Annotated in this window: 62 protein-coding genes (2 of these 62 cut by a window edge); 28 read left to right on the top strand and 34 right to left on the bottom strand. The window is 68.1% G+C overall.

The window, feature by feature from the left end; all coding sequences use genetic code 11:
• From AB4Z18_RS03230 to AB4Z18_RS03220, 3 genes are all read left to right on the top strand, one after another.
• Positions 1-654, top strand: partial view of a toxic anion resistance protein gene (locus tag AB4Z18_RS03230; RefSeq protein ID WP_441781265.1) — the 3' portion only. Its footprint begins 516 nt before the window's first position; the window shows 654 of its 1,170 coding nt (coding positions 517-1,170); its start codon lies off the left edge, out of view; the stop codon is at positions 652-654.
• Positions 655-663: 9 nt separating this feature from the next.
• Positions 664-1,041 carry a DUF2200 domain-containing protein gene (locus AB4Z18_RS03225; RefSeq protein ID WP_441781264.1) on the top strand — a complete coding sequence of 126 codons (378 nt, stop codon included), beginning with the start codon at positions 664-666 and terminating at the stop codon, positions 1,039-1,041.
• Positions 1,042-1,154: 113 nt separating this feature from the next.
• Positions 1,155-1,328: a hypothetical protein gene (locus AB4Z18_RS03220; RefSeq protein ID WP_441781263.1), complete on the top strand. Its 174-nt coding sequence runs from the start codon at positions 1,155-1,157 to the stop codon at positions 1,326-1,328.
• Positions 1,329-1,339: 11 nt separating this feature from the next.
• Here the strand turns inward: AB4Z18_RS03220 and AB4Z18_RS03215 are convergent, their stop codons facing one another.
• The 3 genes from AB4Z18_RS03215 to AB4Z18_RS03205 are packed head-to-tail and all read right to left on the bottom strand — an operon-like array spanning position 1,340 to position 4,233.
• The gene (locus AB4Z18_RS03215) at positions 1,340-2,029 is read right to left on the bottom strand and encodes a methyltransferase domain-containing protein (protein WP_441781262.1); all 690 of its coding nucleotides are present in this window, start codon (positions 2,027-2,029) and stop codon (positions 1,340-1,342) included.
• A gap of 43 nt (positions 2,030-2,072) precedes the next feature.
• Complete coding sequence (locus AB4Z18_RS03210) at positions 2,073-3,110, bottom strand: alpha/beta fold hydrolase (RefSeq protein WP_441781261.1); 1,038 nt, start codon at positions 3,108-3,110, stop codon at positions 2,073-2,075.
• A gap of 43 nt (positions 3,111-3,153) precedes the next feature.
• Positions 3,154-4,233, bottom strand: a complete 1,080-nt coding sequence (locus tag AB4Z18_RS03205) for an NAD(P)H-dependent flavin oxidoreductase (RefSeq protein WP_441781260.1) — start codon at positions 4,231-4,233, stop codon at positions 3,154-3,156.
• Positions 4,234-4,352: 119 nt separating this feature from the next.
• On the opposite strand from AB4Z18_RS03205, the gene AB4Z18_RS03200 reads away from it, so the two are divergent.
• Together AB4Z18_RS03200 and AB4Z18_RS03195 are read left to right on the top strand one after the other, a co-directional pair.
• Positions 4,353-5,588 (top strand): multidrug effflux MFS transporter, encoded by a 1,236-nt coding sequence (locus AB4Z18_RS03200; protein WP_441781259.1) that lies wholly within the window; start codon positions 4,353-4,355, stop codon positions 5,586-5,588.
• Positions 5,585-5,851, top strand: a complete 267-nt coding sequence (locus AB4Z18_RS03195) for a LapA family protein (RefSeq protein ID WP_441781258.1) — start codon at positions 5,585-5,587, stop codon at positions 5,849-5,851. The genes AB4Z18_RS03200 and AB4Z18_RS03195 overlap by 4 nt, the downstream gene beginning before the upstream one ends.
• A gap of 18 nt (positions 5,852-5,869) precedes the next feature.
• Here AB4Z18_RS03195 and AB4Z18_RS03190 read toward each other — a convergent pair whose 3' ends face one another.
• Positions 5,870-6,907, bottom strand: coding sequence for a transporter (locus AB4Z18_RS03190; RefSeq protein ID WP_441781257.1), 1,038 nt, complete (start codon positions 6,905-6,907; stop codon positions 5,870-5,872).
• Between the two features lie 200 nt (positions 6,908-7,107).
• Here AB4Z18_RS03190 and AB4Z18_RS03185 point away from each other — a divergent pair, with 200 nt between their 5' ends.
• The 7 genes from AB4Z18_RS03185 (at position 7,108) to AB4Z18_RS03155 (ending at position 11,315) form a co-directional block, all read left to right on the top strand.
• Positions 7,108-7,836 carry an alpha/beta fold hydrolase gene (locus AB4Z18_RS03185; protein WP_441781256.1) on the top strand — a complete coding sequence of 243 codons (729 nt, stop codon included), beginning with the start codon at positions 7,108-7,110 and terminating at the stop codon, positions 7,834-7,836.
• Entirely contained in the window at positions 7,836-8,210 is a 375-nt protein-coding gene (locus AB4Z18_RS03180) for a cupin domain-containing protein (protein WP_441781255.1), read from the top strand. Before AB4Z18_RS03185 ends, AB4Z18_RS03180 begins: the two co-directional genes overlap by 1 nt.
• A gap of 111 nt (positions 8,211-8,321) precedes the next feature.
• Positions 8,322-9,146: an alpha/beta fold hydrolase gene (locus AB4Z18_RS03175; RefSeq protein WP_441781254.1), complete on the top strand. Its 825-nt coding sequence runs from the start codon at positions 8,322-8,324 to the stop codon at positions 9,144-9,146.
• Between the two features lie 10 nt (positions 9,147-9,156).
• Positions 9,157-9,774: a hypothetical protein gene (locus AB4Z18_RS03170; protein ID WP_441781253.1), complete on the top strand. Its 618-nt coding sequence runs from the start codon at positions 9,157-9,159 to the stop codon at positions 9,772-9,774.
• A gap of 68 nt (positions 9,775-9,842) precedes the next feature.
• Entirely contained in the window at positions 9,843-10,181 is a 339-nt protein-coding gene (locus AB4Z18_RS03165) for an ArsR/SmtB family transcription factor (RefSeq protein WP_441781252.1), read from the top strand.
• A gap of 1 nt (position 10,182) precedes the next feature.
• Complete coding sequence (locus AB4Z18_RS03160; RefSeq protein WP_441781251.1) at positions 10,183-10,839, top strand: dihydrofolate reductase family protein; 657 nt, start codon at positions 10,183-10,185, stop codon at positions 10,837-10,839.
• Positions 10,836-11,315, top strand: coding sequence for an SRPBCC domain-containing protein (locus AB4Z18_RS03155; protein WP_441781250.1), 480 nt, complete (start codon positions 10,836-10,838; stop codon positions 11,313-11,315). The genes AB4Z18_RS03160 and AB4Z18_RS03155 overlap by 4 nt, the downstream gene beginning before the upstream one ends.
• 13 nt (positions 11,316-11,328) lie before the next feature.
• Here AB4Z18_RS03155 and AB4Z18_RS03150 read toward each other — a convergent pair whose 3' ends face one another.
• A complete protein-coding gene (locus AB4Z18_RS03150; protein ID WP_441781249.1) occupies positions 11,329-11,814 on the bottom strand; it encodes a hypothetical protein in 486 nt (161 codons plus the stop codon).
• Positions 11,815-11,902: 88 nt separating this feature from the next.
• Here AB4Z18_RS03150 and AB4Z18_RS03145 point away from each other — a divergent pair, with 88 nt between their 5' ends.
• The gene (locus AB4Z18_RS03145) at positions 11,903-12,388 is read left to right on the top strand and encodes a GNAT family N-acetyltransferase (protein WP_441781248.1); all 486 of its coding nucleotides are present in this window, start codon (positions 11,903-11,905) and stop codon (positions 12,386-12,388) included.
• Positions 12,389-12,405: 17 nt separating this feature from the next.
• On the opposite strand, the gene AB4Z18_RS03140 is transcribed toward AB4Z18_RS03145, so the two are convergent.
• Both AB4Z18_RS03140 and AB4Z18_RS03135 read right to left on the bottom strand, forming a co-directional pair.
• On the bottom strand, positions 12,406-13,503 hold the full coding sequence (locus tag AB4Z18_RS03140; RefSeq protein WP_441781247.1) for an FAD-dependent monooxygenase: 1,098 nt from the start codon (positions 13,501-13,503) through the stop codon (positions 12,406-12,408).
• 11 nt (positions 13,504-13,514) lie between these two features.
• Positions 13,515-13,901 carry a hypothetical protein gene (locus tag AB4Z18_RS03135; RefSeq protein ID WP_441781246.1) on the bottom strand — a complete coding sequence of 129 codons (387 nt, stop codon included), beginning with the start codon at positions 13,899-13,901 and terminating at the stop codon, positions 13,515-13,517.
• Between the two features lie 408 nt (positions 13,902-14,309).
• Here AB4Z18_RS03135 and AB4Z18_RS03130 point away from each other — a divergent pair, with 408 nt between their 5' ends.
• Genes AB4Z18_RS03130 through AB4Z18_RS03120 form a run of 3 tightly spaced genes read left to right on the top strand, consistent with a single transcriptional unit; the run spans position 14,310 to position 16,721 of the window.
• Positions 14,310-15,467 (top strand): glutathione-independent formaldehyde dehydrogenase, encoded by a 1,158-nt coding sequence (locus AB4Z18_RS03130; protein WP_441781245.1) that lies wholly within the window; start codon positions 14,310-14,312, stop codon positions 15,465-15,467.
• A gap of 5 nt (positions 15,468-15,472) precedes the next feature.
• Complete coding sequence (locus AB4Z18_RS03125; protein WP_441781244.1) at positions 15,473-16,030, top strand: type 1 glutamine amidotransferase domain-containing protein; 558 nt, start codon at positions 15,473-15,475, stop codon at positions 16,028-16,030.
• A 1-nt stretch (position 16,031) separates the two neighbouring features.
• The gene (locus tag AB4Z18_RS03120; protein WP_441781243.1) at positions 16,032-16,721 is read left to right on the top strand and encodes a DUF1345 domain-containing protein; all 690 of its coding nucleotides are present in this window, start codon (positions 16,032-16,034) and stop codon (positions 16,719-16,721) included.
• A 23-nt stretch (positions 16,722-16,744) separates the two neighbouring features.
• Here the strand turns inward: AB4Z18_RS03120 and AB4Z18_RS03115 are convergent, their stop codons facing one another.
• The 10 genes from AB4Z18_RS03115 to AB4Z18_RS03070 all read right to left on the bottom strand — a co-directional run bounded on the left by AB4Z18_RS03115 (position 16,745) and on the right by AB4Z18_RS03070 (position 27,975).
• The gene (locus AB4Z18_RS03115) at positions 16,745-17,764 is read right to left on the bottom strand and encodes a LacI family DNA-binding transcriptional regulator (protein WP_441781242.1); all 1,020 of its coding nucleotides are present in this window, start codon (positions 17,762-17,764) and stop codon (positions 16,745-16,747) included.
• 73 nt (positions 17,765-17,837) lie between these two features.
• On the bottom strand, positions 17,838-18,554 hold the full coding sequence (locus AB4Z18_RS03110) for a gluconate 2-dehydrogenase subunit 3 family protein (RefSeq protein WP_441781241.1): 717 nt from the start codon (positions 18,552-18,554) through the stop codon (positions 17,838-17,840).
• Positions 18,555-18,585: 31 nt separating this feature from the next.
• Positions 18,586-20,235 carry a GMC family oxidoreductase gene (locus tag AB4Z18_RS03105; RefSeq protein WP_441781240.1) on the bottom strand — a complete coding sequence of 550 codons (1,650 nt, stop codon included), beginning with the start codon at positions 20,233-20,235 and terminating at the stop codon, positions 18,586-18,588.
• Between the two features lie 43 nt (positions 20,236-20,278).
• Entirely contained in the window at positions 20,279-21,220 is a 942-nt protein-coding gene (locus AB4Z18_RS03100) for an aldo/keto reductase (RefSeq protein WP_441781239.1), read from the bottom strand.
• A gap of 63 nt (positions 21,221-21,283) precedes the next feature.
• Positions 21,284-22,264, bottom strand: a complete 981-nt coding sequence (locus AB4Z18_RS03095) for a LacI family DNA-binding transcriptional regulator (protein WP_441781238.1) — start codon at positions 22,262-22,264, stop codon at positions 21,284-21,286.
• Positions 22,265-22,319: 55 nt separating this feature from the next.
• Positions 22,320-23,402 carry an ABC transporter permease gene (locus tag AB4Z18_RS03090; protein WP_441781237.1) on the bottom strand — a complete coding sequence of 361 codons (1,083 nt, stop codon included), beginning with the start codon at positions 23,400-23,402 and terminating at the stop codon, positions 22,320-22,322.
• Positions 23,403-23,453: 51 nt separating this feature from the next.
• Positions 23,454-24,962, bottom strand: a complete 1,509-nt coding sequence (locus tag AB4Z18_RS03085; RefSeq protein WP_441781236.1) for a sugar ABC transporter ATP-binding protein — start codon at positions 24,960-24,962, stop codon at positions 23,454-23,456.
• Positions 24,963-25,063: 101 nt separating this feature from the next.
• Positions 25,064-26,164: a sugar ABC transporter substrate-binding protein gene (locus AB4Z18_RS03080; protein ID WP_441781235.1), complete on the bottom strand. Its 1,101-nt coding sequence runs from the start codon at positions 26,162-26,164 to the stop codon at positions 25,064-25,066.
• A 165-nt stretch (positions 26,165-26,329) separates the two neighbouring features.
• Entirely contained in the window at positions 26,330-27,415 is a 1,086-nt protein-coding gene (locus AB4Z18_RS03075; RefSeq protein ID WP_441781234.1) for a nitrilase-related carbon-nitrogen hydrolase, read from the bottom strand.
• 233 nt (positions 27,416-27,648) lie between these two features.
• Positions 27,649-27,975: a hypothetical protein gene (locus AB4Z18_RS03070; protein ID WP_441781233.1), complete on the bottom strand. Its 327-nt coding sequence runs from the start codon at positions 27,973-27,975 to the stop codon at positions 27,649-27,651.
• A 281-nt stretch (positions 27,976-28,256) separates the two neighbouring features.
• On the opposite strand from AB4Z18_RS03070, the gene AB4Z18_RS03065 reads away from it, so the two are divergent.
• On the top strand, positions 28,257-29,249 hold the full coding sequence (locus AB4Z18_RS03065) for an AraC family transcriptional regulator (RefSeq protein ID WP_441781232.1): 993 nt from the start codon (positions 28,257-28,259) through the stop codon (positions 29,247-29,249).
• 172 nt (positions 29,250-29,421) lie between these two features.
• Here AB4Z18_RS03065 and AB4Z18_RS03060 read toward each other — a convergent pair whose 3' ends face one another.
• The gene (locus AB4Z18_RS03060) at positions 29,422-30,570 is read right to left on the bottom strand and encodes a lactonase family protein (RefSeq protein ID WP_441781231.1); all 1,149 of its coding nucleotides are present in this window, start codon (positions 30,568-30,570) and stop codon (positions 29,422-29,424) included.
• Between the two features lie 128 nt (positions 30,571-30,698).
• Between AB4Z18_RS03060 and AB4Z18_RS03055 the strand changes: the two genes are divergently transcribed.
• Both AB4Z18_RS03055 and AB4Z18_RS03050 read left to right on the top strand, forming a co-directional pair.
• On the top strand, positions 30,699-31,367 hold the full coding sequence (locus AB4Z18_RS03055; RefSeq protein WP_441781230.1) for an RNA polymerase sigma factor: 669 nt from the start codon (positions 30,699-30,701) through the stop codon (positions 31,365-31,367).
• A complete protein-coding gene (locus AB4Z18_RS03050; RefSeq protein ID WP_441781229.1) occupies positions 31,364-31,576 on the top strand; it encodes a hypothetical protein in 213 nt (70 codons plus the stop codon). The genes AB4Z18_RS03055 and AB4Z18_RS03050 overlap by 4 nt, the downstream gene beginning before the upstream one ends.
• Here AB4Z18_RS03050 and AB4Z18_RS03045 read toward each other — a convergent pair.
• The 4 genes from AB4Z18_RS03045 to AB4Z18_RS03030 form a co-directional block, all read right to left on the bottom strand.
• Entirely contained in the window at positions 31,573-32,007 is a 435-nt protein-coding gene (locus tag AB4Z18_RS03045; protein WP_441781228.1) for an SRPBCC family protein, read from the bottom strand. The genes AB4Z18_RS03050 and AB4Z18_RS03045 overlap by 4 nt on opposite strands.
• Positions 32,008-32,101: 94 nt before the next feature.
• The gene (locus AB4Z18_RS03040; RefSeq protein WP_441781227.1) at positions 32,102-32,515 is read right to left on the bottom strand and encodes a VOC family protein; all 414 of its coding nucleotides are present in this window, start codon (positions 32,513-32,515) and stop codon (positions 32,102-32,104) included.
• A gap of 83 nt (positions 32,516-32,598) precedes the next feature.
• The gene (locus AB4Z18_RS03035; protein WP_441781226.1) at positions 32,599-33,570 is read right to left on the bottom strand and encodes an SDR family NAD(P)-dependent oxidoreductase; all 972 of its coding nucleotides are present in this window, start codon (positions 33,568-33,570) and stop codon (positions 32,599-32,601) included.
• 12 nt (positions 33,571-33,582) lie between these two features.
• Positions 33,583-34,212, bottom strand: coding sequence for a TetR/AcrR family transcriptional regulator (locus AB4Z18_RS03030; protein WP_441781225.1), 630 nt, complete (start codon positions 34,210-34,212; stop codon positions 33,583-33,585).
• Positions 34,213-34,389: 177 nt separating this feature from the next.
• Here AB4Z18_RS03030 and AB4Z18_RS03025 point away from each other — a divergent pair, with 177 nt between their 5' ends.
• Together AB4Z18_RS03025 and AB4Z18_RS03020 are read left to right on the top strand one after the other, a co-directional pair.
• A complete protein-coding gene (locus tag AB4Z18_RS03025) occupies positions 34,390-34,803 on the top strand; it encodes a winged helix-turn-helix transcriptional regulator (protein WP_441781224.1) in 414 nt (137 codons plus the stop codon).
• Between the two features lie 67 nt (positions 34,804-34,870).
• The gene (locus tag AB4Z18_RS03020) at positions 34,871-35,290 is read left to right on the top strand and encodes a RidA family protein (protein ID WP_441781223.1); all 420 of its coding nucleotides are present in this window, start codon (positions 34,871-34,873) and stop codon (positions 35,288-35,290) included.
• 51 nt (positions 35,291-35,341) lie between these two features.
• Here AB4Z18_RS03020 and AB4Z18_RS03015 read toward each other — a convergent pair whose 3' ends face one another.
• The 4 genes from AB4Z18_RS03015 to AB4Z18_RS03000 are packed head-to-tail and all read right to left on the bottom strand — an operon-like array spanning position 35,342 to position 39,711.
• Entirely contained in the window at positions 35,342-36,175 is an 834-nt protein-coding gene (locus tag AB4Z18_RS03015; protein ID WP_441781222.1) for a class II fructose-bisphosphate aldolase, read from the bottom strand.
• Positions 36,172-37,206 carry an aldo/keto reductase gene (locus AB4Z18_RS03010; protein WP_441781221.1) on the bottom strand — a complete coding sequence of 345 codons (1,035 nt, stop codon included), beginning with the start codon at positions 37,204-37,206 and terminating at the stop codon, positions 36,172-36,174. The genes AB4Z18_RS03015 and AB4Z18_RS03010 overlap by 4 nt, the downstream gene beginning before the upstream one ends.
• A gap of 43 nt (positions 37,207-37,249) precedes the next feature.
• Positions 37,250-38,668, bottom strand: a complete 1,419-nt coding sequence (locus AB4Z18_RS03005) for an FGGY-family carbohydrate kinase (RefSeq protein ID WP_441781220.1) — start codon at positions 38,666-38,668, stop codon at positions 37,250-37,252.
• A complete protein-coding gene (locus AB4Z18_RS03000; RefSeq protein ID WP_441781219.1) occupies positions 38,665-39,711 on the bottom strand; it encodes a 1-phosphofructokinase family hexose kinase in 1,047 nt (348 codons plus the stop codon). The genes AB4Z18_RS03005 and AB4Z18_RS03000 overlap by 4 nt, the downstream gene beginning before the upstream one ends.
• 144 nt (positions 39,712-39,855) lie before the next feature.
• Between AB4Z18_RS03000 and AB4Z18_RS02995 the strand changes: the two genes are divergently transcribed.
• From AB4Z18_RS02995 to AB4Z18_RS02970, 6 genes are all read left to right on the top strand, one after another.
• A complete protein-coding gene (locus AB4Z18_RS02995) occupies positions 39,856-40,644 on the top strand; it encodes a DeoR/GlpR family DNA-binding transcription regulator (RefSeq protein ID WP_441781218.1) in 789 nt (262 codons plus the stop codon).
• 175 nt (positions 40,645-40,819) lie between these two features.
• Positions 40,820-41,980: an N-methyl-L-tryptophan oxidase gene (gene solA, locus AB4Z18_RS02990; protein WP_441781217.1), complete on the top strand. Its 1,161-nt coding sequence runs from the start codon at positions 40,820-40,822 to the stop codon at positions 41,978-41,980.
• Positions 41,977-42,855 carry an ABC transporter substrate-binding protein gene (locus tag AB4Z18_RS02985; protein ID WP_441781216.1) on the top strand — a complete coding sequence of 293 codons (879 nt, stop codon included), beginning with the start codon at positions 41,977-41,979 and terminating at the stop codon, positions 42,853-42,855. Before solA ends, AB4Z18_RS02985 begins: the two co-directional genes overlap by 4 nt.
• Before the next feature lie 36 nt (positions 42,856-42,891).
• Positions 42,892-43,683, top strand: coding sequence for an amino acid ABC transporter permease (locus tag AB4Z18_RS02980; protein WP_441781215.1), 792 nt, complete (start codon positions 42,892-42,894; stop codon positions 43,681-43,683).
• A 62-nt stretch (positions 43,684-43,745) separates the two neighbouring features.
• Entirely contained in the window at positions 43,746-44,510 is a 765-nt protein-coding gene (locus tag AB4Z18_RS02975; protein WP_441781214.1) for an amino acid ABC transporter ATP-binding protein, read from the top strand.
• Positions 44,511-44,591: 81 nt separating this feature from the next.
• Positions 44,592-45,260, top strand: a complete 669-nt coding sequence (locus AB4Z18_RS02970) for a GAP family protein (RefSeq protein WP_441781213.1) — start codon at positions 44,592-44,594, stop codon at positions 45,258-45,260.
• Between the two features lie 1,533 nt (positions 45,261-46,793).
• On the opposite strand, the gene AB4Z18_RS02965 is transcribed toward AB4Z18_RS02970, so the two are convergent.
• Positions 46,794-47,099 (bottom strand): hypothetical protein, encoded by a 306-nt coding sequence (locus tag AB4Z18_RS02965; protein ID WP_441781212.1) that lies wholly within the window; start codon positions 47,097-47,099, stop codon positions 46,794-46,796.
• Between the two features lie 292 nt (positions 47,100-47,391).
• Entirely contained in the window at positions 47,392-48,297 is a 906-nt protein-coding gene (locus tag AB4Z18_RS02960; protein WP_441781211.1) for an alpha/beta fold hydrolase, read from the bottom strand.
• An 80-nt stretch (positions 48,298-48,377) separates the two neighbouring features.
• Between AB4Z18_RS02960 and AB4Z18_RS02955 the strand changes: the two genes are divergently transcribed.
• Entirely contained in the window at positions 48,378-48,929 is a 552-nt protein-coding gene (locus tag AB4Z18_RS02955; RefSeq protein WP_441781210.1) for a TetR/AcrR family transcriptional regulator, read from the top strand.
• A gap of 45 nt (positions 48,930-48,974) precedes the next feature.
• Here AB4Z18_RS02955 and AB4Z18_RS02950 read toward each other — a convergent pair whose 3' ends face one another.
• The 6 genes from AB4Z18_RS02950 to AB4Z18_RS02925 form a co-directional block, all read right to left on the bottom strand.
• Positions 48,975-50,186 (bottom strand): DUF445 domain-containing protein, encoded by a 1,212-nt coding sequence (locus tag AB4Z18_RS02950; protein WP_441782964.1) that lies wholly within the window; start codon positions 50,184-50,186, stop codon positions 48,975-48,977.
• 164 nt (positions 50,187-50,350) lie between these two features.
• Positions 50,351-50,836 (bottom strand): hypothetical protein, encoded by a 486-nt coding sequence (locus AB4Z18_RS02945; RefSeq protein ID WP_441781209.1) that lies wholly within the window; start codon positions 50,834-50,836, stop codon positions 50,351-50,353.
• 155 nt (positions 50,837-50,991) lie between these two features.
• Positions 50,992-51,288 (bottom strand): putative quinol monooxygenase, encoded by a 297-nt coding sequence (locus tag AB4Z18_RS02940; RefSeq protein WP_441781208.1) that lies wholly within the window; start codon positions 51,286-51,288, stop codon positions 50,992-50,994.
• Positions 51,281-52,075: an ATP-binding cassette domain-containing protein gene (locus tag AB4Z18_RS02935; RefSeq protein ID WP_441782963.1), complete on the bottom strand. Its 795-nt coding sequence runs from the start codon at positions 52,073-52,075 to the stop codon at positions 51,281-51,283. The genes AB4Z18_RS02940 and AB4Z18_RS02935 overlap by 8 nt, the downstream gene beginning before the upstream one ends.
• Before the next feature lie 2 nt (positions 52,076-52,077).
• Positions 52,078-53,157, bottom strand: a complete 1,080-nt coding sequence (locus tag AB4Z18_RS02930) for an ABC transporter permease (protein ID WP_441781207.1) — start codon at positions 53,155-53,157, stop codon at positions 52,078-52,080.
• 54 nt (positions 53,158-53,211) lie between these two features.
• Positions 53,212-53,321, bottom strand: partial view of a substrate-binding domain-containing protein gene (locus AB4Z18_RS02925; protein ID WP_441781206.1) — the 3' portion only. Its footprint extends 988 nt past the window's final position; 110 of the gene's 1,098 nt are visible here — the last part of the coding sequence; the start codon falls outside the window, past its right edge; the stop codon is at positions 53,212-53,214.

Below are 53,321 nucleotides of genomic sequence, written 5' to 3'. Positions count from 1 at the left end.
GACAACGTCGAGATCGAGAAGGAGCGGGCGTCGCTCTGGAAGACCACCGAACGGCTGAACGAGTACGTCGTGCTCACTGCCGCCCTCGACCGCGCGACGGTGGATGCCGCCGCCGACTTGCGCATGACCGATCCCGAGCGCGCGACGCTGCTCGAGAAGGAGGCGCTGTTCCCCATCCGGCAGAGGCGCCAGGACCTCACGGCACAGATCGCCGTCTCCGTGCAGGCGTACCTCGCGCTCGATGTGATCAAGAAGAACAACGTCGAGCTGATCAAGGGCGTCGAGCGGGCGAAGACGACGACGGTGTCGGCCCTGCGGACGGCGGTCGTCGTGGCGCAGGCGCTGGAGAACCAGCGACTCGTGATCGACCAGCTGGCCTCCCTGCACCAGAGCACGAACGCCCTCATCGGCCGCACCGGCGAGGTGCTGCGGACGCAGACCGAGCAGGTCCAGAAGGAGCAGACGTCCTCCGCGGTGGATGTCGAGGTGCTGCAGCGCGCGTTCGACAACGTCTTCGCGACGATGGACAGCATTGACACCTATCGCACGGGCGCTATCGCGAGCATGGCGAAGACGGTGGACGCCCTCGACCAGCAGGTCGCCCGGTCCCGCGACTACCTGAAGCGCTCCCGCCCGAGCGAGCAGGGATCCTAGGCTGAACCCATGGCGCAGTCACGACTCTTCGGCATGAGTTTCGCCTCCATCTACCCGCTCTACGTCGCGAAGGTGGAGCGGAAGGGTCAGAGCCGCGATGACCTGGACACCGTCATCTGCTGGCTCACCGGCTACGACCGTGCGGGGCTGGATGCGGCGATCGCCGACGGCAGGGACCTCACGTCGTTCTTCGCCTCCGCCCCGCGGATGAACCCGGACGCGTCGCTGATCACCGGCATGATCTGCGGCATCCGGGTCGAAGAGATCGACGATCCCCTGCTGCAGCAGATCCGCTACATGGACAAGCTGGTGGACGAGGTCGCGCGCGGAAAGAAGATGTCGTCCATCCTGCGTGGCGGCGAGCCGGCCCGGTCTTCGCGGAGCTGATCAGGTCGCCTGTAGCCATCGACGACTGCGACGATTAGCCTCAGCACAACGCAGCCCCGCAGCCCCAACGGGACGGCAGCGACGGGACGGCAGCGACAGGGTGGGAGGACATCGTGGACGACCTTCGCGGATCAGCAGCAGACCGCCTCACGCAGCTCGACGAGATCACGGCGAGCGGTGAGGCCTCGAACGAATGGCTTGCGCGTCACCTGCGGTCGACGCTGCAGGAGCTGGCCGAGGTGGAACCCGTGGTCGACGCCGAACAGGACCGCCGCGAGGACTACTGAACCCATCCCGTTCAGGCGCGCGCCACGCCCGCGATGTGGGTGTTGAACGGGAGGAACGGCGTGTGGATGCGGTAGTGCTCTACCTCCACGTCGGCGAAACCGGCTGACCGCACGGCACCTTCGAGGTCGCGTTCGCAAGAGCACCCTTCGAACGTCCACGCCCACGGCTGGCGGAGCATCCGCTGGCTCGCGCGGGTCGGGGTCCCGCTCGGCGCGACCACGTGCTCGACGAAGCGGAATGTGCCGCCGGGACGCAGGATGCGGCGGACCTCCGCCAGCGCGGCATCCACGTCGCCCACTGAGCACAGCACCAGCGAGGAGATGACCGCGTCGACGCTCTGATCGGGCAGTCCCGTGTGTTCGGCCAGGCGCTCCCGGAGGTCGAGGGCGATCCCCCACTCAGCGGCGGCGGCGCCCAACCGGTCGTGCATGTAGCGGTTGGGCTCGATCCCGACCAGGGTCGTGCCGGCCGGCAGATACGGGAGATTGGCGCCGACTCCCGGCCCGAGCTCGACGACCGTGCCGGCGAGCCCGGCGAAGACCCGCTCCTTGCGTGGCCGCATGGCGGAGTCGAGGTACGGGCCCATCGCGGCGAAGAACGCCGCGTTGAACCGACCGCGTCCGCGGTGGAGTTCGAAGCCGGTCGCTGCCGGATCGCCGATGGTCGTGCTGCTCATGTCCGACTCTGCCTGGTGTGTCATGCGACCACTCTGTCGCGCGGCCGGCGGCCGGTCAGGCGTGGAACTACCCCACTTCGCCGCGTCCCGGCGGCTCCTCCCGGCCCGCGTACCAGGCCGCGATCTGCGCGCGCGAGCGGAATCCGAGGCGAAGCCGGATGCGCTCCACGTGCCCCTCGGCCGACCGCTCGTCGATGCCGAGCCGCTCCGCGATCTCCCGGTTGGTGCGCCCGGCGCTGACGAGCTCGGCGACCTCCCGCTGGCGCGGGGTCAGCCTCCCTGGCCCTGTCCGTGCGACACGCAGCCCCAGGAACCGCCGGATCATCGCCGACAGCTCGTGCACATCACCCGCCCACGGCAGATGCGAGCGCCCGGGGAGCACGACCAGCTGCGCGCCCTCGATCCCCTCGGCGAGCGCGGCGGCCTGCACCAGAGGGGCCGCGCGGTCGTCGGCCCGGTGCACGACGAGCGTCGGGATGCGCACCTGCGGCAGGAGGTCGGCGATGTCGAGCTGGTAGCTGAGCCCGAGTAACGCCTGCGCGGTAGCGGCATCGGAGGACGCCCGCTGGTAGCGCCCGAACGCGGACCGCGCGGCGGCCGGCGCATCGGGCGCGAAGATGTCGGTGAGCACGTCGGATCCGAGCCCCCAGTGCGACCCGACCAGAGCGAGCACGTGCTCGCGCGCGTCGGGCGGCGAAACCTTCTCCCCCGACACCCAGCCGCCGTAGACCACCAGCCGGCGCACGGTCTCGGGATGGGCGGCCGCCCACGCGACGGCGACCAGAGCTCCGAGCGACGTGCCGATCAGGTCGACCGGTCTGTCGCCGGCCGACGCGATGACGGCGGCGAGCTGCTCCAGCTCGTACTCGAGCGAGGGCGGACGTCGGAGTGGGCCGGAGAGGCCGCATCCCGCACGGTCGTAGCGGACCAGGCGGCATCCCTCGGCCAGGCTCTCGTAGAACGCGCGCTCTTCGGGAAGCTGCCAGCCGAGCTCGAGGTGGCTGAGCCATCCCGAGACGTAGACCACCGGCCGGCCCTCGCCGACGGACGCGACGGCGAGCTCGGTGCCGTCGGCGGTGGTGACCCTGGTCAGGTGCTGCTGCACGGCTCCATTGTTGCGCGCGGCCGGTGCGGGCGGCCCGGTCGGCTTAGCGGAGCGCCTCCGGCACACCCGCCGCGAGTTCGGCGAACACGTCGCTCGCGTCGTCGAACCGTGACAGGCCGGCGCTCTGCCCCATCCACAGCGACAGCAGTTCGGCGCGCCCGTCCTGCGCGGCCCTGCGGCGGAAGACGCCGGTGAGGATGTTCTGCAGCGGGAAGGATGCGGAGCCACCGCGCTCCTCGATCGCCCGCACCGCGTGGTTGGGCAGGCCGCGCGCGGCCCGGCCGCTCATCGCCCGGGTGAGCACCGTCTCGTGCGCTTCCGCTGCGCGGATGCGGTCGCGATGCACCGCCGGCGCGACCGATTGCCGCGTCGCAAGGAACGCAGAGCCGACCTGGACTCCGGCGGCTCCGAGCGCGAACGCGGCCGCGACCCCGCGTCGGTCGGCGATGCCGCCCGCGGCGATCACCGGAACATCCACGGCATCCACGACTTGAGGGATGAGCGACAGACCGCCGACGAGACTCGCCTCCGGGGTGCTGAGGAAGGAGGGACGGTGCCCCGCGGCCTCCATGCCGGACGCGACGATCGCATCCACACCGCCGGCCTCCAGCGCCCGCGCCTCCGGAACGGTCGTCGTCGTACCGATCACGAGGATGCCGCGGCTGTGCGCGTCCTCGACGACCTCCGACGGAGGCACGCCGAAGATGACGCTGAGCACCGCGGGCTCGGCAGCGAGCGCCGCCTCCAGCTGCTCCGAGAAATCGGGCAGCGGGGCGACGGGCCACTGCGGCGGCTCCACACCCGCTTCGGCGAAGAGGTCGGCGAGGCCCGCGATCGCGCTGTCGAACTCGGCGCGGTCGAAGCCGGCGCGATCGACGCCGGCTGGCGCGTGCTCGCCGGGTGCCCGGAACGGCAGCCAGAGGTTCAGCGCGAAGGGACGCGAGGTGAGGGCTCTCAGTTCGCTCGCGACGGCGGAGATCCGTTCGCCGCTCAGGCCGTAGAGCCCGAACGAGCCGAGCCCTCCCGCTTCGCTCACGGCCGCGGTCAGCGCGACCGACGACATCCCGCCGAAGGGGCCGAGCACGACGGGCGTCTCGATCGCCACCAGGCTGCGCAGATCCATCCAGGTGCCTCCCACCGTTCGCGGCCCTCAGTATAAGTCGGGCACCGCCAAAGGTTCCCTGCCGGTACACCTCTCATCAGGGGCTCCCTCGCGCTCGAACAGGCCGGGAGGCTGGTGTCATGTCCGCTTCGATCGCCTCCTCCCGCACGGGGAGCAGCCGCCTGCTCCCGTCGTTGCTTCTTTTGCTGACGGTCTTCGGTCCGATCTCGATGGACCTGTACCTCCCCGCCCTCCCCGCGCTGACCCGGGAGCTGGGCGCGGCGACCTCCGTCGCCCAGCTGACGGTGACCGCGTGCCTCGTCGGGCTGGCGCTCGGGCAGCTGGTCGCAGGACCCCTGTCCGACCGGTTCGGGCGACGTGGGATCCTGATGGTCGGCATCGTCGCGTACATCGTGGTCTCCGCACTCTGCGCCGCGAGCCCGGCGGTGGGCCTCCTCATCGCCGCACGGCTTGCGCAGGGACTCGCGGGCGGTGTCGGCATCGTCGTCGCACAGGCCGCGGGCCGCGACATCTACTCGGGTGGGGCCCTCATCCGGTTCTACGGACGCCTCACCGTCGTCGGCGGATTCGCCGCGATCGTCGGCCCGCTGCTCGGCGGCGCGCTCAACACGGTGGTCGACTGGCGCGGGCTGTTCATCTTCCTCGCTGTGGCCGGGGCCGCCATCCTGCTCGTCACGCTGATGCTGTTCCGCGAGACGCTGCCGGTCGGGCAGCGGGTGACCGGCGGATGGTCGCACACCCTCCGCGACTACCGGACGCTGCTCGCCGACCGGGTGTTCCTCGGCGCCGTCCTCAGCCAGGGGCTGCTCTACGCCGCACTGTTCGCCTACCTCTCCGGCGCCACGTTCGTGCTTCAGGACATCTACGGCCTGTCCCCGCAGGGCTACGCCCTCGCCTTCGGCCTGAACTCCGCGGGCTTCATGGTCTTCGGCTACCTGGGCGGGCGCGCTGCCGAGCGCTGGAGCATCTCCGGCACGCTCACCGTGGGCATCGTCGTCGCCGGCCTCGGGGGTCTGGGACTCCTCGCCTCGGGCATCACCCCGCTCCCGCTCTGGGTCGTGATCGTCTCGCTCTTCGCCCTGGCGAGCGGCGTGGCGATCTCGTCCCCGCCCGCCACGACCCTCGCACTCGCCGAGTATCCGCGCATCGCCGGGACGGCATCCTCGCTGCTCGGGATGGTGCGGTTCGGGTTCGGCGGCATCTCCGCGCCGCTCGTCGGGGTCGCCGGCGCGCTCAGCATCCTGCCGCTCGGCATCGTCACCACGGTGTCGGTCGTGCTCGCCGGCGCGGCGTTCCTCCTGCTCACACGACGCCCCTCCCCTCGGCGCGAGGACGCCGCCATACTGAGCGCATGAGCGACAGGGGAACCGGCCGGGCCACAGACGAGAGCGCGTTCGTGCGGTTCCTGAAACGGAAGTGGCTGGCGATCGTGCTGATCGCGCTGCTCGTCATCGTGGCCATCCAGAACGGGGTCGGAAACGACCAGGCGACCATCTACGTGCTCTGGACCCAGGTGCAGATGCCGACGTGGCTGCTCGTCCTGATCGTGTTCCTGATCGGCGGCATCACGGGATGGATCCTCGCGCGCAACCGCGCCGCGCGCAGAGCCCGGCGCTGAGGGCGGGCCAGCGCCGGATCAGCGCCGTTCGACCGCGGTGTCCGCTCGTCGCAGGACGCTCTCGGCGCGCCGGGCGCCGCGACGCACGCTGGTCACGAGCAGCAGCGATCGCACGCCGATCGCGACGACGGTGACGGTCACGAGCGCCACCACGAGCCAGGCGACGACCTGCCAGCCCGCGAATCCGGCGATCGACAGCCACTCGATGCCATAGCCGCCGGCCGCCGCGAGCGGGAAGGTGAACGACCAGAATCCGAGCGTGAAGGGCAGCACGCGATATCGGGTGAGAAGGGCCACCTGCTGCAGCGCCATCAGGATCAACAGCCCGAGCAGTGCGACCGAGACCACGTCGGCGCGCTCCCCGTTCATCGTGAACCATGCCGTGCCCGCGACAGCGGGCGGTGCCAGCAGGATCGCGCACGTCGGCGTCAGCGCCGCGGGCAGCGGCGGGAAGAACGCCAGCCGGGCCAGCAGGACGCTCGAGATCACGATCCAGAAGAAGATGCCGACCGCGAAGGCACCCATCGCAACGCCCGGGAGGCCGATCCGGGAGGCGGTGGTCGCGGCGATCAGACCTCCCGCGACCGTGGGAAGCAGGTAGCCGCCGTGGAACGCCTCGGGCGTGAGGCTGCCGGCGTGCCAGAACGCGAGGATCCACCCGGCGAACAGGGCGCCGACGACCATGGACGCGAGGACGAGAATCGCGCCCGCCACCGGCACGAACCGGTACAAGTCGGCGCCGATGAGCATGCCGACGACAGGCACGAGGGCGGCGATCGGCCCCTGCGCGGGATGCCGGAGCTGGTCGGCGAGAGACTCGGCGCTGCGCGCACCGCGACGGAGGTGGGCGACGATCAGCCACAGCCAGCCGACCGCCGCCACGGCCCAGAGCGCCTGACCGACCGCCTCCGGCACGCCGAGCAGACGGCCGGCGGTCGTCCAGACTCCGGCGAGCCCGGCGAGGCCGAAGGCGATGGCGAGCGTGTTGAGCGGGATGCGCTGTGCCGTGCGCTTGCGTCCGGCGACCCCGGCAGGGGTCGTTCTCGCGTCGGTCATGATCGTCTCCCTCGTTCGCTGAACGTTACTGCCCGGGCAGCCTCCTGCACCCGTGAAAGTTTCCGCCTTCCTCTAGCCTGTCTAGTTTTCGCGCCCCTACACTGACCGCATCGTCGTCCGGATGACCGGCACCGGCGGGCGTTCAGCGGCGACCCGTCAGCGAGCCGAACCGCTGAACCCCCTGGTGAATGGATGACATGATGACCGATGCTCGAAACAGTGGCGTGACCGTGGTGCTGGTGCACGGGGCGTTCGCGGACGCCGGGAGCTGGGCTCCCCTGGCCGAGATCCTTCAGAGAGAGGGCGTCGCCGTGTTGGCGCCCGCCCTGCCGCTCCGCGGCATCGCCTTCGACTCCGACTACATCCGGAGCGTCTTCTCGCAGGTCGACGGACCGCTGCTCGCGGTCGGTCACTCGTACGGCGGCGCCATCATCACCAACGCCGCGACCGGGCTCGACCAGGTGAAGGGACTCGTCTTCGTCTCCGGGTTCGCACCGGAGGAGGGGCAGACGCTCGGGGAGGTAGAGGGAACCTCGCGCGACAGCGCCCTTGCGCCCGCACTCGTGCAGAAGAACTACCCCGTCGGCGACGGCACGACTGCCGTCGAACTGTACGTCGCCGAGGCGGAGTTCCCCCGTGTGTTCGCCGCCGACCTCCCGGACGCGCTGGCGAAGGTGCTCGCCGCATCCCAGCGCCCGGTGGCCGCAGCCGCGTTCGAGGAGAAGAACGGTGTTCCGGCCTGGAAGTCGTTGCCGTCATGGGCCGTCGTCGCCACCGGCGACAAGGCCGCCGGCTCGGATGTGCTGCTGCAGCTGGCCGAGCACGCGGGCGCGCAGATCACCACCCTCGAGGGCTCGCACCTGATCATGATGTCGCAGCCGCAGCGTGTGGCCGACGTCATCCTGGAAGCGATCCGGGCGGTCGCCTGATGGCGGACGAGCAGGCGAAGCCGCACCCGCCGGACGCCCTGGCGGGCACGCTGAAACGCACCGAGGTACAGCGGCGGGAGTCCTCCATCCCGGGCCGAATCATCGTGCAGGTGCTCACCGAGATCCCCGAGGGCGTCGAATCGGGATGGCACACGCACCCGGGCGAGGAGGTCGGTTACATCGTCGCCGGCACGGTCGAGATGCGCATCCACGGATCGGACACCCTGCTGCTGCACGCCGGCAACGGCTTCCTGATCCCTCCCGACACCCCGCACAACGCCCGCGACCTCGGCCCGGGCGTCGGACACATGCTGTCGACCTACATCGTGTCGCCGGAGGCGCCGCTGGCGAGCTTCGTCGAGGCGGCCGGCTGAGCCGGATTTCACCTCTGGCGTGGCGCGCGCCCACCGAGTTACGGTGACCGTGCGCCACCGTTCCGCAGCACGTCTCCCCACATCACCCACTGTTGAGACCCGGAGGAAAGCATGGGCACCGTCACCACCTCGGATGGCACCGAGATCTACTACAAAGACTGGGGAACCGGTCAGCCGATCGTCTTCAGCCACGGCTGGCCGCTCTCGGCCGACGACTGGGACACCCAGTTGCTGTTCTTCCTGCAGCACGGGTACCGCGTCGTCGCTGCGGACCGTCGCGGCCACGGCCGCTCCACCCAGACCAGCGACGGCCACGACATGGACCACTACGCCGCCGACCTGCGCGCCGTGGTCGAAGAGCTCGACCTGCACGACGCCATCCACGTCGGGCACTCCACCGGTGGAGGCGAGGTCGCGCACTACATCGGCACCTACGGCGAAGACCGCGTGGCCCGCGCCGTGCTGATCAGCGCCGTACCTCCGATCATGGTGCAGACCGACAGCAACCCGGGAGGCCTCCCGAAGAGCGTCTTCGACGACCTGCAGGCGCAACTGGCGAAGAACCGGTCGGAGTTCTACCGCGCCCTCCCGACGGGTCCGTTCTACGGATACAACCGACCCGGCGCGGAGCCGTCGGAGGCCATCATCCAGAACTGGTGGAGGCAGGGCATGATGGGCGGCGCGAAGGCGCACTACGACGGGATCGTCGCCTTCTCGCAGACCGACTTCACCGAAGACCTGAAGAAGATCTCGGTCCCGGTCCTGGTGATGCACGGCGAGGACGACCAGATCGTCCCCTACGCCGACTCCGGCCCGCTCTCGGCGAAGCTCGTGCAGAACGGCACGCTCAAGTCGTACCCGGGCTTCCCGCACGGTATGCCGACCACCCAGGCGGACACGATCAATGCCGACCTGCTGGAGTGGCTCCAGTCGTAGGGAGGGGCTCATGTCCTCACGTTCGCGGCGGGCGGCGACGGGGATCGTCGCCGTCCTCGCCGCGGCGATCACGGCCACAGGCGTCGCATCCACGGGCAAGAAGACACCCGGGGAGCGGATGACGCCGGTCGGCGCGATCGCCCGCGGCGCAGCGGCCGGCGTCGTCGGCACGCTCGCGTTCGACCTGTGGCTCTATCTGCAGTACCGGAGGGGTCGCGGGAAGGAGGCGTTCCCGGACTGGGAGTTCTCCGCCGATGTGACCGGCTGGGACAACGCCCCGGCACCCGCGCAGGTCGGGCGGCGGATCGTCGGCGGCCTGTTCGAGACAGAACTGCCGGACGAACGCGCCGCCTCCATGAACAACGTCGCCCACTGGGTCTACGGCCTGTCCGGCGCCGTGGCGTACGGGGTGATCGCCGGCTCCCTGCGGCGTCCCCGGACGGGCTACGGCCTCCTGCTCGGAGTGGGGATGTGGCTCTCCGGCTACGTGATCCTGCCCCCGCTGGGCCTGTACAAGCCCATCACCGAGTACGACGCGAAGACCCTCGGAAAGGACCTGGCGGCGCACCTCGTCTACGGGACGACGACCGCGGCCGTGTTCTCGTCGCTGCGCCCGCGCAGGCGCTAGTCGGTCGACCGGCCCAGCCGCCTACGCGCAGCTTGACCTGCTCGTCGCTTGTCGTGATACTTAGGCACATGCCTAAGTATCACGACGAGCTCGACGCCGTGCTCCGCGCCCTCGCGGATCCGACGCGCCGCGCCGTCGTCGAACGGCTGGCGAAGTCCCCCGCGGTCGTCTCCGAGCTCGCCGCCCCCTTCTCGATGGCGCTGCCGTCGCTGCTGCAGCACCTGCAGGTGCTCGAGAACGCGGGAGTGGTCACCTCCGAGAAGCACGGTCGCGTCCGCACCGTCAGCCTGCGACCCGGCGCCCTCGACATCCTGCACCTGTGGCTCGGCGAGCAGCGCACGCCCGCCGAGCACGACGCCGACCGACTGGGCATCCACCTGGCCCGCACCACCACGAAGGAGACCTGAAATGACCCGCGTCCGCCTCGATATGTTCGTCTCACTGGACGGCTACACCGCCTCCGACCCGGAACCCGACAACCCGATGGGAGCGGACTGGGGGCGTCTGACCGCCGCCTACGCGAAGACCCGCACGTTCCACGAGCGCGTCTTCGGCGACACGAGCGGCGCCGGAACCACCGGCGTCGACGACGCCTACGCCGCAGGGTTCTTCGAGGGCGTCGGCGCCGAGATCATGGGGGCCGGGATGTTCGGCCTGCACACGTATCCCGACGACCCCGACTGGAAGGGCTGGTGGGGCGACCGGCCTCCGTTCGGAACTCCGGTGTACGTCCTCACCGGCACCGCACCGCGCCCGTCCATCCCGATGGAGGGAGGGACGACGTTCCACTTCCGCAGCGGCTCCATCGAGGACGTCCTCGCGGAGGCGACCGCCGCCGCGGACGGTCAGGACGTACGGATCGGTGGCGGGGTCGGCACCGCTCGCGAGTTCCTGCGCGCCGGGCTCGTCGACGAGCTGCACTTGCAAGTCGCGCCGATCATCCTCGGCCGGGGCACGCGGCTGTGGGACGGCCTGCCCGGCCTCGACCTCACCCACGAGGTGACGTCGCAGGTGGCCGAGAGCGGCACCATCCACGTCACGTTCAGCCGGAAGGAGCGCGCATGAGCGTCGAACGCCGCCTCGCCCGCGCCGGATTCACCCTGACCCGCGACTACCCGGCACCGATCGAGCGCGTCTGGGATGCGTTCGCCGACGAGAGTCAGAAGCTCTCCTGGTGGGGAGCCGGCGACGCCATCGAGCCGCGGGAGTGGGCGTTCGACTTCCGAGTCGGCGGGCGCGATGTCGCGGAGGGGAAGTTCCACGACGGACCGGTGTCACGCTACGAGGCCACGTATACCGACATCGTCACGAACGTGCGCATCGTCACGACGTACGACATGTGGATCGACGGGGACCACATGTCCACGTCCGTGGCGTCGCTCGAGTTCGAAACGATCGAGGAGGGCACCCGGTTCACCCACGTGGAGCACGGCGTGTTCTTCGACCGGTTCTGGGCCGACGGACCGGGACGCGAGCGGGGCACCGCAGGCCTCCTCGACGCGCTGGGCCGCTACCTCGGAGCTGGTGCGGTTCTCAGTTGACGCGAGCGCGGGGTCACGGCTGGTGCGTGATCGTCAGCTCCGGCGCGCTGAAGGGGAACGGGAAGACGACCGTGCCTCCGGAGGTGAGCGCGCTCATCGGCACGAGCATCATCCACACCAGGCCGATGACGCCGCAGACGAGCGCGATGATCACGATGGCGGTGGCCGCGCGATCCAGGATGCGGAGCGCATCCGCCACCGTCGACGACCGTCGGGCGATCCTGCCGATCGCCACGAACAAGATGACCCCGAACGCGGCGTACACGATCCAGCTCGGCCGGAGGACGAGATTGGCGCACGTGGTCTGGACCGCTTCACCCGTGCCGACCTCGCCGCCGGCGTTGGAGCAGCTCCCGGCGCTCCCTGTGCTGAGGATCGTGTAGACCACGGCCGCGATCGCCGTCGTGATCAGCACCCGCCGCAGCCGGATAAGGATGGGTCCAGCCGGCAGAGCCGAAAGCTCGCCGGTCTCGACCGATGTCTCCCCTATCGTCGGCATTGCGCCCCCTAGCGTCCTCGACTGCAACGACCCTATCGAGGCGGGGTGCCGTGCATCCAGAGGGTGCTCCGACCCGTAACGTGTTCCTATGCCTCCGACGTTCACCATCCGGCGCGCCGACTTCCGCTCCTCCGCGCTCCACGACTTCGTGCAGTCGCACCTGGACGACCTGGAGCCGACGGCTCCCGCCGAGAGCAGGCACGCCCTCGGCGCCGAGTCGCTGCAGTCCCCCGGGGTCCGGCTGTGGGTCGCGAACGACGGACCGGCGATCGTCGGCATGGCCGCCCTCGCCGAACTCGGGGAACCCGGCCACGAAGAGCTCAAGAGCATGCGCACGGACCCAGCCCGGCGCGGCGAAGGCATCGCCGCATCCCTGCTCGCCTTCGTGCTCGACGACGCCCGCTCACGCGGAATCGAGCGGGTGTCGCTGGAGACCGGGACGATGGACTTCTTCGCGCCGGCCCGTCGCCTCTACGCCCGCGCCGGCTTCACGCCCTGTCCCCCGTACGGCTCGTACATCGAGGATCCCAACAGCGCGTTCATGACGCTACTCCTGAGCGACGCCCCACGCTGAGGCCGCACTCGAAGCCCTCAACGAAAGAGCGAGAGCGCCCTGACCACCCGGCTCCGCCACCGGATCCCCGCACCGGTCGCCGGAACCAGGAAGTGGGATGCGGCCGACGCGCCCCGTTGCGTCCGGCGGACTCGCGGGCGGTGAGCCCGTTCGTACGCGTCGAATGCCGCCCCGTGATCGCCGGGATGCGAGCGGAGGGCATCCGCGAGGGTCTTCCCCGCGATGATGGCGTTGCTGGAGCCCTCGCCGAAGACGGACAGGCAGCTCGCCGCGTCCCCGACAAGTGCTATCCGTCCGCGACTCCAGGAGTGCGTGGCGATTCGGGTGACGGCGTCGAAATAGATGTCCTCCGCCGATCGCCAGGTGTCGAGGAACTCGGCCGTCCGCCATCCCGAGCGGGCGTACGTGTTCTCGACGAGTCTCCGCCCGGCTTCGGGATCGCGGTGGTCGTAATCGGCGCCGCTGCGGAAGATGAAGGCGACCCCGGGGTCGCCGCCGGCCGGGTGGACCGCCACCACCCGGTTGGGCTCGTTGTAGAGCAGCACCCGGCGGGGGTCCTGGATGTCGATCGGCGTGCGCATCGTGGCGATGAACATCCCGAACGGCCGCGCATATCTGTGCTCCGGGCCGAACGCGATTCGTCGCACTGCGGAGTGCAGACCATCGGCGCCGAACACGAGGTCGAATCGCTCAGCGCCGGCGCGTTCGAACTCGGCCGTCACGCCGTGCCGGTCTTCTGCGAGGGCGGTGATCGAATCGCCCTTCACCACTCGGGTTTCGGCCGTTGCCGCCTCTGCCAGCGCTGAGGCCAGCTCCGCGCGAGGGACCTCGAAACTGCGCCCGGTGGTCGCCGCCGTCGCCGATCGGGTGCGGATGACCGCCGTGGCATTCCCCCGACGATTCACGAAGGCCGCCTGATCCACACCGGTGTCCGCGGAGCGGAGGCGCCCGACGATCCCCATCGCCCGCACGACCTCCACTGCAGGCCCGCGCACGTCGACCGGGCTGCCGCTCGAGCGGTCGGTGTCGGCCTTTTCGACAAGCGTCACCTCCCACTCGTCGCGCGCCAACCAGAAGGCGAGGGTCGCGCCCGCGACCCCCGCCCCGCTGATCAATGCCCGCTTGGTCAGGCGGCCGCCCCCAGCGCCTTGGCCTTCAGCGTGGCGAACTCCGCGGGGGTGATCGCCCCGCTGTCGAGGAGTTGCTTACCCGATTCGATCTCGGCCGACGGCGAACTGCTGCCCGCCACGGAGCGGATGTACTGGTCGGTGTTCGATTGCGCCTGCGCCGATCCGGCAGCCGCCCTCTGAGCCATGCGCCCACCACGCGCGATCAAGTAGATGAATGCCGCGAGGAACGGCACGAACACGAGGAACAGCACCCACAGCGCTTTCATCCAGCCGTTGAGCTCCGGGTCACGGAAGACGTCGATGATGACCCTGATGAAGATCGAGATGCACACGACGACGATGTAGAACCAGAAGGACCAGACGATGAAATCCCAGAAAGTCATGACAACTCCATTCACTTCGCGAAAGCGGCCATCCACCTCGCGTGGCCTGAAGCTACTTCCTGGATGCGGTCTGCGGTAACCCCCTACTTATCCCGGCCTGCACGGTCGAGTTCTCGGAGCCCGATGGCGGCCGCGTCCGGCGTTTCTCCGGATCAGATTCGTTGACCCCTTGCACCGATGGCGAGTCGGGGGGAGCATCCCCGTTTGTTGAAGCACTCGTGCGTGCGGTGGGAAACCGGGATGAGGCCCGCTGCGCGGAGCGATCGGGGAGACCCGAGCCTGACTCCGGCGACCATGACGGTCTGAGCAGCCTCTGATGATTCCGGGCAGCCCTGCCCAGCTCTCTATCCAGCCATGCCCTCCGGCGTCTTGCACCACTGGAACATCACCATGCATGGAGACAAGATCATGAAAGCAGTCGTGTACGAGGGTGCGCGATCGGTCAGCGTCAACGACGTCCCGGACGCTCGCATCGAGCGACCGACGGACGCCCTGGTCCAGATCACAACGACCAACATCTGCGGGTCCGACCTGCACATGTACGAGGGGAGGACCGACTTCGAGACAGGACGCTGGTTCGGCCACGAGAACATGGGGCTGGTCATCGAGGTCGGCGATGGCGTCGACAAGGTGCAGGTGGGCGACTACGTCGTCCTCCCGTTCAACGTCGCCTGCGGCCACTGCAAGAACTGCGAGCGGGGCCTCACCAACTACTGTCTGACGGCACAGCCGAACGAGAAGTGGGCCGGCGCCGCGTACGGCTTCGCCGACATGGGCCCCTGGCCGGGCGGCCAGGCGGAGCTGCTCCGGGTGCCGTGGGCGGACTTCAACTGTCTGCGGCTGGGAGAGGACGCGGAGGAGAAGCAGAACGACTATGTGATGCTGGCCGACATCTTCCCGACCGGCTACCACGCCACCGAGATGGCGAACGTCAAGCCGGGCGACCAGACGGTCATCTACGGTGCGGGGCCGGTGGGATGCATGGCCGCGTACTCCGCCATCCTCAAGGGAGCGAGCAAGGTCATGGTCGTCGACCGCCACCCCGATCGCCTGAGGTTGGCCGAGGAGATCGGAGCGATCGCGATCGACGACTCGAAGGTCGACCCGGTCGAGGCCGTCAACGAGATGACCATGGGGTTGGGCGCGGACAACGGATGCGAGTGCGTGGGATACCAGGCGCACGACGTAGAGGGCCACGAGCACCCGAACATCACCCTGAACCGGCTGGTGCAGTCGGTCCGCTTCACGGGCGACATCGGGGTGGTCGGTGTGTACATCCCGCAGGACCCGGGCGCGTCGGACGAACTCGCCAAGCAGGGCGAGGTCGCATTCGATTTCGGCGAGTTCTGGTTCCGTGGCCAGAAGATGGGCAGCGGGCAGGCTCCGGTGAAGAAGTACAACCGGCGGCTGCGCGACCTCATCGCCGCCGGCAAGGCGACTCCGTCGTGGATCGTCAGCCACGAGCTGTCTCTGGACGAGGCTCCCGACGCCTATGAGCACTTCGACAACCGCGACGAGGGCTGGACCAAGGTCGTCCTGCACCCCGCCGGCGCACTGGCGGGGTGAGGACGATGGCAGACGAACTGAACGGGGGCCGGATCGCGATCCTGGCGACCGACGGGGTCGAGCGCGTCGAGCTCGAGCAGCCCCGCCAGGCTCTCGACCAGGCGGGCGCCACGACGACGCTCCTGTCGATCAAGACGGGAGAGATCGCGGCGCGCGACCACGACCTGGAGGACGCAGGCACCTTCTCGGTGGACGGGGATGTGCACGGAGCGTCACCGGACGAGTTCGACGCGCTCCTGCTCCCGGGCGGGACCGTCAACCCCGACAAGCTCAGGATGGACAGCGGTGCGATCGACTTCGTGCGGGCCTTCGTCGACTCCGGCAAACCGGTCGCCGCGATCTGTCACGGCCCGTGGAGCCTGATCGAGGCCGACCGGGTGCGCGGGCGCCGGCTGACCTCCTGGCCGAGCCTGCGCACCGACCTGCGCAACGCGGGCGCCAAGGTCGTGGACGAACAGGTCGTCACCGACGGCACCCTCACCACGAGTCGCTCGCCCGACGACCTGCCTGCCTTCTGCGAGCGGATCGTGCAGGAGTTCGCGAAGGCCCGAGAGCGCGTCTGAGATGGCCGGCCGCGCCAGCAGTCGTCGGGAACCATCGACGACCAGCCGGCTGCTCTCCACCCGCCGCGCGCTCCTCTGCGTCGCGGCGGGCGGGGTGGCCGGCATCCTCGCCGCGCTGCTTCTGACACCGCCACTCGGCCCTCTGGTGGGGTGGTGCATCGCGGGTATCTCGGCGCTCGTGTGGATCTGGCGGATCTGCTGGCCCCAGGATGCGGCGGGCACCGAACGCGTCGCGCGCGAGGAGTCCCTGTCTCACGTCACCGACGACGCGATCATCACGGCATGCCTCGCCAGCGTCGCCGCCGTGATCCTCGCAGTCGTGCAATCCACCAACCGCGGCGGGGACGCGGTCTCGGTGGCGCTGGTCATCCTCGGCTGTGTCGGCACGATCGTAGCCTGGGCGCTGGTCAATACGATCTACGCCTTGAAGTACGCGCGCATGTACTACATCGACCATCAGGAGGGCGGGTTCGACCTCGGGCAGGACACGCGACCGACCTACAGCGATTTCGCGTACTTCGCCTTCACCATCGGGATGTCGTATTCCGTCACCGGCATGGAGCCGACGGCGACCGACGTGCGTCGCAAAGCGCTGGCGCACGCCCTGCTGTCCTACTTCTTCGGCACGGTCCTGATCGCAGTGGCGATCAACCTCGTGACCGGCATCGGGCAGACCAGGGGCGGAGGCTGAGCCGAGGCCGAAATTGCGCGCGGCTAGCGGAGCGGCCCCGTGCTGTCGCGCACGCGCAGGACGGGCTGGATGAGCGGGATGGTGTGCGCCGGCTCCCCGCGCAAGGCGCCGAGGACGCTGTCCACCGCGCGACGACCGACCTCGGTGAAGTCGAGCCGCACGGTCGTCAGGGCCGGCCGGAAGTACGCGGACTCGTCGCGGTCGTCGAACCCGACCACGCTCACATCGCCGGGGACGGAGAGCCCCTGGTCGGCCAGCGCCTTCATCACGCCGAGGGCCATGGCGTCGTTGATCGCCAGGACCGCGGTGATGGATCGGTCGGCCGCGATCTCAAGGCCGGCGCGGTAGCCGGCGTCGGCCGACCAGTCCGGCGACGCGAACTCTTTCGGCGTCGTCCGCCCGGCAAGGGCCAGCTCGGTCTGCCACCCGCGCCTGCGCGCCTCTGACGCCATCCAGCCGTCCGGACCGCCGATGAAGTAGACGGTCTCATGGCCGAGGTCGAGCAGGTGCCGCGTGGCAAGCTGAGCCCCGAGTGTCTCGTCGACGGACACGGTCGCCGGTCCGGCAGGTGAGCCCTGCTCGAAGCGCACGACCGGGACATCCGCATCCAGCCGCTGAAGCACTTCGGTGGCCGCGGTCATCGGCGCGAGCACAACGATCGCGTCGACCCCGTCGTCGACGAGCGAGTCGAGACCCGCCTTGATGCTGGCGCGGTCGATGTCGGCGATGCTGACGAGGCTCGTCGCGTAGCCGTTCCGCCGTGCTTCCTCCGCGATTCCGAACAGCGCGAGAGCGGGGCCGTGCACCGACAGTGCGTAGCTGAGCACGCCCAGATTCATGGAGCGGTTCGTCGCCAGATTGCGGGCCGCGGAGTTGCGGCGGTAGCGCAACTGCACGATCGCCGTCTCGACCCGCTCCCGGATCTCGGGGGCGACGTTCGTGTGCCCGTTGACGACACGGGAGACGGTCTGCTGCGAGACCCCGGCGAGACGGGCGACGTCCACCATCCGTGCGGCGCGGGGTACGTCGTTGCTCTCCGTCATCCCCCAATTATGGCCGTGACCGGCCGGGCGCCTGCGCAGCGCCCGGCCGGTCGGATCCGCTGAGCGAGGGCGCTCAGCGGTTCCCGTAGCGCAGCACGGCCGGATGCTGCTCGTACGGCCATTCGGCCTCGGGGATCATGTACTCCAGCGTCGTGTAGCTGCCGTCCATGGTCGAGGCCAGTGAGGGAGGGCCCGGGAACCCGATGACCCTCCACCCGACGCGGTTGTCGTTGCCGCCGTAGACCGGATCGCCGTAGAACCCCTGCCGGGTGTTCAGCACGAGGAGTGGGAAGAACTCGAGGAAGTCCTCGTTGACCGGCTGGTTGCCCGCCGGCGCTCCCCCGCTGCCCTGGCCGTCGGAGTCGGCGAAGACGAACTTCGCCGGCTTCTCCTTCTTCGAGATGGTCTCGAGCGCCGCATCCTGCTGGTCGTCGTCGAGCTCCACGAAGTCCGCGCCGAACTTCTCAGCCGAGATCGCGTCCAGTTCGACGATGCCCTCGCGGTAGAACTTCTGGCGGCTCTCGATGCGCTCCTGCCAGGCCTTCTCCTCCAGCCCTTCCATGCGGAGGAACCCCTTGCCGTCAGCCGCGGGGAAGACGAACTGCGTCCCCGCCAGCATCCGGTCGATGAACCGGACCACTCCCGCCTCCCGGGCTCCCGGGTGGTGGTCCGTCGGAATGATGCGCGCAGTGGCGGCCTCGACAGTCGCCCACTCGTGCTCCGTGAAGAAGAGCGGACCATCCGTGTCTCGCGCCGAGATCGGTACGGTCACCCATTCTGCCTGTCCCATAGTCTTCGTCTTCTCCTCTGAAGTGGTGTTCTCAGTCGGTCCAGCCGTGGCGGTCCACAGCGATGATGCGGTCGGCGCAGCGCCAGGCGTTCGCCATGATCGTCAGCGCCGGGTTGATGCCGGTGGCCGTCGGGAAGAAGCTCGCGTCGAACACGTAGAGGTTCGGCACCTCGTGCGACCGGCACCACTTGTCGACGACCGAGGTCGCCGGGTCGTTGCCCATACGTGCGGTGCCGAGCTCGTGCGAGGTGTTGCCCGTGATCCGCTCCATGTTGACCGGCACGATCTTCGAGGCTCCGGCGGCCTCGAGGATCTCGCCGTTCTTCTTCACCTGCCACTTCTCCTGCGCGAAGTCGTTCGCGTGCGGCGTGTGGGTGATGCGGGCGACCGGGAGGCCCCACGCATCCCTCACCGTCGGGTCCAGATCCACGCGGTTCGACTCGACCGGCAGATCGTGGAGCAGGATGCCGATCTTCATCGTGTAGTTGAACAGGTCGCGGTCGGCGTCCTTCGCGGCCTGACCCCACGTGGGGCGGCCGGGGAAGCTCCAGTTGACGGGATGACCGAGCATCGACGGGAAGATCAGCGAACCGAGGATGTGTCCCCGCGACTCGTCCGTCTCGTAGAAGTCGAACGAGCACAGGTTCATGTAGTGGCCCGACCAGCCGTACAGCGGGTCGTGCAGTTCCTTGTCGAACAGACCGACCGAGAACGAGTACTGGTGGAACGTCGCGTTCTTGCCGACCTGGCCGCTTCCGTTGCCGAGGCCGTCGGGGAACAGCGCCGACTTCGACATCAGGAGCAGGCGCGGCGTCTCGATCCCGCCTCCGCAGACGATGACGGCCTTCGCGTTCTGCACGAACTCATTGCCGTTCTCGTCCTGGTAGCGAACGCCGGTGGCCTTGCCGGTCTTGTCGACGAGGATCTCGCTGACGTAGCAGTCGGACCGCAGGTCGTAGAGGCCCGTGTTGACGGCATCCGGGATGAAGCTGATCAGCGTCGAGGACTTGCCGTTGCCCGGGTCGGGATACTGCTGCCAGAACCCGTTCTCGCTGAACGGCTTGCGGCCCCGGTACGGCTCGGTCACCATGCCCTGCGGCATCGGGAACGTGCTGTGCCCCATCTTGTTCATCGCGGTGGCGAACTTGCGGCCGATCTGGCTGAGCGGCGCGGGCTTCGTCGGGTAGTCGCGGCTGCGGCGACCCTCCCACCGGTTGGCGCCGCCGAGGCCGGAGGTGCCGAACTCCCACTCCACGCGGGTGTAGTACGGCTCGAGATCGTCGTAGCTGATCGGCCAGTCGACGAGGCTGGCGCCCTCGACATCGCCGTGCAGCGAGCGCAGCCGGAAGTCGTTCTCCGTCATTCGCGGCACCATGCCGCCCCAGTGCGTGGTCCCGCCGCCGACGACCTGCGGGGTCGCCGAGAAGTTCGTGATGACCGCTTCTTCGTTCTCGTTCTGACGGTAAGTGCGGGGCTTCAGCTTCGGGTCCTGCCAGATGAAGTTGCGGTTGAGGAACTTCAGCTCGTCGCCGGACGCGTGCTCGGGCTTCAGCCACGGGCCGCGCTCGAGGCCGACGACGCGCAGCCCCGCTTCGGTCAGCACCTTGGCGGCGGTCGCCCCGCCGGCGCCGGCGCCGACGATCACGACGTCGACGGGCTCTGGGTTCTTGAGGGTGGTCATTCTCTGTCCTTCCTTATGAAACGTCAGGTTCGGGATGCGCCGCTCAGGCGAGCACTCCGGCGCGGCCCAGCCGCGCGATGGGGAGGAGCGCATCCCAGAGGGCGCCGGGGATCTCGAACTCGGCGAGTTCGACCGTCTGGGCGACCCGCTTCGGCTCGGACATGCCGACGATGGTGGAGGTGACGCGCGGGTCGCGCAGCGAGAACTGCAGCGCGGCGGCGGCGAGCGGGACACCGTGCTCGGCGCAGAGGGACTCCATCCGGCGCACGCGCTCCAGGACCTCGTCGTCGACGGGGGCGTAGCAGTAAGTGGGGACGGCGTCCGGGCCCTTCACGAGCATCCCACCGCCGAAGGGAGCCGCGTTCACGAAGGCCACCCCGCGCGCCTGGGCGTCGTCGAGCAGGGGCTCGGCCGACTGGTCGACGAGGGTGAACCGGTTGTGGCTGATGACCGCGTCGAAGGCCTCGGTCGCCAGGTACTGCAGCTCGAGATCGATCGGGCCGCCGGCGACACCGAGGTACTCGATGACTCCCTGGTCGCGCAGGGAGATCAGCGCTTCCAGCGGGCCGCCGGGGGCCACGCCCTCTTCGAAGGTGATCTTCTCAGGGTCGTGCAGATAGACCAGCGGGAGCGTGTCGAGGCCCAGGCGCTCGAGGCTCTCCTCCACCGAACGACGGACGCGGTCGCCGGAGAAGTCCGTGGTCCCGGGAATGGGGTCGACCTTGGTGGCGACGACGACACCCTCCGGAACTCCCCCGTTCTCGCGGATCGCCTGCCCGATTCGTTTCTCGCTGTCGCCTCCGCCGTACTCGTTGGAGGTGTCGATGAAGGTGAACGGTCCCTCGAAGACGCGCCGGATCGTCCCCACCGCGGTCTCCGTGTCGACTTCGTAGCCGTACTGGGCGGGGAAGCTGCCGAGGGCGCTGGTTCCGACGCAGACGTCGGAGACGGTGAGGCTCGTGCGCCCGAGTTGTTTGGTGGTCATGCGCTTCGCTTTCTGTTTCGAGGTGGGTTCGACAGGGTCAGTGGGTTCGATGGTTCGTGTCGTTCAGGAGGGTGGGGCCGTGCTCTGCCGCACGACGAGGGTCGGATCCACCCGGGGTAGCGCGTCGGCCTGGCCGCCGCGCATCAGGTGCAGGATGCGGTCGACCGCCAGGCGCCCGACCTCTTCGAAGTCGAGGCGCACGGTGGTGAGCGCCGGTCGGTAGAACTGCGACTCGGGCACGTCGTCGAAGCCGACGACGCTTACGTCCTCCGGCACCCGCAGACCGGCGTCGGCGAGCGCCTTGACGACGCCGAGCGCCATCTGGTCGTTCGCGACGAACACCGCGGTGATCTTCGGATTGCGCGCGATCTCCCGGCCGGCGGCGTAGCCCGAGCGGGTGGACCAGTCGCCCGAGATGACCCGGTTGGTGACCCGTCCGGCGGATGCGAGCGTCCGCGCCCATCCTCGGAGCCGTGCCTCGCTGCCCAGCCAGCCGCTCGGACCGGCCACCTGCCAGACGGTGTCGTGGCCGAGATCCAGCAGGTGCTGTGTGGCGAGCTCGGCGCCGGCGACCTCATCGGTCGCGACGCTCCTCGTCCCCTCCGGAGCGCCGGGCTCGAAGAAGACGAGAGGCACTCCCGCGTCGAGCCCCGAGATGGCCTCGAGCGCCGCCTGCACCGGCGCCAGGACAACGATGCCGTCGACCGAATCCTCCACCAGGTGGTCGAGGGCGGCCTTCATGGCGGCCCGGTCCACGTCGCCGAGGGTGACGAGGTTGGTCGCGTAGCCCGCACTTCTGGCTTCGTCGGCGATGCCACTCAGAGCGACGGACGGGCCGTATTGCGCCAGGCCGAAGCTCACGATCCCGATGTTCATGGTCCGGCCGTTCGCCAGGGCGCGGGCCGCCGGGTTGCGCCGGTAGCGCAGCTGGCGGATAGCGACCTCCACGCGCTCCCGGATCTCCGGGGCCACGTTCGGGCTTTCGTTGACGACTCGGGAGACCGTCTGCTGGGAGACCCCGGCCAGCCGTGCGACATCGATCATCCTGGCACCGCGAGTCGTGGACTGCTTCTCGTTGCTCGATGGTGCCGACACGTCGTCAGCTCGCTGCCCGCGCCGTGCGCCGACCGAAGTGGCTTCGGAAGAATCCGGAGATCCTCTGCACACCACCTGCGCTGGAGAGGAAGACGGCGACGACGATCACGGCGCCCTTGATGACCAGCTGGGGCTCGGACGAGATGCCCACCAGGTTCATCACGTTGATGATCGTGGCCAGGACGAACACACCGATGACGGCACTGATCGGGTCGCCCTTGCCGCCCATCAGGGAGGCGCCGCCGACCACGACCGCTGCGATCGCATCCAACTCGTACCCGACACCGATGAGGGAGCTGCCCTGCCGAAGCTGGGCCGCGGCGATGAGGCCGGCGAGGCCCGCGAGGAGCCCCGACATCGTGTACGTGATGATCAGGTTGCGTGCCACCGGGAGGCCGGAGAGGCGGGCGGCTTCCGGGTTGCCGCCGATCGCGTAGAGCGACCGGCCGAAGGTGGTGAACTTCGCGACGAGCGCGGCGATGATCGTCACGACGAGGAAGATCATGACCGGGTTCTGCAGTCCCAGGCTCGTCCCGCGGGCGAACAGGTCGATGAAGGTCTGGTCCGTGATCTGGATGAGGCTGGTCGACTGGATGATGTAGCTGAAGCCCTTGACGGCGCTCATCATGGCGAGCGTCGCGATGAACGGCGGAATGCGCAGCCAGACGACGAGCAGGCCGTTGATCAGCCCGGCGATCCCGCAGCAGAACAGGGTGAACGCCACCGAGAGCCCCGTGGCCATCCCGGCTTGCAGGGTCAGGGCCACGATCACGGTGGACATCGCCAGGATGGAGCCGACCGACAGGTCGATCCCGCCGGTGAGGATCACGAAGAACTGGCCCACGGCAAGTACCGCCACGATGGACGCCGCCGCGATCACGTTCTCCGCGTTCCTCAGCGTGAGGAAGTCGCCCGAGACGTAGTAGCCGATCACGATGATCGCGATCAGCACCAGCAGAAGGTAGCTCTTGGGCAGGAGGCGCTTGGCCACGCTCCCCCACGTCGACCGCGAGCTCGCGGCCGAGGACTCATCGGTGGGCTTCACCGGCTCTTGCAGAGTGTTGTTCGACATTGTCTTTCCCGTCATTGGGTTCTCGTCTGGGGGGTTCTCGTCTGGGGCTTCTTGTTCGCCGGCGGCTCAGGCCAGCAGCTGGAGGATCCGCTGCCCCTGCGGATCGATCTCGTCGTGATCGAACTCGGCGACCACGCGGCCGCGTGCCATCACGAGGACGCGGTCGCACATCATCGCCTCCGAGATCTCGGAACTTGCGATGATCACGGTTCCGCCCGACCGGGCGAAGTCGCGGATCAGTTCGTACATGTCCTCCTTGGCGCCTACGTCGACGCCGCGGGTCGGCTCGTCGCAGATGAGGAGCCGGGAGGAGCGCACGAGCCAGCGGGCGAGGATGCCCTTCTGCTGCGTTCCGCCGCTCAGGGTCTTCATCGGCTGGTTGACGCTGGAGACCTTCATTCCGAGCTTCGTCACCATGTCCTGCGCCGTGCGCTTCTCGCGTTTCCCGTCGATTACGGAGAGCCGGCTGAACATCGGCATGCTCGCGAGGGTGATATTGCCCGCGACACCCATCTCCGGGATGAAGCCCTGCGCCTTGCGGTCCTGGGGCAGGAGGCCGATGCCGCGACGGATGGCGTCCCTCGGCGAGCCGAAGTCGACCGGCTTGTCGTCCATCAGGAGCGCTCCGTCGGTCTTCTTGCGCGCGCCGGCGAGCAGGCTCGCCAGCTCCGACTGGCCCGAGCCGATGAGGCCGGCGATGCCGAGCACCTCGCCCTGGTACAGGTCGAAATCGACCTCGGCGACACGCTCGTCCTCGCCGAGGCCGCGAGCGGACATGAGGATTGTTTCGGTCCGGCCCGCGCCGAGCCGGGGGCTGCGCTCCCCGCGCAGGGCGGCGTCGGCGATGGAGCCTTCGAGGCTCTTGCCGACCATGGCCGTCACCACGTCCGCGGGCTTGGTCTCCGCCGTGCTCAGGTTGGCGGCGGTGACGCCGTCGCGCAGGACGGTGACCGCGTCGCACAGGCTGTAGAGCTCATCCATGCGGTGGGAGATGTAGAGGAGGGTGACGCCCTCGGCGGCCAGGCGGCGCAACACGGTGAAGAGGCGCTCGACATCCGGGAGCGGGAGGGTGGAGGTCGGCTCGTCGAGCAGCAGCACCCGCGCGTCCTTGTGGAGCGCTTTGGCCAGTTCGACCGCCTGCTGCTCCGCCACGGAGAAGCTGGAGACCGGCTGACGGACGTCGAGGTCGAAGCCGACCCGGGCGAGGGCCTCCTGCGCCTTGGTCTGCATCGTCTTCCAGTCGACGACGGTGCCCTTGGTCGGCAGGGTGCCGAGGAAGATGTTCTCGGCGACCGAGAGCGAGGGCACGAGGCTCAGCTCCTGGTAGATCGTGTGGATGCCGGCGTTCTGCGCATCCGTCGGCTCCTTGAACCGCATGACCTCGCCGCCCAGGCGGATGGTTCCGCCGTCGGGCGTCTCGGCGCCGGAGAGGATCTTGACAAGCGTCGACTTGCCGGCGCCGTTCTGACCCGCAAGGGCGTGGATGCTTCCCCGCTTGACCGAGAAGCTGACCCCCTTGAGCGCCTGGACACCGAGGTAGCCCTTGGTGATGCCCTCGAGCTGAAGCTCGTCCATGTTTCCTCTGCACTTCCTCGTGACGTGGTGTTTCTGTTGACCTGGTCGCTGCGCCCGAACCGATGACATCGGGCGCAGCGACTCCTGGTGGCGCCTGACGCCTAGTCGTTGGCCCGGACGTAGGTGTCTTCGGCCTTGTAGTAGTCCTTGGCGTTCTCCGGCGTGACGACGGTGGTCTTGATGAAGACCTCCTTCTTCGGGCATGCCGACTTGTCGTTGTTGTACGCAGCGACGGCCATCTTCACGGCGGCGACACCCTGATCCCACGGCTGGTTCGAGGCGGTGGCCTGCAGGGGACCGGTCGGGTTGTCGACCATCTCCTTGACGGCGTTCATCCCGCCGTCGTAGCCGGCGACGATCACGCCGTCGCCCCAGACGCCGGCCTGCTGGAGGCCCTGCTCGATGCCGCCCTCCATCACGTCGCTCATGCTGTAGACGATCTTGAGGTCGGGATTCGCCGTCGCGACGTCACGGATGGGAGCGAGCGCCTTGTCCGGCTTCCACTCGCCGTACTTGGTCTCGAGCTTCTTTGTCGTGATGCCGGGGTAGTCCTTCATCACTTTCTCGTAGCCCTTGAGGAAGCCGTTGTAGCGGAGGTCGCTGATGACGTCGCCGGGGAAGCCGCCGATGCCGACGACCTTGATCTCGCCTGTCTCGCCGAACTTCGCGATCGCCTTCTTTGCCGCGACCTCGCCGGCGAGGGAGCCCGTGTAGCCCTGGTCCTCGGCGACGTAGCAGTACATGTCCTTGACGAGCGACGGGTCGAGGTTCGAGTTCACGGTGACGAGCGGCACCTTGGCGGCCTGCAGCGCGGCGACGGACGCGCCGACGCCGATCGGGTCGTTCGGGTTCATGATGACGACGTCGACGTTCTTCGTGATGAGCGTCTGCACGTCGGCGTTCTGGCGGACGGTGTCGCCGTTGGCGTCGAGGAGCTGGATGGTCGCACCCAGCTTCTTGGCTTCGGACTGGCCGCCCTCGACGAGGGTCTTCCACCAGTCGCTGCCGCTGATGCCGCGCTGGCTCCAGCCGATGACGAGGCCCTTGCCGGCCTTCTTGTCCGCGTCGTTGGCGGCCGCCTGGCCGTCGGTGCCGCCGCGCGCGCATCCGGTGAAGAGGAGCGCTGAAACTGCGGCGATTCCGGCGACCTTGAGGATGGACCGGGTTCGGGTGCGTTTCGTGGTGCTGCTAGGACTGATCATTTTTCCACTTCCTTGTGAGGTGATCGGTGCGGGGTACAGCTGAGGGGGTACTCGTGACGCCAGGCGTCACGTGGGGGCGTGGTTCGGATGGTGCGGTGGTGCAGGCGGCGGCACCCCGGGACCGAGCAGGACGGGCCTGTCCGGGATGCCGCCACCGTCTGGCGCTCAGTCGAGCGGGGTGAAGACCCCGCGCTCCTCGAGCAGCTTGATGTTGCGGGCGCGGGTTGCGCGCTCGCGGGCGAGCCAGTCTTCGCCGGGAGGGGCGTCGAGATACTGGTTCTTGGGGTAGATCGGCTTCTCGTAGATCGCCGCGTACTGCTCGGTGCGCAGATCCTTGAAGCCGTTGAAGACACCGTTCGACTGACGGTCGCGGCGCAGCGCGTCGATGTCGATCGTGGTGCTGACGAAGGTGTCTCCGGCGGTCACGCCCGGCGTCTCGGTGATGATCTTTCCGCGCTGGTTGACGATCATCGAACGGCCGCCGAAGAGGTCGTTGATGACGCCGTCCGGGCCGAGCTCAGGGCCGAGGTTCGGTGCGACGACGATCGCGTTGTTGAACAGCGCGTGTGCCTTGTTCTGCACCTCCCACATGCCCTGCGAGGTCTGCGGCTCGATGAGGGTCGCGCGGATGAGGATCTCAGCGCCGTTCATGGCGAGTCCGCGAGCGATCTCGGGGTAGGCGCCCTCGTGGCAGATCACGTAGCCGATGTTGCCGATGTCGGGGGTCTTCGCGACGGGGAAGATGGCGTCCATCACGTTGCCGTCGCCCTTCTTCTGGATCCACTCGTCCCACAGGTCGTGCGGGTTGGTGGTGCCCAGGGTGCCGCCCTCGAAGCCGTCGCTTGTCGCCTTCGCACGGCGGTAGATGACGTCGCCGTTCGGGTCGATCATGAACGCGCAGTTGAAGTAGCGGTCGGGGAAGTCGTCGTCGGCGACGAGGTACAGCTCGCCGGCGATGTAGGTGTTCAGCTCCCGTGCGGCCTTGCCGAGCTCGTCCGTCTCGGGACCGGGGATGGTGCGGGCGAACTTCTTCTCCGCCTCACGGTTGCCGGCGGTGAATGCCATGTGCATCCCCTGGATCGCCATCTCGGGGATGACGACCAGCTTCACCGGGTAGCCCTCGGTCGCTGCCACACCGACCGCCGTCTTCATGAACGAGATGATGCGCTTGGTGTTCTTCAGCGCGTCTTCCGGCTCGACGATCGGGATCTGCAGCGGCGAAAGCGCTACGACTGTGTACGGCTCAGTCACGTCCAACTCCTTTGTTGATTGGGGTTCGTGTCGGCCATGTTAGCGCACTATCAGCGACTGTCAAATGCGATCTTTTCGGCGCTTCGACTACTCGGCGATGGCATCTTCTGTGGCCAAAGAAGTGGATTTGACCCCGTAAATCCCCGGTCAAACGGGTTTATCGCACAGCGCTCGACACGCTTAATGCCTTCGGCATTACTCGAAGCTTTGCTCAGCTTTTTGAGTGAGCGCACTCACACGGCTAGTGCGATGATGGCCTCGACCACCATCGCTGTCGACAGCACGAGGAGGACGACCACGACGCTCAGCGCGATGCGGTGCGTCCTGATCCAGCTGCGCATGGTCTCGTGAGGAAGCGCCGCCTGCGGTTCGCAGACATCCCCTCGCTCCGCGTCGAGGCGCGTGGTGGGGATGAACTCGACGAGTCCGCAGCGTTTGCAGGCCGACAGGTACTGGTGGACGGCCAGCCCGACGCCGTAGTACGGATTGACGACGACGCGGGTGCGGGCACCGCAGCGCGAGCACCACCTCGGTCGTGCGCGGAGGTCGGAGTCACTCATCGGACTCGACCGTCGTGCTGTCGGCGTGCGCCACAGGTCCGCACTGGAACCGCCTTCGGGATCGTCGGCTGCCGGAACGTGGTCGAGCCTGTATCAGAGGACACGATGGCCCTCCCCACCCGAAGGGGAGGGCCACCGTGCGTCGTCGGGCCGGGGGAGCCTCGACCGTTTTGACGCTATGCGCACGTCCGCCGCACCCGATATCCGGCGAACGCACACGAACGTCCGATCTGCGCACCGAACGGGGCGGCGCCCCCATATGCCGCACGTAGAATCCCGGCATGCGATGGGAGGCCGAGGAGATGTTTGCGAGCCGTCGTATCGCATCGACGCGCGGCGTCGATGAGGCCCGGGAGGCGCTCAGCGATGTGTTCCTGCCCGTCGATTTCCCGTCAGCGTGCACGCCGACAACGATGGCGATGGAGCTCAACGCCGTGCGGGTCGGAAAGGTCACGTGCGGGTACATGCGGTTCCGGGATGCGGTGCGCATCCAGACGGCGGAAGCCGAGAATTACCACGTCGACATCCCGACGGTGGGGCGGGTGATGATGCGCGCGGCGCTCGGTCCCCCGGTCTACGGAACTCAGCGGGCGGCCGGCGTCTTCATGCCCGGGCGGCCCGTAGAGCTCGAATGCGGGGACCAGTTCGCTCAGCTGTCGCTCATGTTCCCCCGGGAGTCGCTGCAGTTCGAGATGGCGAACCTTCTGGGCGAGGAGCTCGGCCGGCCACTCGAGTTCAGCGCCGAATTCGATCTGGCGACGCCGGGAGCGCAGATGCTGCTGCACGCCCTGCAGCTGATCGACGACGCGTCGGAGCGCGAGTGCGGACCGCTCGGGCATCCGCTGGCCGCCCAGCGGCTGGAGCAGGTGCTCGTGCACAGCCTGCTGTTCGCGCAGCCCCACAACTATTGGGCCGATCTGACCGGCCATGCGCCGGCCAGCGGGACACGGCCCGTCTCACGGGCGGTGGAGCTTTTGCGCAGCAGCCCTGCGCATCCCTGGACCGTGGGCGAGCTGGCGGCGCGGGTCTCGGTCAGCGTACGCAGCCTGCAGGACGGGTTCCGGCGGTCGCTCGACACCACACCGATGGCGTACCTCCGACGCCTCCGGCTGGAACGGGTGCACGACGAGCTGGCGTCGGCGGAGCCGGGGACGGTCCACGTGACAGAAGTGGCGACCCGCTGGGGTTTCGTCCACCTCGGAAGGTTCGCGGCGGCCTACCAACAACAGTTCTCGGAGCGCCCGTCCGACACGATGCGGTCGCCCCGCGCGTAGCGGGAGTGACACCGGCCCCCGGCTCTGAGGTGCCAGTCGCTGCCGTCCGGTCGGGCGATCACGAAGGCGGACGGCGGGACCGTGCTCGCCACCCCGTACAAGGTCACCGACTACACCTTCACCGTGGTCAGCGGGCGCCCGGCGCCCGCTGACCACCGGTCACCTCTCGCTCTCAGAGCGCCGCGATGCCCTCCCCGCCGACCGCGCCGGGAACGACGACCGAGCCGACCGAGGTCAGGCTGCCGTCGGCGTTGACCCGGAAGGCGTCGACGCCTCCGTTCGCACCGGTCTGGGCGTAGAGGAAGCGGCCGTCCGAGGAGACCGCCGCGTCGACCGTGCCCGGTCCGGTCGGGGTCGTGCCGAGCGCCGTCAGCGCGCCGCTGCCCGCATCCGTGTACCCGGACAGGGTCGCACTACCGGCGTTGGAGGCGTAGAAGTGTGCGCCGTCGGCGGCGATCCAGCAGGTGGCCGCCTGTCCGGTCGCGGCCGAGGCGATCGGCGTCACGGCTCCCGTGGGCTGGATCGCGAACGTCGCGACCGCGTTCGTCCCCGCCTCGGCGACGACCAGGTGGCCGGCGGCGTCGAAAGCCACGGCGAAGGGCACCGCGCCGGGCTCCGGAGTCACCACCGGGGTCTGCGACAGGCCGCCGAACCGGTTGACCGCGAAGACGTCGATCGCGCTTCCGTTGCCCTTGGTGGTCACCACGAGCTGGGAGCCGCTCGGCGTGAACGCCACTTGTCCCGGCGTGTGGGTGAATTCGGGTGTCTGCGTCGGGTCGAGCCCGAGCGACCGGTTCCAGGACGGAACGCGGACGAGGAAGTCTCCGACCCGCAGATAGCCCTGGACCGTCCCGCCCGCGCGGGCGTTCAGCACGTAGACGAGGCCGCCGTGCGACGTCACGCTCACCGGGAAGGAACCGCCGGAGGGCAGCACTTCGAGCCGGAACAGCCGGTCCCCATGGACAACAAAGACGGTGACGGTGTTGCTGCCCGCGTTCACCGCGTAAAGCAGCCCCCGGTCGTAGACGAGGGATCCCTGGGAAGCCAGATGGTCGACGACCGACCCCGTGAGGGCGCCGCCGAGTCCCCCGGTGGAGTAGGTGCCGGCCTGATGCAGACTCCCGTCGGCTGCCCGGTCGTAGGCGACCACGGCGTTGCCGGCGAGGCCATCGGTCTGCACGAAGACGGCTGATGTCGAATGGTTCGTGTTCAACGGTTCGGCGTTCGACTGCGCCGGTGCCGCGATCGCCGGTCCGGCGAAGAGCGCGGTCGCTGCGAGGGCGGCTGCGGCCGCGACAGCGAGACGGAATTCGGTTCTCATGATTCTTCCTTCGATCGTTCGGTCTCCGATAGGACATCGGTTGCCGAGCGCCTCGTGCGCAGTGGCGCTCCCCCGGTTAGTGACGGGCCGCTGCGGATGCTTACCGAACTGGCCGTAGCATCGGCTTCATGGATGACCGTGACGTGCGCCCCGAGCGGTGGCAGCCGTCCAGCGACGTCCGTGCGGAGACCGACCACTGGCGGCGCACGCTCACCGCGGGCGGCGCAGTGCAGCGGGATGCCGAGGGTCGGCTGTATGCGCTCCTCCTCCGGGTCGCGCAGGGCGAGGTCCGGCGACGGTCCGTGTCGCTCCCGTTCTCCGGACCGGAGTTGGATGACATCGCGCACCAGGCAGCGGCCGACGCCGCCATCGGGGTGATCCGACGCCTCCACGAGTTCCGGGGTGAGAGTCGCTTCACCACCTGGGCCTACACGTTCGCCGTCTTCGAAGTGTCGAGCAAGGTCGGTCGCCACTTCTGGCAGCATCCCGCCGTGTCACTCGACTCCACCGGATGGGATCGACTTCCGGACCGCCTCGGCATCTCGCCGGAGGAGGCGGGCATCGCTGACGAGTTGCTCACCGCGCTCCGCACCGGCATCCAGACGGTCCTCACCCGACGGCAACGCGAGGTGCTCCTCGCGGTAGTGGTGCAGGGCATCCCACTCGACGCGCTGGCCGTGGCTCGCAAGACCACCCGTGGCGCCCTCTATAAGACGCTCTTCGACGCGCGACGGAAGTTGCGGGGCTACCTTGTCACTAATCATTATCTGGACGACGGCGGGACGGAGACGACATGAGCGCACGAGAACGCCTCGAGCGTTTCCTGCACACCGACCCGGCCGATTCGGGCTGTGCGGAGACCATGTCGCTCATGCACGTGTTCGCCGAACTCGTCCTCTCCGGCGTGGATGCGGCTGCTCGCTACCCCCGGATCGCCGCGCACCTCGCGGGCTGCGATGCGTGCAACGAGGACTTCACGGGACTGCTGGCGGCGCTCTCGCGTTAGTGTGCCTCGACGTGCGCTTTCAGCGCCGTCATCGTTCGCGCGCTTTCCGCTGCCGCCATCCGCACGAGCATGGGCTGCACGGCGCGGAGCATCCCGTGGGTGGTCAGTTCACCGACGCGCGTGAGATGCGTTCCGGTGCCGGTGTCGTCGATGTCGTAGCGGATGAACGCGTCGAGACTGCCCGACGGCCGGCGCTGGTGGAACTGGAGCGCGTGATCGGGCACGTCCTCGATCAGTTCGCCGCGCATCCGTCCGAGCATCGTCGAGTCTTCGTAGCGGCCGGAGGAATCTGCGACCGAACCCGCCGTCCGCGTCCCGTGGTAGACCATCGAGTTGCCCAGCCAGGTCGGGAACGCATCGACGGTGCGGAGCGCGGCATACACCTCGTGTGCCGGCGCATCGATGTCGATGCTGTTGGTGATCCGGACCATGGGACCAGTCCTACACCTGCACAGGGCTGCGGCGCAGCGCCCCTGCAAAGAAGCTTTTGCCGACGGCGTGGAACTGGTGTCGCCGTCTGTGCAGTCAGCGGCCGACCGCTTGTCCGACTTCGATGAGGTGCCCGTCGGGGTCGCGGACATAGCAGCGGATCTCGCCGCCGCGGTCCATAGGCGGGGTGAGGAAGTTCGCTCCACGAGCGGACCACGTCTCGTAAATGTTCTGGATGTCAGCGACGCGGATGTTCAGGAATGCGCTGACGACATCCGGGTCGGCCGGTACCTCGAGGGTGACGGTCGGCTTGTCCTCAGTGGGCCCCCCGCCGACGTTGATGATGATCCACGAGTTCGCGAGCTGGACGATGCTCGGTCCGCCGCCGCCACTCATCACGACCTCCCCTCCGAGAACGTCGGAGTAGAACCGCACGGAGCGGTCGATGTCGCTGGAGACGATGAAGTGGGTGAGTACGATGCCTTCGCTGGGGGCCGGGAAATCTGCCATGACGATGCTTCCGATCTGTTGTTCGTCTTGCGGTGGGGCGCCGGCATTGGTGCGAGGACGCCTGTGAAGGAGCGAGCTGCTTGTCAGGCCGAGCCCTCGTGAGTGCCTACCCGATACTTCTGGGGCACGAACGTGTGGATGGCTTCAGAAGCGTGGTCTTGGATGAGCGGGTCACGCAAGCTGGGCTCGAACTCTCCCTGATCCACGATCTTGCCCACGAGCTTGCCCTCGGCGCTCGCATAAAAGGCTCCGCTGGTCAGTGTCGGGTCGCTGACGGCTTTCACTAGCCGAGCTGCGCCGACGGGGAGCGGATGGGCGAATCCGAACGTGGGAGCCAACACCGGGTAGAAGACCTTGTTCATGAAAGTCTTGGCCAGAAATCCCATGTCGCGTGCGCCTTCGGTGTTCGCAGTACCACCGGGGGACATGGTGAGAAGTCGCAGCCCCGGGTGTTGGCGAGCGAGCGACGCCATCCATAGTGCGCCGAGATACTTTGCTTGACCGTATGCGAGGCTCACTTTGTACTTGCGATCGCTGAACCAGGAGCCGTCGATGACGGACGTGAACTCATCCACGCTGTGGTCGCCGAAGGTGGGTTTGGCGATGCCGATCCGGGGAGAACCAAGCGCTGCCTCACTTCCCGTCAACACAGCCACATCGGTCACCGCACCCCGCGAAAGCAATGTCTCCAACAGGACCACATGGCCGAGCACGTTCTGGGCGAACATCTCCGTCACGCCGGTGGGGGCGAGCGCGGCCGGCGTCGGTCCGCCGAACCCGCCGGCGTTCAGCACGACCCCGTTCAACGGTCCCGGGAGCTGGTCCGTCAGGCGCTGGACGGACTCCAGGTCCCGCAGATCGAGCGGCACGACTGTGAAGATGTCGCGACCGGTGAGACCCCGAAGTTCCTCGAGCGCTGCGTGTCCTTTGGTCATGTCGCGGGATGCCAGGTAGATGCGTCCGTAGTCGGGACGTTCCGCCAGCTGGCGGGCCACGTCCTTGCCGATGCCGGAGTTTGCGCCCGTGATGAGGATTGTCTTTTCGTAGGTGGACAACGGGTTCCCTCTCTATCGATCTGTCTGCGCCAGTGAGGCGTTGAGCTCGTCGACCCGAACGTGAAGCTGATGCATTTGGCTTCTGAGCACGTCGGGGTCGCGCAGAGAGTGAGTCAGGAGAGCTGCACCCTCATACGCGGCGATGAGCGTGATCGCCTGTTGGCGGGCATCGGCGCATGCCATGTCCGCGAACTGCTGTTCTGCCCAGTCGATCATCGGTACCAGCAATCGCTGGCTCTCCGGGCTTGCCATGGTGCCGTTGCGTTTGTCCAGTTCGGCGGACAGCGTGCCAAGAGGGCAGCCGTACTCGGCGACGGAACCACCGACCTCGACAAGCACGTCCAGGAGGCCGTGCAGGCGTTCGGTTGGCGTTCCCAGCTGCTCGAGCCGTTGAAACAATTGGATGCTTTCCGAGGATTGGGCGGCGACCGCGGCAGCCACCAGATCGTCCTTGGTCTTGAAGTAGTAGTAAATGTTGCCGACAGGCACGCCCGCCGCCTCTGCAACGTGAGCCAGCGAGGTGCGCTCCACTCCTCGCTCGTAGATGACCCGACGGGCGCCGGAGACCAATCGATCCCGCTTGTTGAGTGGCTTTGCATCCACCATCGCGTCGCGGTCGATTTGAGCTGTATCGGAAACCATTCGGACCTCTGGGTTAGTTGACTGACTAAGAGCTGTCTCAACCATAGACTCCGGGTGGACGCGTAGCAAGTCAGGCAACTAACTGACTTGCATCCCGCGCTGACTTGAACTGTTTAGAGTCAGGTGTAAGATCTCGCCATGACGCAGGCTTCGCCCCTTTCCGCAAATGGGTGCTCGGTGCGGAAGACTCTCGACGCGCTCGGCCCGCTCTCGTCCCTTCTGGTGCTGCGCGACGCAGCCGAAGGGACACGACGCTTCGATGATTTCGTTGTGAGCACCGGCTTGAACGAAGCGACGGTCGCCGCCCGCCTCAAACGCCTCGTAAGTCTCGGCATCCTCGCCAAGACCCCGTACGCCGAGGCGGGCAAGCGGACGCGGGACGAGTACGTCCTGACGGAGATCGGCAACGAACTTGTGCCCGTCGTTGTCGCCCTCATGCAGTGGGGCGACCAGCACCGCCCGGACAGCGGCCCGATGCGCGCGGTCGAGCGGAGCACCGATGAGCCCGTCACGCTGCGCTATGTCTCCGACAGTGGACGTGTAGTCAGCGAGCAAGACGTCGTGCTGGTCGAGGGCCGCCCGATCGACTGAGGCGACCACAACCGCTTGCTGAACACGATCAGCCATCGCCCGACGGGCTTACTGGAAGGACTACTCCATGCCGCATCGCGAAGCTATTTTCCCTGAGGACAATCTTGCTCTTAACGAGAAGCACGGATATTCGCCGGCGATCCGCTCAGGCGACTTGCTGTTCGTTTCCGGGCAAGTCGGGAGCCTGCGCGACGGCACACCCGAGCCAGACTACGAGTCCCAGGTTCGCCTCGCGTACGAAAATCTGGAAGCGACGCTCGCGGCGGGGGGATGCACATTCGACGACATCGTAGACGTCACCGTGTTCCACACAGTCCCGCTGAATCAAACAGCTGAGGAGGCGGGAGTTCAGGCAGGGATTAGATCACGCGTCAGAAGGGAGAAGTTCCCACACGCTCCGTTCACGAACATGACCGCCGTCGGGGTCAGCTGGCTCGCCGGCTTCGATTTCGAAATCAAAGTAATCGCGCGCGTGCCGAGCATGTGATCGTAGGAGCCGACCCGATCGACCAAGTGCCTCGCCAGTCCGCTGCGCCACTCACCCCTGGTTCAGGAGATCGAGCACCCGCGCGGCCTCGGTCGCCATGGCCCGCTGACCGCGGTCGAGGTAGCGACGCGGGTCGACGACCGACGCGTCCGCGGCCAGGGCATCGCGCACCGCCGCGGTGAACACCACGTTGAACCGCGTACCCAGATTCACCTTGCGGATGCCGGCATGGCAGGCGTCGCGCACCACCTCGTCGCCGACGCCAGACGACCCGTGCAGGACAAGCGGGACGGGAACCTGGTCTCGCAGCACCCGCACCAGCTCAAGGTCGAGGGATGCGGACTGCTCGGTCATGGCGTGCGAGCTGCCGACCGCGACGGCGAGACCGTCGACACCCGTCTGCGCGACGAAGGCAGCCGCCTCGGCGGGGTCGGTGCGCGCCGTCGCCGAGTGGACGCCGTCCTTGCCGCCGACCTCGCCCAGCTCGGCCTCCACCCAGATGCCCGAGCGGTGGAGTTCCGTCGTCAGCGCGGCGGTCCGCGCGAGGTTTTCGGCGAAGTCGAGCCGCGATCCGTCGAACATGATCGAGGTGAAGCCGAGGGCGGCGGCCTCCCCGATGAGGTCGATGTCGTCGGCGTGGTCGAGCTGTACTGCGACCGGGACCGACGAGCGCCGCGCGGCCTCGAGGAGCGCCCGACCGAAGGGCGCCAGGGCACCGTGATAGCGGACCGCGTTCTGGGAGAGCTGCAGGATGAGACCTGTCGACCGCTCCTCGGCCGCTGCCAGGAACGCCTCGACGTGCTCCAGGAGGATGACGTTGAACGCTGCGACGGCCGTCGGCTCCGGCGAGCCGAGCAGCAGCTCGTGCGGCGTGACCAGGCTCATGCGCGCACCCGCGCCCGGACCGGCCCCGTGCCGGCGCCGGACGCCTCGATCAACCGGTCGATCGCCTCCAGCTCGTCGGCGGTGAGGTCGAGGGATGCCGCGGCGATCCAGTCGTCGATCTGCTCCGGCTTCCTGGCCCCGACGATCGCACCGGTGACACCCTCGAAGGAGAGCGCCCAGGCCACGGCGACCGCACTCGTGGAGACGTCCCGCTGCGCGCCGACCGCGGCGAGCGCATCCACCACCCGCAGGTTGCGCGCCAGGCCTTCACCCGTGTGCTCGGGGCTGGTGCGGCGCCAGTCGGTGTCGGACAGCGAGGCCGCCCGTTCGGCCGTGAAGGCGCCGGTCAGGAGCCCCGACTCCATCGGAGCGTAGGCGAGGACACCCGTGCCGTTGGCGAGGGAGGCGGGGATGACGTCTGCGGCGGCTCCCCGGCTCAACGCTGAGAACGGGGGCTGCATCGAGTCGACGTGCGCGATCCGCTCGGCGGCCTCGAGCTCGGCGACGCTGTGATTCGACAGGCCGATCGCGCGAACCTTCCCGGAGTCGCGCAGCTCGGCGAAGATCGGCCAGTAGTCCTCGACCCTGTGGCGGTCGAGTGGCGGCCAGTGCATCTGGTAGAGGTCGATACGCTCGACGCCCAGCCGGCGCAGGGAGTCCTCCACCTCGCGACGGATGCGCAGCGGGTCGCCGGTTCGGACGGGCTCGCCGCGCGGGTCGTCATCGTCCCAACCGAGACCGGCCTTCGTGAAGATCAGGGGCCGGTCCGCTGCCGGGAAGTCGCGGAGGACTCCGCCCACCAGCTCCTCGGCGAGTCCGCGGCCGTAAACCGGAGCCGTGTCGATCCAGTTGATGCCCGCCTCGACGGCGGCTCGGGCGCTGGCCACGGAGTCGGCCTCGCTCTGCTCACCCCGGCCGGACACCCACTGCGCTCCGCCCATCGCAAGCGAGCCGAAACCCACGCGGGTGATCTCGAGGTCGGTGGTGCCGAGGCGGCGCGTCGGCAGCGACGTTGGGCGTGAAAATGGCATGGCGGTTCCCTTCGGAGGTGGTGGTGCGGGGTGGATGCGGTGCTCAGCCCGCGACGGCGGCGAGCGCACGCTCGAACCGGTCGTAGACGCTCCGGTAGGCCGGAAGCAGTGCAGGGTCGGGGTCTACGAGGGTCGACGGCTGTACTGGCGCGGGCGTCCCGGACACGGCCGACTGGGCGATCAGTGCGGCGCCGAGGGCGGGCGCCTCCGCCTCGTGGCTGATGGAGAGAGGTGCGTCGGTGAGGTGGGCCCGCACCTGTTGCCAGGCAGGGCTCTGGCAGGGGACGCCAGCCGCGAGCACGGCGGTCACCTCCGCCCCCGAGACGCCGGTGAGGGCGCGGTCGACGTGCAGGGCGGCAGACGCTAGGCCTTCGAACAGCGCCCGCAGGATCGTGTGCTCATCCGCATCCGCCGGCACCCCCAGCAGCCAGCTGCGGGTGTCCGTGCCGAACCCCGGCACGAGCACCGCCCCGTCAGAGCCGATCGGGCGGGCGGCGACCGCAGTCGCCTCCTGCGCGGCCGTCTCCTGTTCGAGTCCGAGCAGCTGGCGCCAGTGCCGGTAGAGGTGGCCGGAGGGCAGCTGGCGGTGCAGGTAGAAGCGCGTCCCATCCACGAACCGGCCGACCCCCACGTCCGCAGGGAGTGGCCCGTCCGGCATTCGGTCGACGATCAGGCAGTGGGCCTCCGAGGTGCCGGCCGACACGTACAGTTCACCGTCGCCGCGTACTCCGATCCCGTAGGCGCCGCAGAAGTGGTCGTGCCCGGCGAGTGTGATCGGAAGCGATTCCGGAAGGCCCCATTCCTCGGCGAGGCCCGAGGCCAGCACTCCGATCGAGGTGGCGGTGGGCACGAGGTCAGGGAGGAGCGATTCCGACCACCCGGTCCGGCGGAAGACCTCGGGCTGCCACTGTGCGGCGCGCACGTCGAAGAAGCCGGTGCGCGAGGCGTGCGAGTGGTCCACGGCGAAGCGGCCGGCACCGGCCAGGCGGTCGGCGACGTAGCCGTTGAGGGTGGTCACCGTGATGACCTCCGCAGGATCCGCGTCGGCGAAGGGACCGGATGCGACGCCCGACATGCGCTCGAACGCCCAGTGGAGCTTCGCCCAGGAGAACGAGGGATCGAGCCCTGCCGCCGCCGCGGCCTCACCGCCGAGCGACTGGTTGTACCAGGTCGGCATGGGCCCGAGGGAGGCGCCCGCCGCATCCAGCAGCACCATCTCCTCGCTGAGCGACGTCACGCCGATGCCGGTGATGCGCGCACGTTCTGCGCTGCTCAGCGCGGAGACCGCCTCCCCCATGCCGTCGACGACCGCAGCGAGCGTCTCATCGGCGTCGCGGAGGTCGCCGTCCGCAGACGTCGTGACCGGCGTGGGTCGCGCCACGACACGGCGCTCCCCCGTTTCGGCGTCGTACAGCAGCACCTTCGTGCGCGTCGTCCCGATGTCGACGCCCAGGAAGATCATCGACGCACACCCAGCTTCTCGACGTGTCCGAGCGGTTCCGACCGGATGTGCGTGCGCGCCAGCAGGTCGTCGAGCTGCGGGTCCGGCCCGATGTCCGGGATGAGCACGGCCGCGTTCGCACTCGCGGCGGCGGCCCCGAAGCGGAGGGCTTCGGGCAGGTCGGCGCCGGCCGACAGCGCGGATGCGAATCCGGCCAGGAAGGTGTCCCCAGACCCGGTGGCGTTCTTCGTCTCCACGATCGCTGCCTCGACGTGGAGGATGTCGGTCGCCGTCACGGCCACCAGCCCCTCCGCCCCCAGGGTGACCACGACGAGCGCGACGCCCGTATCGACGGTCGACCGCATGGCGGCGACGAGTCGCACCCGATCCGTCTCGTCGAACAGGTCACGGGGTGCGTCCGGCGCGATGCCGTGGAACTCGTGGAGGTTGCACTTCACGGCCCAGGGCCGGGCGGCCACGGCACTCACGAGCGCCGCTCGCTCCGCATCCACGATCACCCTCGCTCCGCGCGAACGACCGAGCTCGATCAGCCGGGCGTAGAGGTCGTCGCCGGTTCCTCGCGGGAGGCTGCCCGTGAGGATGAGGAGGTCCCCCGCCCGCAGGTCGTCCGCGACGGCGGTGGTCAGGGCGACGGTCTCGGCGGGTGAGACGACAGGCCCCGGCTCGTTGATGACGGTCGAGAGCCGCGTGCGCTCATCCACGAGGATGGTGTTGATGCGCGTGTCGTCGTCGATCTCGGTGTGGCGGTCGCGGATCCCGAGCTTCGCGCACTCGTCGCGCAGGTACTGACCGGTCGCGCCTCCGAGGAAGCCGTAGGCGCTGACCGGGTTGCCGAGCCGGCGCAAGGCACGGGCGACGATGAAGCTCTTCCCGCCGGCGCGCGGGCTGCTGACCGTTGCGCGGTTCACCTCGTGGGGACGGAAGTCCTCGATCTCCTCGGTGCGGTCCATCGCGGGGTTGGGGCCTACGACGAGGATCCCGGGGTGCAGACGGTCGCGGTCGGCGGCACTCTCCGTCGCGTCGTGCCGATCGAGATCCGTCATGCCTCGCCTCCCTGCCATGCCCATGCCGTATTCCAAAGCAAACAAAGCAAAGCACAGATCGAACAGAACCGTCAAGGACGAACCAAAACCGTAAGATGTGTTTCGCGCGCTGCCACCGATGCGGCGGCGGATGAGGGAGGCGACATGGCGGCCGAGGACGACGGCGAGCGACTTTCGGGCCCGGAGCGGCAGCGACTGCTTCTGGAGACGGCGCGCCAGCAGGGACGCGTGCGGGTGAACGCCGCGGCGAAGTCCCTCTCCGTGACGCCCGAGACGGTACGGAAGGACCTCGCCGCCCTGCAGTCCGACGGCCTCATCCAGCGCGTCCACGGCGGGGGTATCCCGGTCGAGACTCCGGTGTTCGAGCCCGGCATCGCAGCGCGCACCGAGTGGACGGCGGAGAAGGAGCGGATCGGCCGCGCGGCGCTCGACGAGATCCCCGTCGGAGGCGTCATCTTCATCGAGGCCGGCACGACCACCGCCCACTTCGCGGAGCTGATTCCCGCGGATCTACCGGTAACCGTGGTCACGAACTCCCTCCCGATCGCCCAGCAATTGGCGACCCGCTCGACCGCCGCGACCGTGGTCATCCTGGGCGGCCGGGTGCGCTCGGTGACCCTCGGCAGCGTGGATGCGCTGGCGATCCGGAACCTGCAGGACCTCTACGTTGATGTGGCGTTCCTCGGCACCAACGGGCTCAGCCTGGAGCGCGGCCTTACCACGCCGGATATCGCGGAGGCGGAGACGAAGCGCGCCGCGCTCAGCTGCTCGAATCGCCGCGTGCTGCTCGCCGATCACAGCAAGGTGGGCCGTGTCTCCTTCTGCCGCTACGGCGAGCTGAGCGACATCAACCTCCTGCTCACAGACACCGGCCTCTCCGCACAGCAGGCGGCGGAGCTCGAGTCGGCGATCGGCCGCGTCGTCCGCGTCTGACCGACGCCCGCCGTCATTCCCCTCGTCGCGGGACGGTTTGTTACGTTCTGATTACCCGCCCATTTGCGCTTGACTGCTTCCGCTTCGCTGTGATTGACTTCCGTTACTTCGCGGCCGACCCCTCCATCGGGGCTCGACCCGGAGCAGAACCGGGTCGTTTTCAGTGAGGAGCGAAGTGGACGCGCAGGTAGGCGTAATCGGATTGGGAGCCGCGGGGAGCGCTGCGCTCTGGCGGACGGCGGCCCGCGGCGCGGAGGTGATCGGCTTCGAGCAGTTCGGCTCCGGCCACGACCGCGGCTCCTCCCACGGGTACTCGCGGGTGTTCAAGTCGGTCACCCCGCAGGGCCCGCAGGAGTCGGCGCTCGCGCAGCGCGCCGCCGGCCTCTGGCGTGAACTGGAGGAGGAGAGCGGCGAGTCCGTCCTCCACATGACCGGCGGCCTCTCCATCGGCAAGCCGGACAGCCCGCTCATCGCCGGGCTGGAGAAGGTCGCCGCCGAGACCGGGCTCCCGCTCGAGTACCTCGACGAGGACGAAGTGCGCCGCCGCTTCCCCCAGCACGTCGTGACCGCCGGCGACATCGCGGTGATCGACCCGGCGAGCGGCTACATCCAGCCAGAACTCGCCATCCGCACCGAGTGGAAGCTCGCTCAGGCGCACGGTGCCCGGGTGGTGGATGCGGCGGTGCTGGAGGTCATCCCCCAGGACGAATCGGTGCTGATCGTCACCGCCGAGCGCACCTACGAGGTCGGTACGGCGATCGTCGCGGCCGGCGCCTGGCAGCGTCAGCTGCTCCCCTTCCTCCCCCTGGAGCTCACGCCCCGACGGGCGACGCTCTCCTGGTTCGCACCGAAGCCCGGCAAGGAGGCGCTCTTCACGCCGGAGGCCTTCCCCGCCTTCACGCACGAGGCCGTCGGCGAGACCGGCTGGGGCCTGCCGGAGTTCGACGAGTTCCGCGTCAAGATCGGGCTCGACTTCACCGAGGGCTACGAGATCGTCGACCCCTCCGCCAACAGGAAGGAGGTGGAGGACTGGGAGCTCGCCCGGGTGCGGGCGTTCGTCGCCGAGACGCTCCCCGACCTCGACCCCGTCCCCGTCCACTCCGGCGGCTGCATGATCACCATGACGCCCGACGAGGAGTTCACCATCGGCATCCCCGCCGAGCACCCGCGCCTGGTCGTCCTCTCTGCCTGCTCGGGCCGCGGCTTCAAGATGTCGGCCGCGGTCGGCGACGTCGGCGCGGAGCTTGCGCTGACCGGGACGTCCGAGGCCGACCTCAGCATTTTCTCCCCCGATCGATTCGCCAACGAAACCATCAGCATTGGAGCAACGAAATGAAGCGACTCACGAAGGCGTCGTTCGCGGCAGCCGTCCTGGCCGGCGCACTGCTCGCCACCACCGCGTGCTCGAGCGGCTCCGGCGCGGGATCCTCCGCGTCCGCCGACAGCAAGACCTCGAAGTACGAGACGGTCAAGCCCGGCGTCCTCACCATCGTCACGAGCAGCGACCTCACCCCGTTCGCCTACATCAAGGACAAGAAGTGGGCCGGTGTCGATGTGGCGCTGGTCACCGAGGCGGCCGACAACCTCGGCCTGAAGGTCGAGATCACGGCGCACGACTTCGACACCCTCATCCCGCTGGTCGCCAGCGGCCAGGCCGACCTCACCATGGGGTCGATCGCCGACACCGACGTCCGTCGCAAGACCGTCGACTTCACGCTGCCCGACATCATCGGCAACAACGCTCTGGTGGTGCCCAAGGGATCCAAGATCAAGACGGAGGACGACGTCGCCGGCAAGAAGATCGGCATCCTACAGTCCAGCCAGGCGCTCGAGTACGCCCAGAAGTACTGGACGAAGTCGAACATCGTCACGTTCCCCTCGAACAACGCCGCCCGTCTCGCGCTCTCCGGCGGTGGCCTGGACGCCATCCTCGTCGACCCGCAGTCGGCGAAGGCGTACACCGAGCAGTTCCCGATGAAGATCGCGCTCTCGGCGGTCAACCCGGAGGACCGCGGCGGCGCCTGGATCCTCAACAAGAAGGCCACCAACCTGCGGGTCGCGCTCAACGAGCAGTTGCGCGGATTCCTCAAGGACGGCACCACCCAGAAGATCCTCGACAAGTGGAACCCGGCGGACCCGAGCCAGCCCGTCATCGACTGGCTGAAGAAGTACTACGCCGCCCACCCGTCCGACAAGTACTCCGTCGAGTAGTCCCGCCGAACACCCGGGCCGACCAAGGGAACGATCATGAACATCATCGACAGCTTCTTCAACTGGGACCAGATCACGGCGATCCTGCCCGACCTCATCCTCGTGGGCTTGCCCAACACCCTGATCCTCGCGATCGGAGCGATGATCCTGGGGAGCCTCGTCGGGATCCTCGTCGCCCTGGCGAGCATGTCGAAGCGTGCGATCCTGCGGATCCCGGCCCGGGTGTACGTCGACCTCCTCCGAGGTCTCCCCGTCATCCTGACGATCTTCCTGCTCGGGCAGGGGCTCCCCCTGATGGGCGTCCGGATCTTCGGGGACAGCTCGTACCCGTACGGCATCCTCACGCTGGCCTTGATCGCCGGCGCGTACATCGCCGAGATCTTCCGCTCGGGCATCCAGGCGCTCCCCGCCGGACAGCTGGAGGCGGCCCGGGCGCTCGGGATGCCGCACGGCATGGCGATGCGGCTCATCGTCATCCCGCAGGGCATCCGCAACGTGCTCCCGGCGCTGACCAACCAGTTCATCGCCACGATCAAGGACTCGAGCCTCGTCTACCTGCTCGGCTTCACCGTCTCCGAGCGCGAGTTGTACCGGATCGGGCAGGATGCCGCCCAGCAGACCGGAAACCTGTCGCCACTGGTGGCCGCCGGGATCATGTACCTCATCATTACCATCCCGCTGACCTACGTCGTCAACTACATGGACAGGCGCTTCAAGACCGGCCGGCGTCCCGAGAACGCGATGACCGGCGAGCACGACGCCGCCAACCTGACGACCGGAGCCGTCGCGGCGACGCCGGCCGAACCGGTGCAGGGGGCGCAGCGATGACCCAGACGGAGCTCCGGCCCGACACGACGACCACTCAGACACGACGACCGAGGACGAACGACATGCAGCAGCAGACGACGGCACCAGCAGAGGTGAAAGCCGGACGCGTCACCGTGGAGGGCATCCACAAGCAGTTCGGCCCGGTGGAGGTGCTCAAGGGCATCGACCTCAGCATCGAACCGGGCGAGGTGGTCTGCATCATCGGCCCCTCCGGCTCGGGCAAGTCGACCCTGCTGCGGCTGCTCAACCGGCTGGAGGAGCCCACCGCCGGCCGCGTGATCGTCGACGACGAGGTGATCACGTCGCCGAAGACGAACATCGACGCGGTGCGCAGCCGGATGGGCATGGTCTTCCAGAGCTTCAACCTCTTCCCGCACATGACTGTGCTGGAGAACGTGACCATCTCCCTCCGCAAGGTGAAGCGCATCAGCAGGCAGGAGGCGGACCGGATCGCCATGGAACGGCTCGCCGACGTGGGCCTCGAGCACAAGGCGCAGTCGCGTCCCGCCCAGCTCTCGGGCGGCCAGCAACAGCGGGTGGCGATCGCCCGTGCGCTCGCGATGGACCCGGAGCTGATGCTGTTCGACGAGGTCACCTCCGCCCTCGACCCGGAGCTCGTGAAGGGCGTCCTGGATGTGATGACCAACCTGGCCAAGGCCGGGATGACGATGGTGGTGGTCACGCACGAGATGGGCTTCGCCCGCCGGGTCGCGGACCGGGTGGTCTTCATGGATGGCGGCGTCATCGTCGAGCAGGGCGCCCCGGCCGATCTGTTCGACCACCCGCGCTCCGAGCGGCTGCGCCGCTTCCTCTCGCAGGTGCTCTAAGTCGTCAGCGCTTTCACGCTCGGGACGGGATTGCCTGTCCACAGCGGCGGCACTGCCGTACTCTCGGTCGCGAGGAGTCGCATGCTGACCGTGATCGGGGAACTGCTGCCGCTGGCCGTCGCGGTCGCGCTCAGTTCTGTCCCGATCCTCGCCGTGCTGGTGCTGCTCCTGGAGTCGACGCGGCCGCTGGTGCCCACCCTCTTCGTCGTGGGCTACGTCGCCGGGCTGGTCGTGATCACGTCGCTCTTCGCCATCTTCCTGCATGCCATCCCGGCGAACACCTCCACCGGACCCGAGCCCGTCGTCGGCGTGCTGGAGATCATCATCGGCGTGGCCCTTCTCGTGTACGCGGTGATCGAGGTGCGCCGTCACCCGCAGGCGGCGGAAAGCGAGTCGGTCCCCCGCTGGATGTCGGCCCTGGGCAGGATGCGCTCGGTGCCCGCGCTGGGACTGGGCCTCGCCCTGAACATCCGGCCCAAGTCCATCCTTCTCGCCGTCGCGGCGGGCCTCGTGATCGGGCCGGCGCAGCTTCCCGTGTCGGAGGACGTCATCGCCATCGCGGTGTACGTCCTGATCGGCGGCAGCACCGTCGGCGCGCCGGCACTGTTCGCCCTGATCCGCCCCGACAAGGCCCGCCCGGCCCTCGCCTCCACCCAGCAGTGGCTCCTCCGGAACGACACGACGATCGCGATCGTCGTCGCGGCGGTCATCGGCACGGTGATCATCGGGAACGGCCTCACCCGGTTCTGACCCGAGAACGCGCGAACGTTCGTGCTAATCTCAGCACTGAACAACGGCAGACAGGATCTGTTCGTTACTAGTGCGAAAGCCCCACATCATGTGGGGCTTTCGCAGTTAAAGGGAAAATGCATGCCGCAACGATTGATAGCCGCGATCAATGATGCGCGGCTTGCGGCCTATGCACGTGAATCCGCGTGCCTCACTTTGGATCTCTGCTGCCAATTCCTGCAGTACACCCGAGTCGTTCAGCAACGACAGAGAGCAAGGTGAGAATGGTCGGTCGTGCGAAGGACTCGAAACCTCGATCGGACAGGGAGCGCCGGATGCTGTCTCGAAGCCTCCGCTGCACTAACCACCGTGACGACGACCACCGCCGCGAGAACTAACGGGAAGGCCGCGTTGAGCGAGCCGAGCGTCGCGCGTACCGCCATTCGAAGGGGAGTGGTAGATACCGATCGCCCACGAGACCGGGAAGAGCAGTACGCGCGCGAAGCGGTACGTACGATCTCGCCAGCTGGCCGGCGCAGCCAGGGCCGATGAGCGGCGCCCGCATCCTCACGAGCCGTTTTCGACCGGACATCGAACCGCCACCTTCGAGATGGGCCACCGCTACCGGTGCGTCCATCAGTCTGCTGGACCTCGGGGCAAGCAAGGTCGGCCCTCGCTGGTCTGCCAATCGCCTACATCGCGGCTCGCAGTCATCAGCCCTAGAACACTTTCGATGGCCGCAGGGCTGGAGCTAGTTCTGCCGTCGACGTCGGCGCTCGAGCGCTTGAGTCTCGTACCTTGCTCGTGGCCAGTCCGCCCACTCGAAAGGGGAAGCTTGGGTGAGATCGCGAAACCAGCTGTCAAGTTCGGTCTCGGTCGGCCGGTCCGGCCATTTGCCACCAGTGAAGTATACGAGTGGCGACCACTCTTCGCCCGGTCTCGCGAGAGATGGGTGAGGGTGATAGACACCGGGCCGGATTTGAAAAAGCAGCTCGGGGAGAAGCCGAGACGTGTCATTCATTGAGGACGTTGCCCGCGCGGTAAGTGCTTGCAGATCGGCGACAGACTCCGCTTGTTCTCGCCCATCGCGGAGGGATCGCTGATATCCAACCATTCCGCCGCTTTCAGCGCGTTTTAAACTGCGCCAGTGGACGTACCGATTGCGGTCTTTGAGTATCCCGTCCACTTCGTGGACCCACGACTCGACATCTTTCACAGTCAAGGCACGCGTCCATGGCGGAAGACCCTCGCGCGCTTGACGATGTGCTTCTCCGAGTACGCCGGACAGCTGCCGCATCTCAGGATCAAGGACCCCGAGCGCACGAGCGACGTCGTACGCACCGTTCTCGAGAACCCGAACGACGGAGACCATCCTTCCCAAGGCGGCATAGGGGGGATTGTCTGAGGCCGCCCCTGTTTCTTCACTCGACATGGCCGAACTCTATGCGGCAACGCGGCCGACGAAAGGATGGAGGACGAGTCAACTTTCAGACGGCCTAAAGGCCTTTCTCACCTTCTCGATGCGGGTCTCGCCCAATCTAGATAGCGTTCGCTTCAATTAGTAGGGCTCTTCACGAATAGGCCGATGACTCCCGTTAGGGCGGCAGTGGCCAGCACCCAAGCAGGCGTAGCATCGCCTTTACTCCCGGAGAGCAGCAGCGCCGCCAGAACGGAGATGATCCCCAGCACAAGGACTCCGATCAGCATGGTGAGCCACAGCCAAAATTTTGCGCGCTCGGTGTTGGGGAACAGGCCCGGATTGGCCTCATGCACTTGGTCGACGACGGCCTTCTTGTCCGCGTCCGGTAAAGCATTCACGGCGTCAAGGGCCCCGCTGCCAGCCACGCTCAAAGCGCTCATTGTGATCTCCTCACATTGGCTGACCACATTGTACTAAATCTGAGGATGTCTCGACAAGAGGCCTGTTTGGGCCCGTTACTCCGCCTCGCCGTCATTCTGACTAACGTTCAGTATTAGTTTAAGGAATACGAACCTGGGTGGATTCAGTTCTCGTGTGTCAGGCCGGGGAACGTCGAACCGGTTTCCGGCGCTCGTTCATGGCGTCGACGGGTTGATGCGCTTCCGTCATTGTTGAGATCTTCACCCACCCCCTACGAAGAGACGCTGGTCGGTCTGGACCGAGCGTCGGCAGTCACGTCGTCCGTTCGAGCCAGTCGAGCACCAGCGCGGCGACCTCGCTCGGCGCGTCGTCCGTGATGAAGTGGGCGGCGTCGTCCACAAACGCCAGTTCGTAGCGCTCGGCGTGGCGCGAGAGGTCGCCGCAGAGGCGGCGGATCAACGGCTCGTCCCACGGATGGTCGCGCCGGCCGAACACCGCGAGGGTCGGCGGAAGGAGTCGCTGCCGGGCGAAGGTCCCTCGCGCGAGCTGCATCGAAACCGGAATGGCGATGTGGCGGAAGAGCCGTCGAACGGCGCCGTCGACCTCGGGACGGACCATCGGTGAGAGGTAGGCAGCGATCGTCTCGTCCGGCAGCGGGTGAGCGATGTGGCTGGGATCGAACAGCCCCGCGAGCGAGCGGCCGCGGCGGTGCCAGAGGAGCGCAGGCATGTGGCGGAAGCCGCCGACGAGTTTCAGGCTGAACGGCATGAACATCGGCGGAACCGAGAGCTGGACAAGAGAACGGACGCGTTCGGGATGCGCGTACGCGAGCTGGTTCGCGCTGATGGCACCGAGGTCGTGGGCAAGGATGCGCGCTCGCTCTATTCGGAGCACATCGAGCAGCGCGAGCAGGTCCTGATGGTGGGTCTCGCGCTCGATGCGCGGATCGTCGGCCGCCGTCCATCCGGTTCCGCGCAGGTCGGGGCAGATGACCCGATAGCCGTCGCGGGCGATGACCGGAGCGATGTCGCGCCACTGCCACCAGTGCGCGGGGAATCCGTGCAGGAGCACGACAGGATCGCCCTCGCCGATGGTGGCGACGTGGATGCGCGCTCCGTGCGACTCGACGATGAGGTGCTCGAAACCAGGTGCGTCCAACATGGGCGGGAACCAGCTCGATGATCGGGTAGCCACCTCCCGGACCTCGGGTGTGTCCATGACGCCTCCTTGCGCACGATGCGAATACTATGTTCGTAGTACCACTATGTTCATAGTAGGCGAACGAGCGAGAGGTGTAAATGCCCACGACGAAGGAACGCGCGCTCAGCGCGGCCGTGGAGTTGCTCGGGACAGAGGGAGTCCGAGCGCTCAGCCACGCGCGCGTCGACGCCCGCGCGGGACTGCCGGCCGGCTCCACCTCGAACTGGTTCCGAACCCGCCGATCGCTGCTCGCAGGCATCGTCGACTGGATGGCGGAGAGCGAGCGTGCCGACTTCGACCCCTCCGGTGTCTCCGTCGCGCGCGGCTCGGACGGTTTGATCGATGGCCTCTGTGCGATGGTCGAACTGCAGTCTGGGGCCTTCGCGGTGCGCACGAGAGCGCGCTACGCCCTCTTCGTCGAACTCGCGTCCGACCTAGAGCTCACGGCGCCGCTGCGACGGCAGCGGCACGAGTTCGAACGCTGGACGGACCAGCTGGTGAGCGCGGCTGGCATCCTCGACCCTGTCCCCAGCGCCCGTGCGCTCATGGCACTCTGCGACGGGCTGATGCTGCACCGGCTCACCGTCGACCCCGGACTCGAGTTGAGACCGATTATCGAGCGGACCGTGCGCGCACTCGCGCGGGCGTAACCGTCATCCGACGCTCAAGGGCGTAGGCGAACAGAGCTGGGCGACCTAGAGCAATGCAGCGACGCCCGTCGCCACGCTGTAGATCGCGAGCCCGGCCAGCGCGCCCACCACCGTCCCGTTGATGCGGATGAACTGGAGGTCGCGTCCCACCTGGGTCTCGATCTTGTCGGTGGTCTCGGCCGGGTCCCACGACTGCACGGTCTCGGTGATGACGTGCGAGATGTCGCTGCGGTAGCTCGTCACGAGGTGCAGCGCGGCGTCGGTCAGTCGCGTGTTGAGGGACGCCCGCAGCTCGTCGTCGGCGAGGATGCGCCGGGCGACGTCGACGACGAACGCCTCCGCGCGCTGCCGCAGTTCACCGTCCTCGTCGGAGAGCGCGTCGATAGCGGCGGTGCGTGCGGCGCCCCAGGCAGAGGCGGCCAGCTCGCGGATCCGGGGGTCGTCGAACGCGCGTCCCTTCGCCGCCTCCAGCCGCTCGATGGTCGCGTCGTCGTGCTGCAGCCGGTCGGCGAACTCGGTGAGGTACGCGTCGAGCGAGCGGCGCAGGCGGTGGTCGGGATCGTCGCGCACGTCCCGAACAAAGCGGCGCGCTTCGGCGTGGAGGCGCTCGTCGATCACGCGATCCACGATCGACGGCAGCCACGACGGGAGGCGCCGCGACACGATCGGCCCGAACGCCTCAGGGTTCGCCGCAAGCCACTCGTCCAGCCGGTCCAGCAGCAGGTCGATCGCCTCACGATGGCCCCCCGACTCGAGCACTCGCGCGCCGAGCCGTCCGAGCGGCGGACCCCACAGCGGCGTGACGAGGTGCGTGCGCACGACCGCCTCCACAGCCTCCCGCATCCGGTCGTCATCGAGGAGGGCGACGAGCCCCGTCACGCCCTGCGCGGACTCCGCCACCACCCGGCGGGCGTTCCGCGGCTGGGTGACCCAGTCGGCGGCAGCACCGGCGAGGTCGATCGTCCCCAGCTTGCCGGCGACCACGTCGTCGGAGAGGAAGTTCGTCTCCACGAACTCCCCCAGGCTCGCCCCGATCTCATCCTTGCGGTTCGGGATGATCGCGGTGTGCGGGATGCGCAGCCCGAGAGGATGCCGGAACAGCGCGGTCACCGCGAACCAGTCCGCGAGAGCGCCGACCATCGCCCCCTCGGCCGCGGCGCGCACATACCCGAGCCAGGGGTAGCGGTCCTGCAGCGCGAACGCCACGGCGAAGACCACGGCGGCTAGGGCGAGCAGACTCGTCGCGAGCACCTTCATCCGCCGCAGTGCGACACGGCGCTCTGCATCGGTCGGGAGGGCGGTCACGCGACCGCCTCGAATGCGGCCTGCCGCGCCCACTTAACGATTGCGCACACGTCGTGTTCCTCCTCCGTCTGGTCCTCGCCCTGCAGACTACGCGGGGAGGCTGCGGCAGACGGCCCTCAGCTCTCGGGCGGCATCAGCAGGCGCAAGTCAGCACGCAATTCCTGTAGCCGCTGATCCATCCCGACCGGGTCCGGTGAGGTGAACGTGCGGTCGATCCGAAGCTCGATCTCCCGGGAGACCTCATCCCACGCCTCGGCGCGGGCGGCTTCGACCACCGCGGTGAGGAAGGCGGCGTCCTCCGACCGCCGCCTCAGCTCATCGGCGGTCGCTCGCGCGAGCGCTTCCCTGCGACCCAGGTTGATCGCATCGGCAGGGCGATAATCGTGCGAGTGTTCCGGCTCACCCTCGAGAACCGTGGCCAGTCGGCGTTCCGCCGCCATCCGCGCTTCCGCGCTATCTGCTTCCTCGGCAAGGCCGAGCAGGGCCCGGCGGGATGTCCCGACGAACACGTCCGGCGCGAACACCGCGCCCGGTTCGGTCAGCATCGCCGTGACGATGGCGTTGCGAACGGTCATCCGTACCGCGAAGTCGGTGAGGAGCATGCCCTCCTCGAGTGCCCGCTCCAGGGTGACCGGCTCCGCGTCTCCGAGACCCGCCTCGTCGAACGGACGCATCGGCACGCGTCGCGGACGCCGGCGGAAGAAAGGCATGACCTGTCCCCTCCTTCGCCGCCGGCGTCAGTCCTTCGCCGCGACAGTCAGACGCGGTCGAGCCAGGTCAGCCGCGAGCCCTCCTCGACGATATGCTCCGCGAGCTCAGCGTTGAATGCGATGCCGTGCTGGGCGCTCACGTGTGCGGAGAAAGCGTCGGCGTCCACATACTCTTCGTACACGAAGAAGGCGGCGGGGTCATCGACCAGCCGGTGGGCGGCGAACGTCACGTTACCCGGCTCGCGCCGGACCTCCTCGGCGAGACCGGCCACGAGGCGCTTCACCTCATCCTCGTGGCCGGGCCGCGCCGTGAACTGGGCGTACAGGGCCTTGGCCTCACCCAACCTTGGCCCCGGTCATGATCGCGACGGCATCCGTCATCGAGTGGGACTGCGGTGTGATGGTCGCCGCGCGCTTGCCGAGTCGCTGGATGTGAATCCGGTCGGCCACCTCGAACACCTGGGGCATGTTGTGACTGATGAGGATCACCGGGATGCCCCGGTCACGGAGGTTCTTCACGAGCTCCAGGACCTGTTGGGACTCGCGGACACCCAGCGCGGCGGTCGGCTCGTCCAGGACGACGACCTTGGATCCGAACGCCGCGGCACGGGCGACCGCGACAGCCTGCCGCTGACCACCGGACAGGTTCTCGACCGGGACGGTGACATCCTGCAGCGTCGTGATCCCCAGAGTGGTGAGCTCGTCCTTCGCCTGCTTGCGCATCTTCTTGGTGTCCATGATCCGGAACACGGAACCGAGAATGCCCTTCCGCCGCAGTTCGCGGCCGAGGAACAGGTTGGATGCGACATCCAGAGCAGGAGACACGGCGAGGTTCTGGTAGACCGTCTCGATGCCGGCTCCGCGGGCGTCCTGCGGACGGCGGAAGTGGATGGGCTGCCCGTCGAGGAAGATCTCGCCCTCGTCGGGGATCTCGGCGCCGGTGAGGCACTTGATGAGGGTGGACTTGCCGGCCCCGTTGTCTCCGATGACCGCGAGAACCTCGCCGGGATAGAGCTCCAGGCTGACGCCGTCGAGGCCGACGACTCTCCCGAAGGTCTTGACGAGGCGGCGGGCCTGCAGCACTGGGGTGCGGGTCTCCGTGGGGGCCGATGACGGGTTGTCCGTTGCGATAGTCACTTTCGTGCCTTCCTGATCCACTGGTCGACCGCGACGGCGACGATGACGAGGATGCCCACTGCGAGCACCTGATAGAGCACATCGAGTCCGGCGACCGCGAGGCCTTCCTCGAACACCCCGACGATGAGGGCTCCGAGAAGGGTTCCCCAGACGGTGCCGCGACCGCCGAAGAGGCTGGTTCCACCGATCACCACAGCGGTGATCGATTCGAGGTTGGTCGAGATGCCGTCGTTGGGGCCGATTCCGTCGACGCGGCCGATCAGCACCCATGCACCGACGGCCAGGATGGCGCCCGCCGCGAGGTACACGCTGAGCAGCACGCGATTGACCCGGATGCCTGCGAGGCGCGCCGACTCGGCGTCGTCGCCGACTGCGTAGACGTGACGTCCCCAGGCTGTGCGGCCGAGGATGGTCGCCACGATCGCGTACAGCACGACCATCACCACGACACCGTAGGTGATCTGGACCCCGCCGATGTTGAACGTGTTGCCGAGCGAGGTGATCAGGGGCGGCAGGTTCTGACCCTGCACGGATGCGCTGTTCGAGTAGAGGAGCAGGATGGCGGTGAAGATGCTCAGCGTACCGAGGGTCACGATGAACGGAGGCAGCTTCAGCCGCGTCACGAGGAGCCCGTTCAGCAGTCCGGTCGCGATGCCGACGACCAGGCCCAGCAGCAGGGCGAGTACAGCCGGGACGTGATTGGACGACGCCGTCTGGGCGATGACCAGCCCGGCGAGAGTGGTTGCCGCGCCGACCGAGAGGTCGATTCCGGAGGTCAGGATGATCAGCGTCTGGGCGATGCCGATCGTGCCGACCACCGCGACCTGCTGCGTGATCAGCGACAGGTTGCCGGGGTTGAGGAACCGCGGGTTGATCGCTCCGAAAACGATGATGGAAAGCACGAGCACGATCGCCGGGCTCAGCGCCGGGTACCGGTGCAGCAGGCCCCGGAGGCGCGTCAGCGGGGTCGTCCGGTGGAGGAACTCCTGTGCGAGGTCGAGCTCGGAGGTGGGCGGGCTCGTCTGCGACGCAGGCTTGGTCTGCGGCGCAGGTCTATTGGCGGTTGGTTGACTCACGATGGTCTCCTGGTCTGTGTTCCCCGGGCCGGATGCCCGGCCCGGGCGGAGTGGCTACTTGCCCCAGCAGATCTTGCTGGCGTCGTCGGGCGTGATGCTGGTCAGATTCGCCACGGGCGTGTTGGTCACCAGCCGCGAGCCGGTGTTGTAGAAGTCGAGGCCGG

Source organism: Leifsonia sp. 2TAF2, from assembly GCF_052115085.1.
In the GTDB taxonomy this organism is placed as follows: Bacteria; Actinomycetota; Actinomycetes; order Actinomycetales; family Microbacteriaceae; genus Leifsonia.
The sequence above is the reverse complement of the archived record's forward strand: the minus strand, read 5'-3'. Positions and strand labels throughout refer to the sequence as shown.

What these genes read in the sequence shown, in the direction of transcription:
- AB4Z18_RS03155 (WP_441781250.1), top strand. Translation starts at nt 10,836, where the DNA reads ATGAGCGTCGAACGCCGCCTCGCCCGCGCCGGATTCACCCTGACCCGC.
- AB4Z18_RS03085 (WP_441781236.1), bottom strand. Translation starts at nt 24,962, where the DNA reads ATGGACGAGCTTCAGCTCGAGGGCATCACCAAGGGCTACCTCGGTGTC.
- AB4Z18_RS03080 (WP_441781235.1), bottom strand. Translation starts at nt 26,164, where the DNA reads ATGATCAGTCCTAGCAGCACCACGAAACGCACCCGAACCCGGTCCATC.
- AB4Z18_RS03185 (WP_441781256.1), top strand. Translation starts at nt 7,108, where the DNA reads ATGACCGATGCTCGAAACAGTGGCGTGACCGTGGTGCTGGTGCACGGG.
- AB4Z18_RS03195 (WP_441781258.1), top strand. Translation starts at nt 5,585, where the DNA reads ATGAGCGACAGGGGAACCGGCCGGGCCACAGACGAGAGCGCGTTCGTG.
- AB4Z18_RS03145 (WP_441781248.1), top strand. Translation starts at nt 11,903, where the DNA reads ATGCCTCCGACGTTCACCATCCGGCGCGCCGACTTCCGCTCCTCCGCG.
- AB4Z18_RS03010 (WP_441781221.1), bottom strand. Translation starts at nt 37,206, where the DNA reads ATGCCATTTTCACGCCCAACGTCGCTGCCGACGCGCCGCCTCGGCACC.
- AB4Z18_RS03040 (WP_441781227.1), bottom strand. Translation starts at nt 32,515, where the DNA reads ATGGCAGATTTCCCGGCCCCCAGCGAAGGCATCGTACTCACCCACTTC.
- AB4Z18_RS02985 (WP_441781216.1), top strand. Translation starts at nt 41,977, where the DNA reads ATGAAGCGACTCACGAAGGCGTCGTTCGCGGCAGCCGTCCTGGCCGGC.
- AB4Z18_RS02970 (WP_441781213.1), top strand. Translation starts at nt 44,592, where the DNA reads ATGCTGACCGTGATCGGGGAACTGCTGCCGCTGGCCGTCGCGGTCGCG.
- AB4Z18_RS02945 (WP_441781209.1), bottom strand. Translation starts at nt 50,836, where the DNA reads ATGCTCCTCACCGACTTCGCGGTACGGATGACCGTTCGCAACGCCATC.
- AB4Z18_RS03120 (WP_441781243.1), top strand. Translation starts at nt 16,032, where the DNA reads ATGGCCGGCCGCGCCAGCAGTCGTCGGGAACCATCGACGACCAGCCGG.
- AB4Z18_RS03000 (WP_441781219.1), bottom strand. Translation starts at nt 39,711, where the DNA reads ATGACGGATCTCGATCGGCACGACGCGACGGAGAGTGCCGCCGACCGC.
- AB4Z18_RS03030 (WP_441781225.1), bottom strand. Translation starts at nt 34,212, where the DNA reads ATGGTTTCCGATACAGCTCAAATCGACCGCGACGCGATGGTGGATGCA.
- AB4Z18_RS02960 (WP_441781211.1), bottom strand. Translation starts at nt 48,297, where the DNA reads ATGGACACACCCGAGGTCCGGGAGGTGGCTACCCGATCATCGAGCTGG.
- AB4Z18_RS02950 (WP_441782964.1), bottom strand. Translation starts at nt 50,186, where the DNA reads ATGAAGGTGCTCGCGACGAGTCTGCTCGCCCTAGCCGCCGTGGTCTTC.
- AB4Z18_RS03160 (WP_441781251.1), top strand. Translation starts at nt 10,183, where the DNA reads ATGACCCGCGTCCGCCTCGATATGTTCGTCTCACTGGACGGCTACACC.
- AB4Z18_RS03115 (WP_441781242.1), bottom strand. Translation starts at nt 17,764, where the DNA reads ATGACGGAGAGCAACGACGTACCCCGCGCCGCACGGATGGTGGACGTC.
- AB4Z18_RS02995 (WP_441781218.1), top strand. Translation starts at nt 39,856, where the DNA reads ATGGCGGCCGAGGACGACGGCGAGCGACTTTCGGGCCCGGAGCGGCAG.
- AB4Z18_RS02965 (WP_441781212.1), bottom strand. Translation starts at nt 47,099, where the DNA reads ATGAGCGCTTTGAGCGTGGCTGGCAGCGGGGCCCTTGACGCCGTGAAT.
- AB4Z18_RS02980 (WP_441781215.1), top strand. Translation starts at nt 42,892, where the DNA reads ATGAACATCATCGACAGCTTCTTCAACTGGGACCAGATCACGGCGATC.
- AB4Z18_RS03020 (WP_441781223.1), top strand. Translation starts at nt 34,871, where the DNA reads ATGCCGCATCGCGAAGCTATTTTCCCTGAGGACAATCTTGCTCTTAAC.
- AB4Z18_RS03225 (WP_441781264.1), top strand. Translation starts at nt 664, where the DNA reads ATGGCGCAGTCACGACTCTTCGGCATGAGTTTCGCCTCCATCTACCCG.
- AB4Z18_RS02955 (WP_441781210.1), top strand. Translation starts at nt 48,378, where the DNA reads ATGCCCACGACGAAGGAACGCGCGCTCAGCGCGGCCGTGGAGTTGCTC.
- AB4Z18_RS03065 (WP_441781232.1), top strand. Translation starts at nt 28,257, where the DNA reads ATGCGATGGGAGGCCGAGGAGATGTTTGCGAGCCGTCGTATCGCATCG.
- AB4Z18_RS03095 (WP_441781238.1), bottom strand. Translation starts at nt 22,264, where the DNA reads ATGATCGATGTCGCACGGCTGGCCGGGGTCTCCCAGCAGACGGTCTCC.
- AB4Z18_RS03190 (WP_441781257.1), bottom strand. Translation starts at nt 6,907, where the DNA reads ATGACCGACGCGAGAACGACCCCTGCCGGGGTCGCCGGACGCAAGCGC.
- AB4Z18_RS03180 (WP_441781255.1), top strand. Translation starts at nt 7,836, where the DNA reads ATGGCGGACGAGCAGGCGAAGCCGCACCCGCCGGACGCCCTGGCGGGC.
- AB4Z18_RS03215 (WP_441781262.1), bottom strand. Translation starts at nt 2,029, where the DNA reads ATGACACACCAGGCAGAGTCGGACATGAGCAGCACGACCATCGGCGAT.
- AB4Z18_RS03100 (WP_441781239.1), bottom strand. Translation starts at nt 21,220, where the DNA reads ATGACCACCAAACAACTCGGGCGCACGAGCCTCACCGTCTCCGACGTC.
- AB4Z18_RS03130 (WP_441781245.1), top strand. Translation starts at nt 14,310, where the DNA reads ATGAAAGCAGTCGTGTACGAGGGTGCGCGATCGGTCAGCGTCAACGAC.
- AB4Z18_RS03045 (WP_441781228.1), bottom strand. Translation starts at nt 32,007, where the DNA reads ATGGTCCGGATCACCAACAGCATCGACATCGATGCGCCGGCACACGAG.
- AB4Z18_RS03060 (WP_441781231.1), bottom strand. Translation starts at nt 30,570, where the DNA reads ATGAGAACCGAATTCCGTCTCGCTGTCGCGGCCGCAGCCGCCCTCGCA.
- AB4Z18_RS03070 (WP_441781233.1), bottom strand. Translation starts at nt 27,975, where the DNA reads ATGAGTGACTCCGACCTCCGCGCACGACCGAGGTGGTGCTCGCGCTGC.
- AB4Z18_RS03200 (WP_441781259.1), top strand. Translation starts at nt 4,353, where the DNA reads ATGTCCGCTTCGATCGCCTCCTCCCGCACGGGGAGCAGCCGCCTGCTC.
- AB4Z18_RS03105 (WP_441781240.1), bottom strand. Translation starts at nt 20,235, where the DNA reads ATGACCACCCTCAAGAACCCAGAGCCCGTCGACGTCGTGATCGTCGGC.
- AB4Z18_RS03175 (WP_441781254.1), top strand. Translation starts at nt 8,322, where the DNA reads ATGGGCACCGTCACCACCTCGGATGGCACCGAGATCTACTACAAAGAC.
- AB4Z18_RS03050 (WP_441781229.1), top strand. Translation starts at nt 31,364, where the DNA reads ATGAGCGCACGAGAACGCCTCGAGCGTTTCCTGCACACCGACCCGGCC.
- AB4Z18_RS03150 (WP_441781249.1), bottom strand. Translation starts at nt 11,814, where the DNA reads ATGCCGACGATAGGGGAGACATCGGTCGAGACCGGCGAGCTTTCGGCT.
- AB4Z18_RS02975 (WP_441781214.1), top strand. Translation starts at nt 43,746, where the DNA reads ATGCAGCAGCAGACGACGGCACCAGCAGAGGTGAAAGCCGGACGCGTC.
- AB4Z18_RS03205 (WP_441781260.1), bottom strand. Translation starts at nt 4,233, where the DNA reads ATGGATCTGCGCAGCCTGGTGGCGATCGAGACGCCCGTCGTGCTCGGC.
- AB4Z18_RS03125 (WP_441781244.1), top strand. Translation starts at nt 15,473, where the DNA reads ATGGCAGACGAACTGAACGGGGGCCGGATCGCGATCCTGGCGACCGAC.
- AB4Z18_RS03170 (WP_441781253.1), top strand. Translation starts at nt 9,157, where the DNA reads ATGTCCTCACGTTCGCGGCGGGCGGCGACGGGGATCGTCGCCGTCCTC.
- AB4Z18_RS03165 (WP_441781252.1), top strand. Translation starts at nt 9,843, where the DNA reads ATGCCTAAGTATCACGACGAGCTCGACGCCGTGCTCCGCGCCCTCGCG.
- AB4Z18_RS03005 (WP_441781220.1), bottom strand. Translation starts at nt 38,668, where the DNA reads ATGATCTTCCTGGGCGTCGACATCGGGACGACGCGCACGAAGGTGCTG.
- AB4Z18_RS03015 (WP_441781222.1), bottom strand. Translation starts at nt 36,175, where the DNA reads ATGAGCCTGGTCACGCCGCACGAGCTGCTGCTCGGCTCGCCGGAGCCG.
- AB4Z18_RS03090 (WP_441781237.1), bottom strand. Translation starts at nt 23,402, where the DNA reads ATGACGGGAAAGACAATGTCGAACAACACTCTGCAAGAGCCGGTGAAG.
- AB4Z18_RS03110 (WP_441781241.1), bottom strand. Translation starts at nt 18,554, where the DNA reads ATGGGACAGGCAGAATGGGTGACCGTACCGATCTCGGCGCGAGACACG.
- AB4Z18_RS03055 (WP_441781230.1), top strand. Translation starts at nt 30,699, where the DNA reads ATGGATGACCGTGACGTGCGCCCCGAGCGGTGGCAGCCGTCCAGCGAC.
- AB4Z18_RS03135 (WP_441781246.1), bottom strand. Translation starts at nt 13,901, where the DNA reads ATGACTTTCTGGGATTTCATCGTCTGGTCCTTCTGGTTCTACATCGTC.